The organism is Candidatus Methylomirabilota bacterium, from assembly GCA_035764725.1.
In the GTDB taxonomy this organism is placed as follows: Bacteria; Methylomirabilota; Methylomirabilia; order Rokubacteriales; family CSP1-6; genus DASRWT01.
In genome coordinates, this window is record DASTYT010000006.1 from 1 (window position 1) to 57,671 (window position 57,671).

General features: G+C 71.5%; 42 protein-coding genes and 1 pseudogene (1 of these 43 running past the window's edge). 18 read left to right on the plus strand and 25 right to left on the minus strand.

The features are described 5' to 3' along the window. Together VFX14_00375 and VFX14_00380 are read left to right on the plus strand one after the other, a co-directional pair. Positions 1-211, plus strand: a 211-nt coding sequence (locus tag VFX14_00375) for a hypothetical protein (GenBank protein HEU5188121.1), incomplete at its 5' end; no start/stop codon positions are given. Between the two features lie 27 nt (positions 212-238). Continuing rightward, positions 239-1,525, plus strand: a complete 1,287-nt coding sequence (locus tag VFX14_00380; GenBank protein HEU5188122.1) for an adenylate/guanylate cyclase domain-containing protein — start codon at positions 239-241, stop codon at positions 1,523-1,525. 26 nt (positions 1,526-1,551) lie between these two features. Here VFX14_00380 and VFX14_00385 read toward each other — a convergent pair whose 3' ends face one another. Genes VFX14_00385 through VFX14_00400 form a run of 4 tightly spaced genes read right to left on the minus strand, consistent with a single transcriptional unit; the run spans position 1,552 to position 5,784 of the window. Next, entirely contained in the window at positions 1,552-2,964 is a 1,413-nt protein-coding gene (locus VFX14_00385) for an amidase (protein ID HEU5188123.1), read from the minus strand. Then, positions 2,961-3,434, minus strand: coding sequence for a rhodanese-like domain-containing protein (locus VFX14_00390; protein ID HEU5188124.1), 474 nt, complete (start codon positions 3,432-3,434; stop codon positions 2,961-2,963). The genes VFX14_00385 and VFX14_00390 overlap by 4 nt, the downstream gene beginning before the upstream one ends. A gap of 44 nt (positions 3,435-3,478) precedes the next feature. Continuing rightward, entirely contained in the window at positions 3,479-4,642 is a 1,164-nt protein-coding gene (locus VFX14_00395) for a VanZ family protein (protein ID HEU5188125.1), read from the minus strand. Then, entirely contained in the window at positions 4,639-5,784 is a 1,146-nt protein-coding gene (locus VFX14_00400; protein HEU5188126.1) for an FAD-dependent monooxygenase, read from the minus strand. The genes VFX14_00395 and VFX14_00400 overlap by 4 nt, the downstream gene beginning before the upstream one ends. Before the next feature lie 74 nt (positions 5,785-5,858). Here VFX14_00400 and VFX14_00405 point away from each other — a divergent pair, with 74 nt between their 5' ends. From VFX14_00405 to VFX14_00415, 3 genes are read left to right on the plus strand one after another with little or no spacing between them, the layout of a single operon-like run. Continuing rightward, entirely contained in the window at positions 5,859-7,406 is a 1,548-nt protein-coding gene (locus tag VFX14_00405) for an ABC transporter substrate-binding protein (protein ID HEU5188127.1), read from the plus strand. Positions 7,407-7,412: 6 nt separating this feature from the next. Further along, positions 7,413-9,527, plus strand: coding sequence for a hydantoinase/oxoprolinase family protein (locus tag VFX14_00410; protein HEU5188128.1), 2,115 nt, complete (start codon positions 7,413-7,415; stop codon positions 9,525-9,527). Between the two features lie 8 nt (positions 9,528-9,535). After that, complete coding sequence (locus tag VFX14_00415; protein HEU5188129.1) at positions 9,536-11,188, plus strand: hydantoinase B/oxoprolinase family protein; 1,653 nt, start codon at positions 9,536-9,538, stop codon at positions 11,186-11,188. Here VFX14_00415 and VFX14_00420 read toward each other — a convergent pair. The 3 genes from VFX14_00420 to VFX14_00430 are packed head-to-tail and all read right to left on the minus strand — an operon-like array spanning position 11,185 to position 14,278. Beyond that, the gene (locus VFX14_00420) at positions 11,185-11,616 is read right to left on the minus strand and encodes a hypothetical protein (GenBank protein ID HEU5188130.1); all 432 of its coding nucleotides are present in this window, start codon (positions 11,614-11,616) and stop codon (positions 11,185-11,187) included. The genes VFX14_00415 and VFX14_00420 overlap by 4 nt on opposite strands. A 23-nt stretch (positions 11,617-11,639) precedes the next feature. Beyond that, the gene (locus VFX14_00425) at positions 11,640-13,790 is read right to left on the minus strand and encodes a xanthine dehydrogenase family protein molybdopterin-binding subunit (GenBank protein HEU5188131.1); all 2,151 of its coding nucleotides are present in this window, start codon (positions 13,788-13,790) and stop codon (positions 11,640-11,642) included. Continuing rightward, a complete protein-coding gene (locus VFX14_00430) occupies positions 13,787-14,278 on the minus strand; it encodes a (2Fe-2S)-binding protein (GenBank protein HEU5188132.1) in 492 nt (163 codons plus the stop codon). Before VFX14_00430 ends, VFX14_00425 begins: the two co-directional genes overlap by 4 nt. Positions 14,279-14,354: 76 nt before the next feature. On the opposite strand from VFX14_00430, the gene VFX14_00435 reads away from it, so the two are divergent. The 6 genes and pseudogenes from VFX14_00435 (at position 14,355) to VFX14_00460 (ending at position 18,856) form a co-directional block, all read left to right on the plus strand. After that, positions 14,355-15,902 carry a carboxyl transferase domain-containing protein gene (locus VFX14_00435; protein ID HEU5188133.1) on the plus strand — a complete coding sequence of 516 codons (1,548 nt, stop codon included), beginning with the start codon at positions 14,355-14,357 and terminating at the stop codon, positions 15,900-15,902. 15 nt (positions 15,903-15,917) lie between these two features. Continuing rightward, positions 15,918-16,685: a methyltransferase domain-containing protein gene (locus VFX14_00440; GenBank protein ID HEU5188134.1), complete on the plus strand. Its 768-nt coding sequence runs from the start codon at positions 15,918-15,920 to the stop codon at positions 16,683-16,685. After that, on the plus strand, positions 16,685-17,101 hold the full coding sequence (locus tag VFX14_00445; protein HEU5188135.1) for a hypothetical protein: 417 nt from the start codon (positions 16,685-16,687) through the stop codon (positions 17,099-17,101). Before VFX14_00440 ends, VFX14_00445 begins: the two co-directional genes overlap by 1 nt. Then, entirely contained in the window at positions 17,098-17,532 is a 435-nt protein-coding gene (locus tag VFX14_00450; protein ID HEU5188136.1) for a hypothetical protein, read from the plus strand. Before VFX14_00445 ends, VFX14_00450 begins: the two co-directional genes overlap by 4 nt. Positions 17,533-17,674: 142 nt before the next feature. Further along, positions 17,675-18,649, plus strand: a pseudogene (nirK, locus tag VFX14_00455) (copper-containing nitrite reductase). Positions 18,650-18,718: 69 nt separating this feature from the next. Beyond that, positions 18,719-18,856, plus strand: a complete 138-nt coding sequence (locus tag VFX14_00460) for a hypothetical protein (GenBank protein ID HEU5188137.1) — start codon at positions 18,719-18,721, stop codon at positions 18,854-18,856. Positions 18,857-18,862: 6 nt separating this feature from the next. Here the strand turns inward: VFX14_00460 and VFX14_00465 are convergent, their stop codons facing one another. Together VFX14_00465 and VFX14_00470 are read right to left on the minus strand one after the other, a co-directional pair. Continuing rightward, entirely contained in the window at positions 18,863-19,039 is a 177-nt protein-coding gene (locus VFX14_00465; GenBank protein ID HEU5188138.1) for a hypothetical protein, read from the minus strand. 57 nt (positions 19,040-19,096) lie between these two features. Next, the gene (locus tag VFX14_00470) at positions 19,097-20,311 is read right to left on the minus strand and encodes a multidrug effflux MFS transporter (GenBank protein HEU5188139.1); all 1,215 of its coding nucleotides are present in this window, start codon (positions 20,309-20,311) and stop codon (positions 19,097-19,099) included. An 83-nt stretch (positions 20,312-20,394) separates the two neighbouring features. Here VFX14_00470 and VFX14_00475 point away from each other — a divergent pair, with 83 nt between their 5' ends. Further along, on the plus strand, positions 20,395-20,895 hold the full coding sequence (locus VFX14_00475; protein ID HEU5188140.1) for a flavin reductase family protein: 501 nt from the start codon (positions 20,395-20,397) through the stop codon (positions 20,893-20,895). Positions 20,896-20,923: 28 nt separating this feature from the next. On the opposite strand, the gene VFX14_00480 is transcribed toward VFX14_00475, so the two are convergent. The 10 genes from VFX14_00480 to VFX14_00525 form a co-directional block, all read right to left on the minus strand. Continuing rightward, positions 20,924-22,333 (minus strand): DASS family sodium-coupled anion symporter, encoded by a 1,410-nt coding sequence (locus VFX14_00480; protein HEU5188141.1) that lies wholly within the window; start codon positions 22,331-22,333, stop codon positions 20,924-20,926. Positions 22,334-22,383: 50 nt separating this feature from the next. Continuing rightward, positions 22,384-24,084: an amidohydrolase family protein gene (locus VFX14_00485; protein ID HEU5188142.1), complete on the minus strand. Its 1,701-nt coding sequence runs from the start codon at positions 24,082-24,084 to the stop codon at positions 22,384-22,386. 68 nt (positions 24,085-24,152) lie between these two features. Further along, entirely contained in the window at positions 24,153-25,346 is a 1,194-nt protein-coding gene (locus VFX14_00490; protein ID HEU5188143.1) for a CoA transferase, read from the minus strand. 9 nt (positions 25,347-25,355) lie between these two features. Then, a complete protein-coding gene (fabG, locus tag VFX14_00495) occupies positions 25,356-26,123 on the minus strand; it encodes a 3-oxoacyl-ACP reductase FabG (GenBank protein HEU5188144.1) in 768 nt (255 codons plus the stop codon). 19 nt (positions 26,124-26,142) lie between these two features. Next, the gene (locus tag VFX14_00500; GenBank protein ID HEU5188145.1) at positions 26,143-27,066 is read right to left on the minus strand and encodes a dihydrodipicolinate synthase family protein; all 924 of its coding nucleotides are present in this window, start codon (positions 27,064-27,066) and stop codon (positions 26,143-26,145) included. Between the two features lie 118 nt (positions 27,067-27,184). Continuing rightward, entirely contained in the window at positions 27,185-28,519 is a 1,335-nt protein-coding gene (locus tag VFX14_00505) for an anti-sigma factor antagonist (GenBank protein HEU5188146.1), read from the minus strand. Positions 28,520-28,533: 14 nt separating this feature from the next. After that, positions 28,534-29,604, minus strand: coding sequence for an ABC transporter ATP-binding protein (locus VFX14_00510; GenBank protein ID HEU5188147.1), 1,071 nt, complete (start codon positions 29,602-29,604; stop codon positions 28,534-28,536). Then, positions 29,601-31,337 (minus strand): iron ABC transporter permease, encoded by a 1,737-nt coding sequence (locus VFX14_00515; GenBank protein ID HEU5188148.1) that lies wholly within the window; start codon positions 31,335-31,337, stop codon positions 29,601-29,603. Before VFX14_00515 ends, VFX14_00510 begins: the two co-directional genes overlap by 4 nt. A 27-nt stretch (positions 31,338-31,364) precedes the next feature. Continuing rightward, on the minus strand, positions 31,365-32,396 hold the full coding sequence (locus tag VFX14_00520; protein ID HEU5188149.1) for an extracellular solute-binding protein: 1,032 nt from the start codon (positions 32,394-32,396) through the stop codon (positions 31,365-31,367). A gap of 40 nt (positions 32,397-32,436) precedes the next feature. Continuing rightward, entirely contained in the window at positions 32,437-33,276 is an 840-nt protein-coding gene (locus tag VFX14_00525; GenBank protein ID HEU5188150.1) for an enoyl-CoA hydratase, read from the minus strand. An 88-nt stretch (positions 33,277-33,364) separates the two neighbouring features. Here VFX14_00525 and VFX14_00530 point away from each other — a divergent pair, with 88 nt between their 5' ends. From VFX14_00530 to VFX14_00540, 3 genes are read left to right on the plus strand one after another with little or no spacing between them, the layout of a single operon-like run. Further along, positions 33,365-34,258 (plus strand): TauD/TfdA family dioxygenase, encoded by an 894-nt coding sequence (locus VFX14_00530; GenBank protein ID HEU5188151.1) that lies wholly within the window; start codon positions 33,365-33,367, stop codon positions 34,256-34,258. Further along, positions 34,234-34,935 carry a cyclase family protein gene (locus tag VFX14_00535; protein HEU5188152.1) on the plus strand — a complete coding sequence of 234 codons (702 nt, stop codon included), beginning with the start codon at positions 34,234-34,236 and terminating at the stop codon, positions 34,933-34,935. Before VFX14_00530 ends, VFX14_00535 begins: the two co-directional genes overlap by 25 nt. 16 nt (positions 34,936-34,951) lie before the next feature. Beyond that, a complete protein-coding gene (locus tag VFX14_00540; protein HEU5188153.1) occupies positions 34,952-35,611 on the plus strand; it encodes a DNA-3-methyladenine glycosylase in 660 nt (219 codons plus the stop codon). On the opposite strand, the gene VFX14_00545 is transcribed toward VFX14_00540, so the two are convergent. Next, positions 35,574-37,325: a thiamine pyrophosphate-dependent enzyme gene (locus tag VFX14_00545; protein HEU5188154.1), complete on the minus strand. Its 1,752-nt coding sequence runs from the start codon at positions 37,323-37,325 to the stop codon at positions 35,574-35,576. The genes VFX14_00540 and VFX14_00545 overlap by 38 nt on opposite strands. 134 nt (positions 37,326-37,459) lie before the next feature. Between VFX14_00545 and VFX14_00550 the strand changes: the two genes are divergently transcribed. Together VFX14_00550 and VFX14_00555 are read left to right on the plus strand one after the other, a co-directional pair. Further along, positions 37,460-38,305, plus strand: a complete 846-nt coding sequence (locus tag VFX14_00550; protein ID HEU5188155.1) for a hypothetical protein — start codon at positions 37,460-37,462, stop codon at positions 38,303-38,305. Further along, a complete protein-coding gene (locus VFX14_00555; GenBank protein ID HEU5188156.1) occupies positions 38,302-38,517 on the plus strand; it encodes an Os1348 family NHLP clan protein in 216 nt (71 codons plus the stop codon). The genes VFX14_00550 and VFX14_00555 overlap by 4 nt, the downstream gene beginning before the upstream one ends. On the opposite strand, the gene VFX14_00560 is transcribed toward VFX14_00555, so the two are convergent. From VFX14_00560 to VFX14_00580, 5 genes are read right to left on the minus strand one after another with little or no spacing between them, the layout of a single operon-like run. Then, a complete protein-coding gene (locus VFX14_00560; protein ID HEU5188157.1) occupies positions 38,514-40,319 on the minus strand; it encodes a peptide ABC transporter substrate-binding protein in 1,806 nt (601 codons plus the stop codon). The genes VFX14_00555 and VFX14_00560 overlap by 4 nt on opposite strands. After that, positions 40,316-41,143 (minus strand): 4'-phosphopantetheinyl transferase superfamily protein, encoded by an 828-nt coding sequence (locus VFX14_00565; protein HEU5188158.1) that lies wholly within the window; start codon positions 41,141-41,143, stop codon positions 40,316-40,318. Before VFX14_00565 ends, VFX14_00560 begins: the two co-directional genes overlap by 4 nt. Continuing rightward, the gene (locus tag VFX14_00570) at positions 41,140-45,270 is read right to left on the minus strand and encodes an amino acid adenylation domain-containing protein (GenBank protein HEU5188159.1); all 4,131 of its coding nucleotides are present in this window, start codon (positions 45,268-45,270) and stop codon (positions 41,140-41,142) included. The genes VFX14_00565 and VFX14_00570 overlap by 4 nt, the downstream gene beginning before the upstream one ends. Further along, positions 45,270-50,279 (minus strand): amino acid adenylation domain-containing protein, encoded by a 5,010-nt coding sequence (locus VFX14_00575; GenBank protein ID HEU5188160.1) that lies wholly within the window; start codon positions 50,277-50,279, stop codon positions 45,270-45,272. The genes VFX14_00570 and VFX14_00575 overlap by 1 nt, the downstream gene beginning before the upstream one ends. Continuing rightward, positions 50,276-56,932 (minus strand): amino acid adenylation domain-containing protein, encoded by a 6,657-nt coding sequence (locus tag VFX14_00580; GenBank protein HEU5188161.1) that lies wholly within the window; start codon positions 56,930-56,932, stop codon positions 50,276-50,278. Before VFX14_00580 ends, VFX14_00575 begins: the two co-directional genes overlap by 4 nt. 175 nt (positions 56,933-57,107) lie before the next feature. Between VFX14_00580 and VFX14_00585 the strand changes: the two genes are divergently transcribed. Further along, positions 57,108-57,671: the start of an ATP-binding protein gene (locus VFX14_00585; GenBank protein HEU5188162.1), read on the plus strand. The gene runs 774 nt beyond the window's last position; the window shows 564 of its 1,338 coding nt (coding positions 1-564); its start codon is at positions 57,108-57,110; the stop codon falls past the right edge of the window.

Genomic DNA, 57,671 nt, shown 5'->3' on the forward strand with positions numbered 1-57,671 from the left:
CGTCGAATACCTCCCGGTGCAATTCCTCGCGCTGCGGGCGGGGAGCTCGGTCGATACTGATCGCCAGTTCACCGCGAGCACGGGATTGGGGTTCTATCCGACCAAGTACTTCCAAGCTGAGCTCGCGTACGTCTACAACGCCTTCCCGGAAGTCCGAAAAGAGTTCGGCCGAGCCCATCTGATCAGCCTCTCCCTGGCGGTCGTCTTCTAGCGGCGTCCCGGGCCCTTGAAGGGAGCCATGACGAATCGCGCGATCCGGAAGGCGAGAGAGCAAATAGCGCACTCGATCCGAGAGACGCTCGACCGTGAGTCTCGTGGATTCGAGTTGCGCTATGCCTATGCTCGCGTTGCCTGCCTCGCCGCGATATTCGGCGTGAACGCAGCAGCGATTTGCTGGCCGTGGCTCCAGGGCCTCGATCGTCTCCCGCCAATAGTCGCGCTTATGAATGCCGGCATGCTGCTCGGGGCACTCGCCATCCTCCTTCTTCTTCGTCGGGGATGGTACCCGTTTGGTATCACAGTCCTCGTACCGACCGTTGACGCCGCCTTCATCTTTTGCGGGTACGGCATCGTGCTTGCTACTTCAGAGCCGCCACTATTTGGTGTCGGCATGGAGGAGGTCGCCGTGATCTGTGCGCTGGTCGCATTGTCCGGCGGACTCCGGCTCCGGCCCATATCCGCGGGGTTCAGCACCGCGTCTGCCCTTCTAGCATACATAGCGTTGACGATGGCGAGCAACGAGCCCCTCGCCTTCCGTTCTCAGACGCTAGTTGCGATCGCGATCGGTGGCCTGTTTGGGTATCTGCTGACGACGATCGTGCGCGCCTCGCTCGACGGCGCAGTAAGTCGAACGATCTTTCGGCGGTTCTTGCCGGAACACCTTGTCGAGCTCGCCAGACGCGACCCGTTCGCCGCGATCGGTGAATCCAGGGTCCTTGAGGCGACGGTTCTCTTCTCGGACCTGCGGAACTTCACCGGCCTCGTCGAGTCGATGCCTCCGAGCGAGGTGCTGGAATACTTGAACGAGGTTCAAGGACTCCTAGCCAGTATCATCAGCAAGTATGGCGGCACCGTTGATAAGTTCATGGGCGATGGCATGCTGGCGGTCTTCGGTGCGCCGCAAAACCTGGACGATCATCCCCAGCAGGGGATCGGGGCGGCAGCCGAAATCATATCGTCCATCGCGACTCTCAACCGAGAGCGTCGCGAACGGGGGGAGCCGGCGGCCGAGATTGGCCTGGGCGTGCATGCGGGAAGCGTGATCGCAGGCTGTGTGGGGAGTGGAGCGCGTCTGGAATTCACGGTCCTTGGAGACGCGGTCAATGCGACTTCCAGGCTTGAGGGGCTGACCCGGGAGCTGGGAGTCACCGCGTTAGTCAGTGAAGAGACGGTCAGGCGCGCGGGTGACGGGGCGGGGTGGTCACGGGACGATGTTCTTGGGCGATTGAAGTGGCGTGGAGAAGTGTCGATCCGGGGGCGTATCGCCCCCATGTCTGTCTACTCACTCGAGGGGATAGCGGCATAATCCCAGCTTCCTGGGATCCGTAGCAGTCACTCCGGCGGGCGGCGGTTGCGCAGCGCCGGCGTGGCCTCCTCGTAGGCATGCGCGATGCGCAGGACCTTGGCCTCGTCCCACCGGGGTCCCACGATCTGCATCGACAGCGGCAGCCCGCCCGGCGACCATCCCACCGGAAGGGCGATCGCGGGGAGGCCCGTCACGTTGACGGGCCCGCGCAGGGGAATCCCCACCTCGGCGAACACGACGTCCTTGCCGTTCACACGCGCGGTGCCGTCGATGAGCGGCGCTTCGCACGGCGCCACGGGCAGGATCAGCGCGTCCACCTCCGCCAGCAGTCGATCGAGCGCGCGACGGACGCGCTCGCGGTCGCGGCACGCACGCACGTAGTCGTCCAGCGTCGTGGCGGCGGCTTCGCGCAGCCGCTCCCGCACGTCCGCGCCGTAGCCCTCCGCCTGCGCGGCGAAGCGTTCGCGATGCAGGGCCAGGAACTCGGCGCGCGAGATGGCGATCCTCGCGGCCTGCAGGGCCTCGCGAAGCGAGAAGGCCACCGTCTCGATCCTCGCCCCCAGCCCCGCGAGCGTCTTCACCGCCTCGTCGAGAGCGGACTCCACGGATCGGTCCAGCTCGGCCCCGTGGAAGTCGGGGCAGAGCGCCAGCCGCATCCCGCTCACGCCGGCTTCGATCCCTTCAATGAAGTTGGGCACGGCGACGTTCTCGCTCGTCGGATCGTCGGAATCCCAGCCCGCCATGCCCTGCAGCAGCAGCCCCGCGTCCCGCGCGGTCCGCGCGATGGGGCCAGGATGATCCAGGCTGAGCGCGTTGGGATAGATGCCGCGCAGGCTCACGCGGCCGTAGGTGGGCTTGAGCCCCACCACGCCGCAGCAAGCGGCGGGACTGCGGATCGAGCCGCCGGTGTCGGTGCCGGTGGCGGCGGCGCAGAGGAACGCGGCGACGGCGGCGCCCGAGCCGCCGCTCGAGCCGCCCGGCGAGCGGTCGAGATTCCAGGGATTCCGCGCGGGGCCGTACCAGGGATTGTTGGTCGTGGAGCCGGCGGCGAACTCGTGGGTGTTGCACTTGCCGATGACGATCGCGCCCGCCGCCTTGAGGCGCCGCACGGATTCGGCGTCCGCCGCGGGGACGTTATCCCGGTAGAAGGACGAGCCGTGGGTCGTGCGGATCCCGGCGGTGTCGAAGATGTCCTTCACGCCGACGGTGATCCCGTGGAGCGGCCCCAGCCGCGCGCCCCGCATGATCGCCGCCTCCGCGTCGCGCGCGGCGGTGCGCGCCGTGTCGGCGCACACGGTGATGTAGGCGCCGAGGCGCGGGTTGAGCCGCTCGATGCGCGCCAGGTGCGCCTCGGTCAGCTCCACGGGGGAGATCTCCCGGGCGCGGATCAGCCGCGCCTGCTCGCCCAGGCCGAGAAAAGGGAGCCGCGCGTCGCTCATCTCGCCTTGTCCCCCTTCGTGTGTGTGTCGGGATGAGGAGTCTTCCACGTGCCGCCGGCCTCCTTCGGCGCGTCGGCGGGCGCGCCCTCGATGGGGAGGCCCGCCGCCTTCCAGGAGTTGAAGCCGGTCTCGTAGTTCGCGACGTCGGGGAAGCCCATCTCGCGCAGCACGTCGGTGGCGAGCACGGAACGTCCACCCCCCGCGCAGTAGATGACGATGCGCTTCTCGGGATCGACCCGCCCGTTGTGATAAGGCGAGGTCGGGTCGAGCCAGAACTCCAGCATCCCCCGCGGGACGTGCATGGAGCCGGGGATCCACCCGAGCTTCTGCCGCTCGCGAATGTCGCGGATGTCGAGAAGCTGCACGCCACCCTTGTCGAGCTCCTTCCGGAGCTCCTCGGTGGTGACGTTCTCGATGCGGGTCTTCGCCTCGGCGACGAGCTGGCCGATGGTCTTCTTGGGCGTGAACATGAGGGGACCCTCCGCTTCCGGTATACCGTCGTCGCGCGCTCGGTTCAAGCCGTGCGTGCCGCGAGGAGCGCGCGCACCAGAGCGAGCTGCCGGCGATAGATCAGCCCGCCGTAGAGGCCCGCCGCGCCGGCGAGCAGCAGCGCGAGACCACTTGCGCCGTGGGCGGGATGAAAGCCGCGAAGGCCCTCCAGCAGCGCCGCGGCGGCCAGACACACCGCGGCCACCCGCACGGCCAGCTCGACCGGGGGCTCCTCGCGGCGACCGCGCGCCTCGGCGATCGTGTAGCCGAGCAGCGTGAAGGCCGCCAGGTATTGCAGGGTGCGGAGCAGCGGCAGGAGGCCGGGCATGTCGCCGAGATCGGCGAGGCCCCAGCCGCCGTGCCATGCGGTGGCCGTCCACGGCACCGGCCAGAGCGCGCTGAGGGTGAGATAGAGGCCCAGCAGCGGCCACACGCGGCGGAGCGTGGGCAGCTCGTAGCGGCGCTCCGACGTAGCGGGAAGCGGCCGCCGGGCCCGGAGCCACACCAGGAACGCGATGACGACCGAGCCGGCGAGTAGCAGCCAGGGCTGTCGCGCGAGCCCGGGCAGGGCGCCGAGGATATACCAGACACCGCTGACCGCGGCCAGCCCCGCCGGCGTGCGCACGGCGGCTTGGCGAAAATGATGACGCCAGGTCGCCGTGATCACGACGCCGCCGGCGAGCCCGAGCAGGGGGCCGAGCACGAGGCGCCCCGTCTCGCGTCCCGCCGCGAGACCGTCGAGCCAGAGGAGCGGCACGAGCAGATAGATGAGGTTCATGAGGGGCAGCTCCAGCGCGAGGCCGCGCACGAGGGTCCGGTCGAGCCGATTCTCGATGCGCTCGTGCACGACGGCGCCGAGCCACGCGCCGGCCGCGTTGGTGGCGACGTCCACGGGGCTCGCGAAGCGGCCGGGAAGGAAGATCTGCGCGGCTTCCAGCACGGCGCTGGTCACGAGCCCCGCAACGAGGGCCGTCACGGGCCGCCGTCCGGCCGCCGACCTCGACGACGCCCGGAAGAGAAAGCCCAACGGCACGAACAGCAGCACGTTGGCGCCGATGTCGCGGAAGTCCATCAAGTAGGAGAGGTGCACGGCGGGCGGCCACGCGAAGCGGAAGGGGGCCAGGGTGATGACGATGGTGATGCCGAGGAGGTAGCGGAGGAGGAGCCAGCCCGGCGAGCCTCCCCTCATCGGGCGCGGTATGCCTCGTAGGCGGCGGCGAAGCGGGGCGAGCGCGCGCGCAGCCGCTCGGGCGTGATGCGGCCGCCGCGCGTCAGGTACGAGTGCGCGAAGGGTAGGGGGTCGAGGCGCATCATGGCGCCGAAGGACTCGTACCAGAGGCCGCTCTGTCGCGCCACGTCGAGGAGGCGCTCCGCGGCGGGCCGCCGTGCCGCCTCGAACGCGGCGAGGGCCGCCGGCACCCCGGCGCGCGTGGCGCCATGCTCGGCGAGCGCGCGGGCGAGGGCGATCGCGTCCTCGAGGGCGGTGCGCGTGCCCGAGCCGATCGAGAAGTGCACGGTGCGGAGCGCGTCGCCCAGCAGCACGACGTTGCCGCGATGCCAGCGGCGGTTGGTGACCATTCTGAAGCGGAGCCAGGTGGATCGGTTGCTCAGGAGCGGATGGCCCCCCAGATCTGGCGCGAAGACCGCCTCGCAGTAGCGGCGGGCCTCGTCCTCCGACATCGTCTCCAAGCCGGCGCGCGCCCAGGTGTCGGCGTCGCATTCGACCACGAACGTGCTCGCGGCGGGCGCGTGCCGGTAGTGATGCGCCACGAAGGGACCGTGCGAGGTCTCCCGGAAGGTCAGGGTGAGGCAGTCGAAGGGCTGGGTGGTACCGTACCAGATGTATCGGTTGGTGAGCGCGGTCACGTCGGGCTCGAACGCTTCGCGGTAACGCTCGCGGACCACGCTGCCCGCGCCGTCCGCGCCCACGAGGAGGTCGGCGCCGGCCAGCGCGCCGGGATCCTCGCAGCGGGAGTCGAGCTCGAGGATCACGCCGCGCCGGCGGCAATGCGCCTGGAGGACGGAGAGGAGCGCTAGGCGCGCGATGCCGGAGAAGCCGAGGCCGTCGATCCGCACGGCCTCGCCGCGATGGACGATGGCCTGATCGCTCCACACTTCCAGGCATGCCTCGAGGTCGTGATACGACTCGGGATCGGCCTCGGCGAGGAAGCCCAGCGCGCGCTCCGAGAACACGACGCCCCAGCCATAGGTCGCGCCCGCGGGATTCTGCTCGATCACGCGGACCTCGTGACCTGATCGATCGCGCTTGAGCAGCAGCGCGAGGTAGAGTCCGGCGGGCCCGCCGCCCACGATGGTGACGCGCATCGGCATCGGTATAGCACGCCGGCGCCGCGCGCTCGCGCTCGGGCTTGACGTCGCGGGCCGTTGCGGCCTAGGGTCTCGCCATGACCCCACTCCGGACGCGTCGCCCACACGTCGTCGTCGCCCTCGCCCTCGTCGCCGCGGTCACCCTCTTGCCGTCGCCCACGCTCGCCGCCGAGGGCGAGATGCGCTGGGCGCTTCACGTCACCCTCGCCGCGAAATGGCTCGATCCCGCGGAGACCGAGGCGTTCAACACGCCGTACATGGTGATGTACGCGGTGCACGACGCGCTGGTGCGGCCCATGCCGGGCGGGGCGCTGACGCCGAACCTGGCCGAGTCGTGGTCGGAGTCGCGCGATCACCTCACGTACACGTTCAACCTCCGCAAGAACGCGCGCTTTCACAATGGCGAACTTGTCACCGCGGAGGACGTGAAGTTCTCGTTCGAGCGCTACCACGGCGCCTCCGCGACCCTCCTCAAGAGCAAGGTGAAGGAGGTGCAGGTGGTCTCGCCCGGTCAGGTGCGCATCGTGCTGAAGGAGCCGTGGCCGGACTTCATGACCTTCTACGGCACCACCGCCACGGGCGCGGGCTGGATCGTGCCCAAGAAGTACGTGGAGAAGGTGGGCGACGAGGGCTTCCTCAAGGCGCCGGTGGGCGCGGGGCCCTACAAGGTGGTGTCGCTCAAGCCCGGCGTGGAGCTGGTGCTGGAGGCCTTCGACGGCTACTGGCGCAAGGCGCCGTCGGTGAAGCGCCTCGTGATGCGCTCCATCGTCGACGAGGCCACACGCGCGGCGGCGCTGCGCTCGGGCGAGGTGGACATCGCCTATCTCCTGACCGGGCCCACCGCGGAGAGCATCCAGAAGCTCCCGGGTTACAAGCTGGTGGCGCCGCTGCTCTCCGGCGCGTTCTGGCTGGAATTGCCCGATCAGTGGGATCCCAAGTCGCCGTGGGCGGACCGCCGGGTGCGCCTGGCCGCGAGCCACGCCATCGACCGCGCCGCCGTGAACAAGGCGGAGACGCTCGGCTTCTCGCGGCTCACCGGCAACATGGTCCCGCCCATCTTCCAGTTCGCGGTGCCCTACGACCCGCCCGCCTACGATCCGGACCGGGCGAAGAAGCTCCTCGCCGAGGCCGGCTATCCCAGCGGCTTCGACGGCGGCGAGTTCTATCCGTTCCCCCCCTACAACTCCATGGGCGAGGCCATCCAAGGCTATCTCCAGGCGGTGGGCATCCGCACGCGCACCCGGGTCATGGAGCGGGCGGCCTACTTCGCGGCCTGGCGCGAGAAGAAGCTCAAGGGCGTGATCCTGGTGGTCAGCGCCGCCTACGGCAACACCGCCACCAAGCTCGAGCCCTACGTGATCCGCGACGGCATCTACGCGTACGGGAGCAACCCCGAGATCGACGATCTCTTCGTGCAGCAGAGCCGCGAGGGCGACGCCAAGAAGCGCGAGGCGCTCCTTCACCGCATCCAGAAGATCATCCACGACCAGGTGATCAACGTGCCGATCTACGATCTGGCCTTCATCTGGGGCGTGGGCCCGCGCGTCGAGGAGAGCGGGGCCGGCCTCATCCCCGGCTACGCCTACTCGGCGCCGATGGAGGACCTGAAGGTGAGGAAGAAGTAAGAGCGGGTGCCCCAGTACGCCCTCGGCATCGACATCGGCGGCACCTTCACCGACCTCGTGGTCTACGACCACGAGACGGGGCGGCAGTGGAGCCGCAAGGTCCTCACTACTCACGACGATCCCGCGCGAGCGGTGGCGGCGGGCGTGGATGCGATCCTCCGAGAGGGAGGCCTGGAGTCACGGCGCTTCACCAGGGTCGTCCACGCCACCACCCTCTTCACGAACGCCCTGATAGAAAGAAAAGGCGCCCGCACCGGGCTCCTCACCACCGCGGGCTTCGCCGACACGCTGGAGATCGGCCGCGAGCGGAAGTACGAGCTCTACGACCTCGCCATCACCAAGCCCGAGCCCCTCGTGTCGCGCGATTTGCGCCTCGAGGTGGCGGAGCGCGTGGGCGCGGACGGGAGCGTGCGGCGCCGCCTCGACGCCCGCGACGTTGCGGCGAAGGCCCGGCGGGCGGTGGCAGCCGGCGCCGAGTCCCTCGCCATCGTGTTCCTCCACGCCTACGCCAACCCGCGCCACGAAGCGGAGGCCGCGCGGATCGTGGCCCGCCTCTTCCCGCGTCTGGCCGTCACCACGTCCCACGAGGTGGCGCCGGAGGTCCGCGAGTTCGAGCGCGCCTCCACCACCGCGGCCAATGCGTACATCAAGCCGCTCGCCCAGCGCTATCTCGAGCTGATGGGGCGGCGGATCGCGGAGGCCGGCATTCCCGCGCCGCTCCTTCTCATGCTGTCGAGCGGCGGGCTCACCCACGTGGCGGAGGCGGAGCGCGCGCCCGTCCGCATGCTCGAGTCGGGGCCGGCGGCCGGCGCCATCGCCGCCGCGTTCTTCGGCCGGGAGGACGCCGACGAGGGCCGCGTGCTCGCCTTCGACATGGGCGGCACCACCGCGAAGCTCTCCCTGGTGGACGGCGGCGAGCCCTTGACAGCCTACTCGTTCGAGGCGGCCCGGCAGCGGCGCTTCATCGAGGGGAGCGGGCTGCCCATCCGTATCTCCACCATCGAGCTGATCGAGATCGGCGCGGGCGGCGGCAGTATCGCATCGGTGGACGAGATCGGCCTCCTCAAGGTGGGGCCGCGCAGCGCCGGCTCGCAGCCGGGCCCGGCCGCCTACGGTCTCGGCGGCGCCGAGCCCACCGTCACCGACGCGGATCTCCTGCTCGGCTATCTCAATCCCGACTACTTTGCGGGCGGCGAGCTCGCCCTCGACGTGGCTGCCGCGCGCGCGGCGGTGGAGCGCGTCGCCTGCGCGCTCGGGCTGCCCGCCACCCAGGTCGCGTGGGGCATCCACGACGTGGTCAACGAGAGCATGGCTTCGGCGGCGCGCGTGCATATCGCTGAGCGCGGCCGCGACCCGCGCCACTACGCGCTGCTCTGCACGGGCGGCGCGGGCCCCGTCCACGTCTGGTCCCTCGCCAGGAAGCTGGGCATGGCACGCGTCATCTGCCCGCCGTCGGCGGGCGTGGCCTCCGCGCTCGGCCTCCTGGTCGCGCCCGCCCGCGTGGATCGCGTGGCCACCGTGGGCATTCGCCTCGACGAAGGCAGCGTGGGCGCGCTGGAGGCGGCGTTTCGCCGCCTTGAGGACGAGGCGCGTGCGGTGATGGCGGATACGGGCCTGCCGCTGGGGCGTGCCACCATACAGCGGCTCGCCGACGGCCGCTTCCTCGGCCAGGGCTTCGACCTCGTCGTCACGCTGCCCGAGGGGCCCTACGCGGACACGCGCGAGGACCGCGCCCGCCTCACCGCCGCGTTCGAGTCCGCGTACCGCGAGAAGTTCGCGCTCACGCCCCCCGGCGTGCCGGTGGAGTTCCTCAACATCCGCGTCGCGGCGCGCGCGCCCGTAGCGGGCGCGGGCGTAGTGCTGGCCGGGCGGCGGGGCGGCGACGCGGGCGCGGCGCGCAAGGGCGAGCGGCCGGTCTACTTCCCCGACGCGGGCGGCTTCGTGCCCGCCTCCGTCTACGACCGTTACCGCCTGGGGATCGGTGACACCCTCACCGGCCCCGCGGTGGTCGAGGAAGAGGGCTCGACGCTGGTCGTCGGCCCGGGCGCCACGGCGCGCGTCGCCTCCTCGGGCAACATGATCATGACGCTCGACGCCGGCGCCTCCGCGCGGGGACGGTGAGAGGATCCATGGCAAGCACGTCGAGCACGGCGGCGCCCTTCGATCCCATCACGCTCGAAGTCCTCTGGACCCGCATCATCTCGGTGGTGGACGAGGCGGCCAAGGCCATCGTGCGCACCTCGTTCTCCACGCTCTCGAACGAGGCCAACGACTTCGCCTGCGTGCTCACCGACGCGCGGGGCAATGCGCTGGCCCAGAACTCGGGGAGCATCCCGTCCTTCATCGGCACGCTGCCGGCGACGGTGCGCCACTTCCTCCGCGAGATCGGACCGGAGCGGATGCGGCGGGGCGACGTGCTCATCACGAATGATCCCTGGAAGGGCACGGGCCACATGAGCGACGTGTCGCTGGTGAAGCCCATCTTCCATCGGGTCAACGGCGCGGAGCGGATCGTGGCCTTCTCCTCCACGACCTCGCACATGCCCGACATCGGCGGGCGCATCCGAGCCATCGAAGCGCGCGAGCTCTTCGAGGAGGGCCTGCACATCCCCCTCACGTGGCTGCGGCGGGGCGATCAGGCGGATGAGACGCTGCTCCGCCTGATCCGCGCCAACGTGCGCACGCCCGATCAGACGGTCGGGGACATCTGGGCGCAGGTGAGCGCCAACGAGCTGATGGACGCGCGGGTGCGCCGGCTCCTCGACGACTACGGCCTCGACGGGCTCGACACGCTCGGCGACGAGCTGTTCGGGCGCGCCGAGCGGGCCATGCGCGCGGCGATCCGGGCGGTGCCGGACGGGACTTATCGCTACGCGCTGGACACCGACGGCTTCGAAAAGCCCTATCACTTCACGCTGGCGCTCACCGTGAAGGGCGACGAAATCGTGGCCGACTTCACCGGCACCTCGCCCGCCCAGCCCCGCGCCATCAACTGCGTGCTCGCCTATACCTACGCCATGACCGCGTACGCCGTCCGCTGCGCGCTCCTCCCCGGGCTCCCGAACAACGAGGGCATGTACCGGCCCGTGAAGGTGGTGGCGCCGGAGGGCTGTCTCCTCAATCCGAAGTTTCCCGCGGCGGTGGTGAGCCGTGCGCAGACGGGCCACTACGTACCGGTACTGGTGCTGGGCGCGCTACATCAGGTCATTCCCGATCGCGTGATGGCGGGCGCGGGCTCGCCGCTCTGGGCGGTCGCCCAGTCCGGCGTGCGCGACGACGGGCGGCCCTACACCAATGTGCTCTTCTACAACGGCGGCATGGGGGCGACGCCGGCCAAGGACGGTGAGAGTGTGCTCTCCTGGCCCAGCAACATCTCGAGCACGCCGGTGGAGGTCGCAGAGCGCAATGCGCCGATCTTCTTCCACTGGAAGCGTATGCGCTCCGGGTCCGGCGGAGCAGGGAAGCACCGCGGAGGCCTGGGCCAGGATGTGCTGTTCGAGTCGGAGTCGAAGCGCCCCATCGTGCTGAGCTTCATGGCCGAGCGCACGCGATTCGCCGCGCCGGGGCTCGGGGGCGGCCGCGCCGGCGGGATCGGCGACGTGCGGATCAACGGGAAGAAGATCGATCACCGGCGCCAGTGGGTGCTGGAGCGCGGCGACCGCGTCCTGGTGTCAACGCCGGGAGGTGGGGGCTACGGCGCGCCCAGCCAGCGCGACCCGGCGGCCCGGCGCCGTGACCGAGCGCTCGGCTATGTCGCGGGTGCGAAGGGGCGGCAGCGCTAGCGGGGCTGCTGCTCGGCGGGCGCCGAGCCGTTACTGAACCAGACCCACCTGTAGGGCGTGTTCACGCCGTCACCCTCGAGCACGTACTTTCCGTGGGGATACAGGACCTCGCGCTGCACGGCAGCAGGCTGCGCGGCGGCGGGCTCCGATGCGGCGGGGGCCCACTGCGCCTGGGGCGCCGTGTAGACCACCGGAGGCGGATATGAGTAGTAGGGGTAACCAGCGTAACCGTAGTAAGGATACGGATAGCCCCCCCAGCCCCACCACCCCGGGAAGCCGAAACCCACCCCCACGAACACCCGGCCGCCGTGAGCATGGCCGCCGTGCACCCAGTTGCCGTGGCCGCCACGCCCCCCGGCATCCGCCGAGGGCGCCATCATCGCGATCGCGACCAGTGCCACCAACGCCACCGCGAGTAACCTACGCATCGCCGTTCCTCCTGCCTCCACGCTCAGGCCTTCTTCAACTCATCAACGCGGATCGGTAGGCGCCGGATCCGCTTGCCCGTCAGCGCGAAGATCGCATTGCACACTGCCGGAGCCACCGTGGGCACGCCCGGCTCGCCCAGGCCACCCGGAGGCTCCCCTGAATCCAGTATATACGCTTCGATGGCGGGTGATTCGCTGATCCTCAGAAGCGGATAGTCGTGAAAATTCGACTGCTTCACGTGACCACCCTCGATGGTGATCTCTCCGTGGAGGACCGCCGTGAGGGCATAGACCGCCCCTCCCTCCATCTGGGCCCGGACCTGGTCCGGGTTGACGGCGATCCCGCAGTCGATGGCGCCCACGACGCGATGGACGCGTGGGCGGCCTTCATCGTTTACAGATACCTCCGCCACGTGCGCGGCGTAGCTGCCGTAGGAGAAGCCGACCGCGACCCCCCGGGCCCGGCCCGGCGGCAAGGCCGTCCCCCATCCCGCCTTCTGGGCGGCCAGATCCAGGACCCCACGGTGTCGGGGTGACTTGCTGAGGAGCATGCGGCGGTACTCGACGGGGTCCGCGCCGGCGGCGTGGGCCAGCTCGTCCACGAAGCTTTCCACGATGAACGTGTTCTGGGACGGGCCGACGGAGCGCCAGAATCCCAGCGGGACGCCGAGGTCCTTGTTGACCCACTCGACGCGTACGTTGGGGATCGCGTAGGCGAAGTTGCGCACGCCCTCCATCGCGGCGGGATCGATGGTGACGCCCTGCGGGGCGCGCCCCTTCTGGATGAGGATCCCGGGGCCCACGACGCGGCTCCACCACGCCGTCGGCTTCCCGCTCTGATCGAGGGCCGCGCGGAACACGTTGTAGGTCGCGGGCCGGTAGAAGCCGTGCTGCATGTCGTCCTCGCGCGTCCACATCACCTTGACGGGCACGCCCACCGCCTTGGCCGTCTCCACCGCGTCCACGATGAAGTCCAGCTCGCCGCGCCTGCCGAAGCCGCCGCCGAGCAATGTGGTGTGCACGGTGACCTTGCTCGCGGGGAGGCCGGTGAGCCGGGCGCCGGTAGCCTTGGCGCCGCCCGGATTCTGCGTGGGCGCCCAGATCTCACAGGCGTCCGCGCGTACGTGCGCGGTGGCGTTCATCGGCTCCATGCACGCGTGCTCGAGGAACGGCACCTGATAGACGGCCTCGAGCCTCTTGGGGCCGGCGGCGAGGGCCGTCTTCGCGTCGCCCTCACTGCGCGCCTCCTGACCGGGCTGCTTCGCGGCTTCGGCGTACTCGCGATCGATCCGCGCGCTCGACACCTGCGCCATGGGGCCCTCGTCGTACGTGACCTTGAGGGCGCGCCGCCCCTGGAGCGCGATCCAGAACGTGTCGGCCACCACCGCCACGCCGTGGCTGACCTGCGCCACGTGCCTGACGCCGGGGATCTTTTTCGTCTCGGTCGCGTCGAAAGCCGTCACCTTGCCGCCGAAGACCGGGCAGCGCTCGATGGACGCCACCAGCATGCCGGGCACGCGCACGTCCATGCCGTAGATGCCGGAGCCGTTCACCTTCATCGGCGTGTCGCGGCGCGAGACCTCCTTGCCGATGTAGCGGAATTCGGCTGGCGTCTTCAGCGTGGGATTCTGGGGGACGGGGAGCTGCGCGGCCTTGTCCACGAGCTGGCCGTAGGTCAGGCGGCGACCGCTGCCCTTGTCCACGACCACACCGGGCTCGGTGGTCACCTCGCGCACCGAGACCCCCCACTCCTGCGCCGCGGCCTGCTTCAGCATCTCGCGCGCGGCCGCGCCGGCCTTGCGCAGCATGGCGAGATGGTCGCGCACGCCGCGGCTTCCGCCATACGACTGATTGCCGGTGACCGGATTGGCGTAGAGCTTGGGATCGGCGGGCGCCTGCTCGATCTTGATCGAGCCGAGTTCGGCGTCGAGCTCGTCGGCCACGATCATCGGCATGGTGGTGAGCGAGCCCTGGCCCATCTCGGGCACGGAGTTGACGATCGTCACCACGCCGTCGCGGTCGATGCGGATCCACTGATTGGGCGCGAAGACGCCCGCGCCCTGCGCCCGCGCGCGGCGGGCCCCGAGCGGCACCTCGAACCCGACGGCGAGCACGCCGGCGGCGGCGAGCCCGCCGTGGAGGAGCGCGCGGCGCGAGAGGCGGGCGGGGATCATGACGCGCCTCCCTTCCTCGGCGCGGGCGGCGAACCCGCCCGCAGGGCGGCGGCGCGGTGGATGGCCGCGCGGATGCGCGGATAGGTGCCGCAGCGGCAGAGATTCCCCGACATCGCGTCGTCGATGTCGGCGTCCGTAGGGCTGGGCGTGCGCGCGAGCAGCGCCGCCGCCGACATGATCTGCCCCGACTGACAGAAGCCGCATTGCGGCACGTCCACTTCGATCCAGGCCTGCTGCACCGGGTGGTCGGTCTTCGTCGAGAGCCCCTCGATGGTGGTCACCTGCTTGCCCGCCACCGCGGAAAGCAGCACGGTGCACGCGCGCGTGGGCTCTCCGTCCACGTGCACGGTGCAGGCGCCGCAGAGCGCGATGCCGCAGCCGTACTTCGTGCCGGTGAGGGCGAGCTGCTCGCGCAGGATCCAGAGCAGCGGGGTGTCGGGGGCAGCGTCGACGTTCCGGGGGGTGCCGTTCACGCTGAGCGAAACCATAGGCGACCTCCGAGGCCGAGCGGACCGGTTCCGGGGGAGCGATCTGCGTTCAGGCGTCATGCTACCATCGCCCAACATGGACTGGAAACCGGAGATGGACGAGCTGCGTCGCCGCGAGGCGTTCGCCGAGGCGCTCGGCGGGCCAGAGCGCGTGAAGCGGCAGCACGATGGTGGGCGGTTGACGATCCGGGAGCGGATCGAGCGCCTCGTCGACGCGGGCTCCTTCCACGAGGTCGGCAAGATCGCGGGCCGCGCGCACTACGACGAGCGCAACGACCTGGTGAACCTCACGCCTTCGAACTTCGTGTTCGGACGCGCGCGCGTCGACGGTCGGCCGGTGGTGGTGGGCGGCGACGACTTCACCGTGCGTGGGGGCTCCGCCGACGCGACCATCAAGGGCAAGCACCTCATGTGCGAGCGCATGGCCAACGAGATGCGCCTGCCCCTTATCCGCCTGGTGGAGGGCTCGGGCGGCGGCGGCTCGGTGAAGACCATCGAGACCACGGGCCGCGCCAACGTGCCCGGCGTCGCGGGCTGGGAGACGGTGGTCGCCAACGTGGCCACGGTGCCGCGGGTGGCGCTCGGGCTGGGCTCGGTGGCGGGGCTCGGTGCCGCCCACCTCGCGGCGGCGCATTTCTCGATCATGGTCAAGGATCTGGCCGCGATGTTCGTCGCGGGCCCGCCCGTCGTCGAGCGCCTCGGTCAGAAGCTCAGCAAGAACGAACTCGGCGGCTGGCAGATTCAGCTCCGGGCGGGCGGCGTGGATAATGCCGTGGACACGGAAGAGGACGCGTTCGCGCTCGCGCGGCGCTTCCTCTCCTACCTCCCGTCCTCGGTGTACGACGTGCCGCCGCGCGGCCCCATCACCGACGATGCCGCGCGCCGCGAGGAGTGGCTCGCCGATGCGATCCCTCGGGACGTGAGAAAAGTCTACAAGATGCGCGCGATCGTCGAGGCGGTGGTGGACCGTGGCTCCTTCCTCGAGATCGCGCCGCTCTACGGGCGCAGCGTGATCACCGGGCTCGCGCGCGTCGACGGCTGGCCGGTGGCGGTGATGGCCTCCGACCCCTTCCACTACGGCGGGGCCTGGACGGCGGACACGTGCCAGAAGGTGGAGCGCTTCGTGGACCTGGCGCAGACCTTCCACCTGCCGGTCGCGTACCTCGCGGATTGCCCGGGCTTCCTCATCGGGCTCGAGGCCGAGCAGACCGGCACCATCAAGCAGGGCGTGCGGGCGATGTCGGCGATCTGGCAGTGCACGGTGCCGTGGTTCTCGGTGATCGTGCGCAACTCGTTCGGCGTGGCGGGCGCCGCGCATCAGAACGGCGGTCGCTACTGCACGCGCTACGCCTGGCCCTCGGGACGCTGGGGCTCGCTGCCCCTGGAAGGCGGGATCGAGGCGGCGTACCGCGCCGACCTCGACGCGGCGCCGGACCGCGCGGCGAAGATGACGGAGATCGAGGACCGCTTGAACAAGCTTCGCTCGCCGTTCCGCTCCGCGGAGACGTTCTGGATCGAGGAGATCGTGGATCCGCGCGACACGCGCCCGCTCCTCTGCGAGTGGGCCAATCTCGCCGCGCCGCTCCGCACGCCGGGGCCGTCCGCCCACGGCATGCGGCCCTGACCGGGAGGCCGATCCGTGGCCTGGGATCCCGCGCAGTATCTGAAGTTCGCCGATCATCGCCTGCGTCCCGCCGTCGATCTGCTCTCGCGCGTGGACTTGACGGCGCCCGGCGAGGTGTACGACCTGGGCGCGGGGGCGGGGAACGTCACGCGGCTGATCAAGGCCCGCTGGCCGGAGTCGCGCGTCACCGGCGTGGACTCCTCGGCGGAGATGCTGGCCAAGGCTGCCGCCACCGCGCCAGAGATCAAATGGGAGCGGGCCGACCTCGCGACCTGGCGGCCGCCGCGTCCCGCGGACCTCATCTACTCCAATGCCACGCTGCACTGGATCGAGGGCCACGCGGCCCTTTTCCCCGCGCTGCTCGCGAGTCTCAACCCCGGCGGCGTCCTCGCCGTGCAGATGCCGCGGAACTTCAACGCGCCGTCGCACACGCTGATCGCCGAAGCTGCGCGCGGCGGCCCCTGGCGCGCGCAGCTCGAGCCCCTGCTGCGGCCCACGCCGGTGGGCGATCCCGCCCTGTACTACGATCTCCTCGCCCCGCGGGCGGCCGCGCTGGATGTGTGGGAGACGGAGTATCTCCAGGTGCTCGAGGGCGAGAACCCCGTCAAGGAGTGGACCAAGGGAACCTGGCTCAAGCCGCTGCTCGACGCGCTCCAGGAGCCGGAGCGCTCGGGCTTCGAGTCCGCCTACGCCGCGCTGACCGCGGACGCGTATCCACGCCACGCCGATGGCCGCACCCTGTTCCCCTTCCGCCGCCTCTTCATCGTCGCCCGCGCGAAGTGATGGCTGAGGCCGGCGCATCGTCGCCCGGGCTGGTCTGTCGCGAGGCCCTCCCCAGCGTCGCCGGCGAGCGGTGCGCGGCGCTGCTGCTCCAGGCGCACTATTACCGCGGCCAGCTCGTCAACGAGTCCAACGCGCTGTTCCTGCAGCTGGCCGATGGCGCCTGGCACCGCATCTTCATCGAGGCGGGCGTGGTGTTCTGGCACACGGTGGACGCGCTCGACAGCCCCGACGGCGACCGCCACCACTACACCCTCATGGACCTCGGCGCCGCCCACGGGCTGGTCGGGCGCCGACTGGTCGGCGTCTCCACGGTGGAGCTCCCTCACGGCGGCGAGCTGCGCCTCGACTTCGAGGGCGGCCTCCGCGTGAGCATGCGCCACGTGGACGGACGCTCGGCGGTGGTCGTGAAGGCGTGACACCGCTCGTCCGCCGCTACATCAAGACTAGCTTCGTCTTCCTCGTCCTCGGCCTGGTCCTCGGCGCGTATCTGATCGTGGCGCAGTTCGGGATCGGCGCCTATCCCCCGCGCCTCGTCGTGACCGCCCACGTGCACCTCCTGCTGGTCGGCTTCATGCTGATGATCGTCATGGGCGTCGCCACCTGGATGTTCCCGCGGCCTTCGCGCGAGGACACGCGCTATCGCCCCGAGCTCGCGGAGGCCGTCTACTGGGTGATGACGCTCAGCACGGCTTTTCGCGCCGCCGCCGAGATGCTGCTCGCCTACACGGGCAGGCCCGCGCTCGGGTGGCTCATCGCCGCGGGCGGGCTCGGGCAGGTCGCGGGCGCCATGCTGTTCGTCGCGAACATGTGGGTGCGCGTCCGCATGCCGCCCGCTGCCGGCCGCTAAGTCCTCGACAGGGCGGGCCTTCCTCGTATGACCGCCGTCATAACGGCTTCCGTGCGCCCCGCCTACGCTGGGATCAACAACGCAGCGCACGAGGAGGCGCGCCATGAAAAGAACCTGGATGCTGGCGGCGGCGGTCGTGGTGATGGTGGCGGTGGGCGCGGGCGTCCGGCTGGGGCGCGACGAGAAGGAGGCGGCCACGGCGGCGCCATTTCCCGAGGTGCAGGCGACCCTGGTGTCGCCGCCGCTCGTGCCGCCGCCGATCGACCGCGCCGGCAATGCGCGGGTGATCGTGAGCCTGGAGACGCGCGAGGTGAAGGGCACGCTCGCGGACGGCGTCGAGTACACGTTCTGGACGTTCGGGGGCACAGTGCCCGGTCCCTTCGTGCGGGTGCGCGTCGGTGATCTCGTCGAGCTCCGCCTGAGCAATCATCACGGGAGCCGGAACCCGCACTCGATCGACCTCCACGCGGTCACCGGCCCCGGCGGCGGCGCCGCGGTCACGCAGCTCGGCCCCGGGCAGGCCGGCGCGTTCGAGTGGAAGGCGATGAACCCCGGGCTCTTCGTGTACCACTGCGCGACGCCCAGCGTGCCCGCGCACATCGCCAACGGCATGTACGGGCTGATCCTCGTGGAGCCCGAGAAAGGGCTTCCGCGGGTGGACCGCGAGTACTACGTGATGCAGGGCGAGTTCTACACGAAGGGCAAGACCCTGGCGCCGGGCCTGCAGGCGCTCGACGCGGCCAAGCTCACGAGCGAGCGGCCGGAGTACGTGGTGTTCAACGGCCGGATGGGGGCGCTCATGGACGACGGCGCGCTCAAGGCCAAGGTGGGCGAGACGGTACGGCTCTTCGTGGGCAACGGTGGCCCGAACCTGATCTCGTCCTTCCACGTGATCGGCGAGATCTTCGACACCGTGTACACGGAGGCGGCGATGGGCGGCACGCCGGCGCGGAACGTGCAGACCACGCTGGTCCCCGCGGGCGGCGCCGCCATCGTGGAGATGACGGTGCAGGCGCCCGGCCGGTTCTTGCTGGTGGACCACAGCATCGTCCGCGCGATGGAGAAGGGCGCGCTGGGCGCGCTCGAGGTGGCGGGTGCCGAGCGGCCCGAGGTGTTCCGGGTGCTCACGCCCGGCACGGGCGGGACGGGCGGTCACTGATGGGCGCTGCGATGAGCCAAGCGATGCGTGCGCTCGTCGCGGCCGGGGCGGCCGCCGCCGAAATGGGGCGGCGGCCGCAGCCTCGGCGCGATGCCGCCCTGGCGCCATCTTCCCGAGAGCGAGCGCTGGGCCGTCATCCACCACCCCCGCTCGCTGAAGAAGTAGGCGGCGCTAGTACCCGCCGCCGCCCTGGCGCTCGCAGTGACTGCGGTCGGCGCGCCAGATACCGCCGGAGCGCTCGCAGTCCCCTTGCGTGGGAGTGTCCCCGAGCCGGGTCGAGGGACCGGCACAGCCCGCCAGCATCAGGAGCAAGAGGCACCCAAAGGCGCTCCGCATGATCTGTCCCATGCCCGTCCTCCTTCTCCCCACAACCCCGGGGAGAAGGGAAAGGGTCCGGGGCGAAACTCAGGGAGCGGGCGGTCGGCGCCGGCGCAGCAGGCTGAAGCCCACGAAGGCGGCCAGGCCCGCCGTCGCGATCGCGGTGGCCATGGGCGCGGCGGTGCCATCGGCGAGGTGGCCGACCGCGATCCCGTAGGCGGCGGACCCCGTCATCTGGATCACGCCGAGACCGGCGGAGGCGAGGCCCGCCATGTGGGGGTACGGTCCAACCGCTCCCGCCACCGCATTGGGGTTGGCCAGCCCCAGGCCCAGCGAGAAGAAGAACATGGGCGCGATGATCGCGGCCACGCCGGTGACGCCGCTCCAGGCGAGCGTCGCCATGAAGACACCGGCGGCGGCGCCGAGCCCGGTACCGACCAGGATCAGCCGGTCGCCGGGCACACGGCCGGTCAGTCGAGACGTCATGAAGCTTCCGCTCATGATGCCGACGGCGACCGCGGCGAAGCAGAAGCCATAGACGGCGGGGGCGACCCCGAATCCCTGGATGAGCACGAAGGACGAGCCGGAGATGAACGCGAACTGGCCACAGAACATGAACGTGACGACCAGCACGTAGGCGAGATACGTCGGATCGCGCAGGACGGTGCCGAGGTTCCCGACGAAGCGCGCGGGCCGGAGCGCGGTGACGTCCGGCCGCACGTTGGTCTCGGGGATCATGGCGGCGCCCGCGAGCACGAAGACCGCGCCGAAGCCCGCGAGCACGAAGAAGATGGACCGCCACCCGAACAGCGCGTGGAGGAAGCCGCCGATGATCGGGGCGAGGATGGGATTGAGCGCCTGCGCGGTGCCCATGAGCGCGAGCACGCGCGCGGCTTGATCGAGCGCGTACACGTCGCGCACGATCGCGCGCGAGATCACCTGCCCGCTGCCCGCGCCGAAGGCTTGCAGCACGCGCGCCGCCACCAGGGTTCGGATGCTGGGCGCGAGTGCGCACGCGAGCCCCGCCGCCGCGTAGAGACCGAGGCCGGTGAGGAGAGTGCGACGGCGGCCGAAGCGGTCGGAAAGCGGTCCCCATGCGAGCTGGGCGGGGGCCAGGCCCGCGAGGAACAGCGTGACCGTGAGCTGCGCGGTGGCGGGCCCGGTGTCGTAGGCACGTGCGAGCGCGGGCAGTGACGGCAGGAACATGTCGATCGACAGCGCCCCGAGCCCGACCACCGCGGTGAGGAGGATGGCGACGCGGCCGAGGCGCGAAGGCCGCGGCCCGGGATCGAGAGTGGTCACTGAAGGGATGGTAGCGCATGACCGCCCGCGCTCACTCTCCAATGCGACGGGCCGATGCTAGAGTGAGGGCGAGGAGGACGCCAATGGATCCCAATACCAAGAAGACCGTGCTGCGGATGATTCCCTACGGGCTCTATGTGCTCACGGGCGAGAGCGGGTCCGGCGTGGCCGCCGCGACCGTGAACTGGGTGACGCAGGCCTCGTTCGCGCCGCCGCTCGTGGCGGTGGGCGTGAAGGCCGATTCGGGCGCGCACGCCGTGATCAAGGAGTCGGGCGCGTTCGCCCTGAACATGCTGGGCAAGGGCCAACAGGCCATCGCCTTCACCTTCTTCAAGACGGCGGAGAAGCAGGGCGCGACGATCTCCGGCGAGCCGTATCGAGCGGGCAGCACCGGGGCCCCGATCCTCACGAATCTCCCCGCCTACGTCGAGTGCCGCCTGATCGCCACGGTCGAAAAGGGCGATCACTCCGTGTTCGTGGGCGAGGTCGTCGATGCCGGGCTCACGAGCGCGCCCGCCGGCCGTCCCGACGACGCCAGCCTCTGGCTCAAAGACCTCGGCGAAAAAACCTTCTACGGAGGTTGATCTCGCCGAGGCCTTCTCCGCCCTCGGGTTAAGCGCGGGAGAAAAGCCAGGGGAGGCCAATGATCAGGTATGCAGCGAGGAACAGTGTCCCCATCACGAGGCCGAACCACCAGAAGTCGCGCTTTCGGATGTAGCCGCAGGAGTAGTAGACGGGCGCGGGGCCGGTCGCGTAGGGCGTGAGGATGCCCATGAAGCCGAGCCCGAGTCCGGCCGCGCGGCGGCTCATCCCCAGCGGGCCCGTCGCGATGTAGAGGAAGATCGGCAGCAGCGGCGCGGCGTGGCCGGAGACCGTCGCGAAGAAGTAGTGGAGGTAGAAGAACGCGGCGATCAGCACGACGATGGCCCAGGGGAACGCGACGCGGGCGACCGGTGCCTGGATCTGGTCGGCCACCCAGCGCACCACGCCGACCTCGGCGAGGCCGCCGGCGCGGGTGACGAGCGTCGCGAACCACACGTAGATGCTCCACGCCTGGCTGTTTCTCGTGATGTCGTCCCACGTCACGACGCCGCGGACGACGAGGAGGATGACCCCGAGGATGGCCGCCGCGGTAGGGTCGGTGAAGCGGCCGCCGAACACCCAGAGTCCGACGACGATGAGGATGCCGCCGAGCATGCTCCGCTCGACCAGGGTCATGGGCCCCATCCTGCGCAATTCCTCCGCCGCCCATTCGGGCGCGTCGGGCGCGTGGGTGAGGGTGGGCGGATACATGCGATAGAGGGTGAGCGGGGTCACGAGCAGGAGCACCAGCCCCACGGGTGCGAAGCCGATCACCCACTCGCGCCAGCCGATGTCGATGTGGAGCGTCTCCGACACGATCGCCACCGCGAGCAGATTGCCGGCGATCGCGGTGGGGAACATGCTGCTGGTGACACAGGTGACGGCGAGGGCGGTGTACATGAGGTAAGCGCCGATGCGGCGGGGCTGCGTCTCCGGGCTCGAGTCGAAGAGCCCCGGGATGTTGCGGATCACCGGGTAGATGGTGCCCGCGCTTCGCGCGGTGTTGGACGGCGTGAAGGGGGCCAGCGCCAGATCGGTGAGGGCGATCGCGTAGCCGATGCCGAGCGTGCGGCGGCCCAGGCGCCGGATCAGGCGAAGCGCGATGCGCCGGCCGAGCGCGGTCTTCTCGTAGCCTGACGCCAGAACGACGGTGGAGAAGATGAGCCACGCGAGCGGGTTGGAGAAGCCACCGAGCGCCCAGTTGATCGACAGCGCGGGCGTGGGCTGCACGAGCCCGAGCATGGCCGCCGCCACCACGCCGGCAAGCCCGACCACCGGCGCGGGCACCGGCTCCGTGATGATCGCGAGGATCACGGTGACGAACAACGCGAAGTACGACCAGGCGGCGGCGGTCAGCCCCTCCGGCGTGGCGACGAGGGCGATGGCAAAGCCCACCCCGATGGGTGGGATCGCGCGCGCGAGCGTGCGGCGGGGCGGCATGGCCGGCCGCGGGCCGGCCCCTGGCGCGGCGCCCGGCGGGGGAGCGCTGGTCAGGCCGTGAACTCGCGCAGCAGCCGTCCCGGTCGGCCGCACTGCGGGATGACCGCGCCGGCCTCGTCCACCGTGCGCACGCCGTTCACCCAGACGCCGTGGAGGCCCACCGCGGGCGTGTCGAGCCGGCTGGCGCCGGTGGGCAGATCGTGAACGCGCCGCTTCTCGCCGCGGCCGACCGTCTTGGGGTCGAAGAGCAGGAGATCCGCCCACGCGCCGGGAACGAGGCGGCCACGCCCGGGGATGCGATAGGCGTCGGCGACGCGGCTCGTCACCGCGCGCACCGCCTCCTCCAGCGTCAGGTCCCCGCGCTCGCGCGCCCAGTGACCGAAGAGGTGGAGGCCGAAGCCCGCATCGCAGAGAAACGACAGATGCGCCCCCGCGTCGGACAGGGCCACCGCCGCGTGCTCGTGGCGCAGCAGCGTCTTCACGTCGTCCTCGTCGATATTGAAGAGCCGGCAGTCGAACATTGCGTCCAGCTCGCCGTCGAGGCCGAAGTCGAGGAAGGTGTCCCAGGGATGCTCGCCGCGCTCGCGCGCGAGGGCGCCGATGGTCCGGCCCACGAGGCCGCGGTGCTCGGGGCGCTGCACCTCCATGATGGTCAGGTGATCCCAGTTCTTGTCGCTGAACCGGTTGGGGACGCCGGGCTGGCCGATCTCCTGCTTGAGTCCGGCGCGGAAGGACGGATCGGTGAGCGCTGCGCGGTAGCGCGCCTCGCTGTCGGCGACGATGGCGGGCCGCCACGCGAGGAAAGCCTCCAGGGGATAGGGATGGCGCAGGGTGAACTCCATGCCGAGCGGGAAGCAGCCCACCTGCGCCCAGAGCTCGCGCCCGCGCTGCCGCGCCCCGCCGATCTCCTCGAGCTCGCGGAACACGCGCGTGGGATCGCCCGGGTCCACGAACATCGCGGCGATCATCACCGGACGGCCGTTGGCCGCCGCGATCTTCTCGAGCCAGGGGATGGTCGACGTCATGCCCTTGGTGAGCATGAACACGCCGCGGCCGGCCTCGCCGAGCGCCCCGGTGAGGGCCAGCATCTCCGTCTCGTCGGCCAGGCGGGACGGCATGGGGATGCCGTGCTCGCCGTTGTGCTGCTCGAGCGTGGAGGTGGCGAAGCCGATGGCGCCCGCGCGCACCGCCTCCAGGACCAGCCGCCGCATCTCCGCCACCTCGGCGGCAGTCGCCGCGCGGCGGCTCGCCTCCTCACCCAGCACCCAGGTGCGCACGGAGGAATGGCCCACGAACGAGGCCACGTTCAGCACGCTGCCCCGCCGTTCGAGCGAGCGCAGATAGTCCGGATACGTCTCAAAGTCCCAGTTGATGCCGGCGCGCAGGGCCTCCAGTGACATCCCCTCCACGTGGGTGAGGTTGCGCACCACGAGGTCGCGGTGCTCGGGCCGGCACGGCGCGATGGTGAAGCCGCAGTTGCCGATCACCACGGTGGTGACGCCCAGCGCGGCGGACGGCGTGGCGAAGGGATCCCAGGTGAGCTGGGCGTCGTAGTGCGTGTGGATGTCGACGATGCCGGGGGCGAGCACCCGGCCGCCCGCGTCCACCGTCTCGCGCGCCGCGCCGAGATCGGCGCCGCGGCGGTCGCCGAGCGCGGCGATGCGGCCGTCCTTGACGCCGAGGCTACCGTCGCCGGCGGGGGCGCCCAGACCGTCGATGATGCGGGCATTCGTGATCGCGAAATCGAGCATGGGATCGGAAACCTCCAGAGGGGAACGCTATGCCCCGAAGCGCGGGGCGTCAAGGCCGGGCGCGCACGTCAGATCACGCCGCGCGCGTGGAGATCGGCGAGCGCCTGGCGCCCGAGGCCCAGCCGGCCGCCGTAGATCTCCTCGTTGTGGGCGCCGGGCTCCTGCGGCCCGAGCGTGTCCACGCGGCCCGGGGTGACCGAGAGCTTCGGGACGATGCCCGCCATGCGCACAAGGGTGCCGAGGGCGGTGGTCGCGCTCAGGATGTTGTCGCGCGCGGCGACCTGTGGGTCCGCGAAGAGGTCGCGCACGCTGTTCACCGGCGAGGACGGTACCTCGGCCCGCTCGAGGATCGCCAGCGCCTCGTCGGCCGGGCGCGCCCCCACCCAGGCCTGCACGCGGCCGTCCACCTCCGCGCGCCGCGCGATGCGCGTCTTCACGGATGCGAAGTCCGCGAGCAGCGCGGGGTCGCGCATGGCGCCGGCCAGGCGCTCGAACATCCGGTCGTTGGTGCAGGCAATGGCGATCCAGCGGCCGTCGCGCGCCTGATAGTGGTTGTGGGGCACCACGTATTCCGTGCCCGAGCCGATGCGCTCGCGCACGTGGCCCTCGGCGGCGAAGGCGGGCAGCACCTCGTCCAGCATGCGGAGCAGCGGCTCGTAGAGGGCCACGTCGACCACCTGGCCTTCACCGGTCCGCGCGCGGTGATGGATGGCGGCGAGGGCGCCGAAGGCGCCCATCACGCCCGCCAGATAGTCGGGAATGGTCGGCGTGCCCGGGGGCACCGGCGGGCGGTCGGGATGCCCGGTGACGTAGCTGGCACCGCTCACCGCGGCGGCGATGCGGCCGAAGCCCGGGCGCTCGCGCTCGGGCCCGGTCTGACCGAAAGCGGAGATGCGCACCAGCACCAGGCCGCGGTTCGCGGCATGGAGGTCCTCCCAGCCCAGATGCCAGCGCTCGAGGGTGCCGGGCCGGAAGTTCTCCGCCACGACGTCGGTGGAGACGGCGAGCCGCTGGACGAGGGCCTGGCCCTCGGGGTGGCGCAGATTGCAGGTGATGGACTTCTTGTTGCGCGCCTCCACCAGCCACATGTAGGACGGCCCGTCGGCGGACGCGCGCCCGAGGCGGCGGAGGTCGTCACCCACCCCCGGCTGCTCGACCTTGATCACCTCGGCGCCGAACTCGCCCAGGAGCGTACAGCAGAACGGCGCGGCCACGAACGTGGCGAGATCGAGCGCGGCGAGCCCTTCGAGGGGTCGCGCCATGCGGCGCGGCTAGGACGCGAGCGTGCCGCCGTCCACCGCGAGGACGTGGCCGGTGACCATCGCAGACGCGTCGGAGGCGAGGTAGAGCGCGGCGCCGACGAGCTCGTCGGGGCGCCCCATGCGCCCGACGGGCACCCGGCGCATCGCGCGCTCCTCGTAGCCCGGCTCGCGGTGGATGAGGTCGCCGATGCTGGTGCTGAACCACGAGGGGGCGATGGCGTTCACCCGCACGTCGTAGGGCGCCCACTCCACCGCGAGGGCGCGCGTCAGCATGACCACGCCGCCCTTGCTCGCCGAGTACGCGATGGTGCCCGGGAGGCCGATCTCGCCGGCGATGGAGGCGATGTTGACGATGCGGCCACGCCGCCGCGCGACCATCCCGCGCCCGATCACCTGGCAGGCGAGGAACACGCCGGTGAGGTTCACCGCGAGCACGCGATGCCACTGCGCGACGGGGAAATCCGCCGCGGGGCTCCGGTGGGTGATCCCCGCGCTGTTGACGAGGACGTCGACGGGCCCCAGGCGCGTCTCGGCATCGCGGCCCATCTGCTCCACGCTGTCCGAGTCGGTCACGTCGACGGCGAGGGCGAGGGCGCGGAGGCCGTCGGCGGTGAGGGCGTCGGCGACCGCCTTGGCCTGCCCGGCGTCGGCGTCGGCCACCGCGACGGCCGCGCCCGCCTCGGCGAGGCCGCGGGCCATCGCCGCGCCCAGGCCGCCCGCGCCGCCCACCACCACCGCCACCCGGCCGTCCAGGCGGAAGAGGTCGAGGCTCGTCATGCGTCGGACGTTCGCGCGATCAGCCGCGGAGGCCGGGCATGCTGAAGCCGCGGCGATCCAGCTCGGCGACCAGCGCGGCGGTGGGGTCCGCGGCGAGGTTCATCAGCGGCGGCCGCACGGTGGCCCACGCGGGATCGCTCCCGTAGTGCGCGATGGCCGCCTTCAGCGCGGGGATCATCGGGAACTTCTGGAAGGTGCCGCGGATCTCGTCGAGGCGCGCCTGCTGGGCGTCGGCGTCGGGGCCCTCCCAGGTCGCGTGCAGGCGCGCGATGGGGCCGGGATTCACGTTGGCGGTGGCGCTGATGCAGCCCTTGCCGCCCCCGCGCATGTTGGCGAGCAGGAACGTCTCGCTGCCCGCGAAGACGTCGAAACCGGACGTGGCGAACGCGTCCAGCATCGCCTTGGTGTTGGCCCAGTCGCCCGAGGAATCCTTCACGCCGGCCACCGTCCGCGGATACGCCTTGAGCAAGCGCTCGATCAGGTTGAGCGTGATGGGTACCTGCGACACCGGCGGGATGTGATAGACGTAGATGCGCAGCCGCGCGTCTCCCACGCGCTCGATCACCTCGGCGAAGCTGCGGAAGAGCCCCTCGTCGCTCACGCCCTTGTAGTAGAACGGCGGCAGCATCAGCACGCCGCCGCAGCCCGCCTTCGCCGCGTGGGCGGTCATCCGCACCGAGTCCGACAGCGCGCAGTGTCCGGTGCCCGGCATCATGCGCGCGGGATCGAGGCCGGCGGCGAGCAGGCGGTCGAGCAGCTCGATCTTCTCCTCCACCGAGAGCGAGTTGGCCTCGGAGTTCGTGCCGAACACCGCGAGGCCAACGTTCTGCGACAGGAGCCAGCGGCACTGGCGCACGAAGCGCTCGGCATCGGGGGCGAGGTCCGCGGTGAAGGGAGTCACGACGGGGGAGAGGACGCCGGTGATGCGGTCGGTCTGGCTCACGCTCGGGCTCCTGTCTGTCTACGCCCGCTCCCCGGAAGGGCGGGCCGGATGAGGGGAACGTGACGAGGGTAGTCCCGCGCGCGCGCCGCGGTCAAGTCCCGCGGCGCCCGCGCCGGCCCTAGACCGCGATCTCGAGCCCGTCGTACGCGGCGGAGACCTCGAGCCCGCGGCCCCGCCGGGTGATCTCCTCCAGCCGGCGGGTCTCGCGCACGATGCGGGCGATGGTGGTGTCATCGTTGATGGGCTCGTGGTGGAAGAGGCAGAGGTGCTTCACCCGGGCGAGCTGGCAGAGCTCCACGCCCACGATGTTGCTCGAATGGCCCCAGTCCTCCTTCACCGAGATCGCGTCGGCGAGGGAGTACATGGCGTCGAAGATCACGAGGTCGGCGTCGCGGAAGAACTCCACGAAGGCGTCCGTCTCCGCGGGGTCGTCGCGCTTGTGCTCGGAGTCGGTGGAGTACACCACGGCCTTGCCGCCCATCTCGAAGCGATAGCCGTAGGAATCGCCGCCGTGGAGCTGCCGCTTCCCCCGCACGCGCAGCCCCGCGATCTCGTAGTCGCGGCCCGGCTCGAGCGTGACGAACTCAATGGTGGCGCCGAGCCGCCCGAAGTCCACCGGGAAAGACGGCGCCGCGTGCTGGCGCCGGAAGGCCTCCTCGAGGGCGGCGTGACAGCCGTGGATGCGGATGCGGTTGCCGGGGAGATAGGCGGGCATGAAGAACGGGACCCCCATGATGTGGTCCCAGTGCAGGTGCGACATGAACACGTTCACGGTGTGGCCGGTGCCGCCGCGCGTGGCGAGCAGGTGATTGCCGAACACCCGCGCCCCCGAGCCCAGATCGCAGAGCACGAGCTCGGGCCCACCGGTCAGGAGCTCGACGCAGGCGGAGTCGCCCCCGAACGTTTGTGCCAGGGAGAAATCCAGCTCGCGCTCCACGAAGGCGCGCGCGGCGTCGAGCGTGTCGATACCGCGCCCCGCCGCCGCCACCAGCGCGGCGACGATCTTGTCCCGCACCGTCGCCCCGGACATCGCCACCGGGATGGAGCCGCGGGTGCCCCAGAAGTGCACGCGCAAGCCCGCGTCGCCCGCGAATGCGGCGGCGGCGGCGGGCGAGACCCGCGCCAGCGCCTCGCGCAGGGTGGGGACGATCTCCACCACCTGCTCGAAGCGGGTGATCTCGAAGATCTCGCGGACGCGGGCGGCGAGCTCGGTCACGAGCAGCGTGCCGCCCTGGGCGCGCGCCTGCTTGGCGGCGAGGACGAGCACACGGAGGCCGTCGCTCGAGATGTAGTCGACCCCGGAGAAGTCGAGCACCACGCCGTCCTGCCCGGCGGCGCAGCGCTCGAGATGCGGGGCCAGGGCGGCGCGGAACGCGGGCGCCGCCGCGTGGTCGACGCGCCCGGTCGGGCGCACCACCACCGCGTTGGCGAAGCGTCGCGGGGTGAGGTCCATGCCGGGGCGCTCCGCTACTCGATGGGCGCCATCTGGCGCGGGTCCAGCTCGAGCCACACGCGCGCGTCCGCCTCGAAGACCTCGTGGGGCCGGGCGCTGACGCGGAGCACGAGCGCGCTGCCCTCGGGGCGCACCGCGTAGTCCCAGTGCTCACCGAGATAGGCGCGCTGGATCACGCGGCCGGCGATGACGGCGGCGCCGTCGGACTGGGCGGGGACGCGCCCGTGCAGCTGGATGCTCTGCGGGCGCAGGCTGAAGGAGACGACGCCGCGGGCGGGCGGCAGCTGGCGGAAGCGCGCGGCGGGAATGGCGAAGCCGTCGAAGCAGACGTCGGCGCCCCGCGCCTCGCCCTCCAGGAAATTGGTGCGCCCGATGAAGCCCGCGACGAAGCGCGTCCGCGGGCTCGCGTAGAGGGCGCGCGGCGCGTCCACCTGCTCCACCCGGCCCTGGTTCATCACCGCGATGCGATCCGAGGTCACCATGGCCTCGGCCTGGTCGTGGGTGACGTAGACGGTGGTGATGTGGAATTCGTCGTGGAGCCGCCGGATTTCGTAGCGCATCTCCTCGCGGAGGTTGGCGTCGAGGTTGGACAGGGGCTCGTCGAGGAGGAGCACCGCCGGCTGCACCACGATGGCGCGGGCCAGGGCCACACGCTGTTGCTGGCCGCCGGACAGCTCCTGCGGGTAGCGGCCGGCGAGGTGCTTCATGCGCACGACGTCCAGGATTCGATCCACGCGCTCGCGGATCTCCGTCCGGGGACGCTTGCGCACGGTGAGGCCGAAGGCCACGTTCTCCCCCACCGTCATGTTCGGCCAGATCGCGTAGCTCTGGAAGATCATCGACATGCCGCGCCGCTCGGGGGGCAGCGAGGAGGCGGGCGAGGAGATCACCCGGCCGTCCATCTCGATCGTGCCCTCGCTGGGCGAGAGAAAGCCGGCGATCATCCGAAGGGTGGTGGTCTTGCCGCAGCCCGACGGCCCGAGGAGCGAGACGAACTCGCCCTCGGCGAGGTCCAGGGCGAAGGCGTCCACGGCGGTGAATGCGCCGAAGCGCCGGGTGACGCCGCGCAGGGTGAGCTTGCTCACGTGGCCGTCCGGCGCAGGAGGAAGTCACGGCCGACCAGCCGGAAGCCCACCAGGATCAACGCCACCGTCACCACCACGAGGATGAGCCCCATCGCCGAGAGCAGCTCGAAGTTGCCCTCGTCGCTCTTGTCGAAGAGGAGCACGGAGAGGACCTGGGTGCCGGTGGTGTAGAGGAAGATCGCCGACGATAGCTCGCGCGTGGCCGGGATGAACACGAGGATGAAGGCTCCCGCGAGCCCGCGCTTGAGGAGCGGGCCCACGACCTTCCGGAGCGCGAGGAAGCGCCCGCCGCCGAGGATGCGCGCGGCGTCTTCCAGCTCCGGATTGATGGCGCGGATGGCGGCCTCGCTGTTCGTGTAGGCGATGGGCAAGAAGCGGGTGGCAAACGCGAGGATGAGGATCCACCCCGTCCCATACAGCACGAGGGGGGGCGCGGTGTAGGCGGCATAGAAGCCGATGGCGAGCACGATGCCGGGGATGACGAACGGAGCCATCGCCACGTAGGTGAGGAGGCGGCCCAGGGGAACGAGACGGCGCGCCACGATGTAGGCGATGGCCAGGGCCAATCCCAACGCGAGGAGGGACGCTGCCCCTGCGTAGACGAACGTGTTGAGCGTCGCCCGGCGCGTCGCGGGCTGGTCGAACAGCACGAAGCGGACGTTCCGGAACGTCACGTTGTCGAGCGAGAAGCCGCGGCCCCACGCCTTCGCGAACGCGGCCTGCAGGATCACCAGGAGCGGAAGGAAGAAGGACAGCGAGGTGACGAAGAGGCAGTAACCGAGCGCGACCCAGCGCCAGGGGCCGAGGTGGACGGGGCGGCGCTCGCCCCCCTTGCCGGTGAGCGCCACGTAGCCCTTGCGCGCGATGATGCGGTACTGGAGCCAGAACAGGAACACCGTGACGAGGAGCAGCGGCATCGAGTACGCGGCGGCCACCTGGAGGCGCGGCGGGAACTCGAACATCTGCCAGAGCGTGGTGGTGATGACCTGGAAGCGCGCGGGCAGCGCGATGAGGGCGGGGGTGCCGAAGAGGGCGATCGCCTCCAGGAACACCACGATGGACGCGCCCAGGATGGCGGGCAGGACGAGGGGGAGGGTGATCCGGAGTGTGGTGCGCACGGTGCCCGCGCCGAGTGTGCTCGCCGCGTCCTCCATCTCGGAGGACACGAGGTCGAGCGCGCCCCGGGTGAACACGAACATGTAGGGGAAGGAGTAGCAGGCGATCACGAGGACCAGCCCCGGCATGCTGTACACGTTGAAGGGGCCGGCGCTGGCGCCGGTGAGCGCGGTGAACGCGCGGTTGAGCCAGCCCGCATTTGGTCCGGCGAGGAGGATCCATGCCACCGCGCCGAGATAGTTGGGCATGATGAAGGTGCCGAGCACCGCCGCCCACACCAGCCCCTTGGCGGGCATGTCCGTCCGCGACACCGCCCACGCCATCGGCACGCCGAACACCACGCAGAGCAGCGCGGCGGCGAGCCCCACCAGGAGCGAGTTGAGCAGGGCCTCGACGTAGCGCCACCGCCCGTAGGCGGTGGCGTAGTTCTCCAGGGTGAAGGCGCCGGTGTCGGGGTGCTGGAAGCTCGTCCAGAGTAGCCGCGCGAGCGGGTTGATGACCAGCACCAGCAGCACGAGGACCAGGAGCGCCCAGATCAGCACGCTCCGATCGAGGTGCCGCCAGCGCCGCGGGGGCGTGGTGGCCCCGGCGGCCAGTCGCGCGGCCTCGATCGCCATCAGGGGCGGCTCATGGCGGGTCGGCGACTAGATCCCGAACGTCTCGCGGAACAGTTCCTTCACCTCGGGAATCCCCTTCTCGATCTCGGCCAGGCTGGGCCGGATCGTCTTCACCTCCGCGATGGACTTCCCGCCCGCCATCGGCTTGACGTGCTTGTTCACCGGATCCTGGTACTGCGAGACCACGACCTCGTTGCCCTCGCGGCTCAGGAGGTACTCCATGAAGAGCTTGGCCGCATTGGGCGCGGGCGCATTCTTGACGATGCCGGAGGCCGACACCATGAGCACCGCGCCGTCCTCCGGGTACACGACGGCGAGGGGATTGCCCTTGGCCTTGCTCTCCAGCGTGGTCGCGGAGGGCCCCGCGGCCACGAGGCTCTCCTTGGCGTTCAGCATCGTCACGGTGTCGTTGATCGAGCGGCCGATGCGCGGCTTGTTCTGCTCGAGCTTCTTGAAGTAGTCCCAGCCGTAGAGCTTCTTCATCTGGACCACCCAGGTCCCGACGTAGCCGCTGAAGCCGGGGTGCCCGATGGAGACCTTGTTCTTCCACTTTGGGTCGGCGAGGTCGGTCCACTTCTTCGGCGCTTCCGACGGAGCGACCACGCTCGTGTTGTAGGTGATGAGCACGAGCCCGGCCGCGGTGGCGACGAACTGGTCGTCGGGATCGTTGAAGGGCTTGAAGGCCTCCACCAGTTCGGAGAGATTCTTCGGCTTGTAGGGCAGGAGCCATCCGTCCTGCTTCATCTTGGTGTAGTGGCCCTGGTCGGTGGAGCTGATGACCGAGGCCTGCGCGATGCCCGCCTTGTGGTCCTGGGCGAGGCGCTGATACGCGACCTGCGCGGTGGTGCGCACGTAGTTGCACTTCACCCCGGGGTACTTCTTCTCGAAGCCCTGGCAGAGGGCCGCCGCCGTCTCGGAGTTGTAGTGGGCGGTGTACCAGGTGAGCTCCTTTTCCTTCTTGGCCGCCTCGTGGAGCGCCTTCTCGCCGTCGAACGCGCCCACGGGCGCGGTCCCGAGGACGACGACGGCGGCGGCGAGGGCGAGGATCCGGGTGATCATGGGCTCACTCCTGTCGGGATCGCATGTCGGGTGAACGGCGTTAACGGCCGGTGAAGCGCGGGGCCCGCTTCTCGAGGAAGTGCGCGACCCCTTCCTTGAAGTCCTCGGCGCCGAAGCTCTTCCGCATCTCCTCGTCGGCCACCGCGGCGGCCTCGGCGAGGCCCTGGAACTGGGCCTGCCACAGCTGGCGCTTGATCACGCCCATCGAGCGAGGCGAGACGAAGTCCGCGAGCTCGCGCGCGTAGCCCAGCACGCCGGACATGAAGGAGGCGGCGGGCAGCACCTGGGACACCAGGCCCATCCGGAGCGCCTCGTAGGCGTCGATCTTCCGCGCGGAGAGCAGGAGGTCGAGCGCGTTTTGAAGTCCCACCAGCCGCGGAAGCATCCAGGACACCCCGTGCTCCGCGATGAGCCCGCGGCGCGCGAACGATGTGGTGAAGACCGCGGTGTCGCTGGCGAAGCGCACGTCGCAGTAGAGGGTGACGACGAGGCCGAGTCCGGCGGTGGCGCCGTTGAGCGCGGCCAGCACCGGCTTGGCCAGAGTGGGAAAGTAGGCGTAGGGTCCGCCGAACTCGGCGGCCGCGCCGGTCGCGGCATCGCCCGGCGCTCGCTCGCGCCGCAGCACCGCCTCGGCCTCCTCGCCCCCCGTGGCGTTGCCGGAGAGCCCGGAGAGGAGGCCCATGTCGGCGCCCGCGCAGAACCCGCGGCCGGCGCCGGTGAGCACGATCACGCGCACGCCGTCGTCCTCGTTCGCCTCGTGCATCGCGGCCCGGACCTCACGCCCCATCACGGCCGTCCACGCGTTGAGCTTGTCGGGTCGGTTGAGGGTGACGGTGGCGACCCGGTCCTTCACCTCGTAGAGGACTTCCGCGTAGCCCATGCACGGCCTCCCGCGCTCGCGCGCCGATGAAAGGGGGGCGGCGGCCTTGCCTCCCCCGCAGGGTCCGTATAGTATCGCGGCCATCCCCATGACCGCCATCTCGGTCACCCGTCTCGCGCCCGCCCTCGCCGCCCGTGTCGAGGGTGTGGACATCACGCGGCCGGTCGCCGACGCCGTGTTCGCCGAGATCCGCGCGGCATTCGAGGAGCACTCGGTGCTCGTGTTCCACGATCAGCCCTTCGACGACGAGACGCAGGTCGCGTTCAGCCGCCACTTCGGGCCGCTCGAGGTCACGCTCTCCGTCAACCCCGCTGCGGGGACGCCGTTCGCGCGCCAGTCCAACCTCGACATCAAGACCGGGGAGGTGATCCCGCCGGATGATCGGCGGATGCTCTATCAGCGGGCAAATATGCTGTGGCACAGTGACTCGTCCTTCAAGCGCGTGCCCTCCCTCTGCTCCCTGCTTTCCGGGCGAATAGTCCCGCCGGAAGGCGGCGCCACCGAGTTCGCGAGCACCCGCGGCGGCTACGCCGCGCTGCCCGAGGCGACGCGGCGACGCCTCGAGGACCTAGTGGTGGTGCACGACTTCTCGTGGTCGCGCGACCAGATTTCGCCCGGGTTTTTCACCGAAGCGGAGAAGGCGCCGTACCCGCCGGTGCGTCACCGGCTCGTGCGCACGAACCCCGTCAACGGGCGGCGCGCCCTCCTGATCGGGGCCCATGCCTCGTCCATCGAGGGCATGCCGCTCGCGGAGGGGCGCGCCCTCCTCCGGGAGCTGCTCGATCACGTCACCCGGCCGGAGCGCTGCTACCGGCACGCGTGGCGCGTGGGCGATCTGGTAATCTGGGACAACCGCGCGGTGCTCCACCGAGCGACCCCATACGACACCACGCGGTACCGCCGCCTCATGCAGCGCACCACGATCTCCGGCGACCCGCGGGAAGGAGGAACGCTGGCATGCGACTCGTCGACCTCAGCATGACCGTGGAGGAGTGTGACTCGACGCCGTTCGCCAAGGAGGAGGCGTACTTCAAGCCCCGGCCCATCGTGCGCTGGGAGGACAAGGGCTTCGTCTCCAACATGGTCGAGATGACCGTGCACGCGGGCACCCACATCGACTCACCCCATCACTTCTTCCGCGACAAGCCGAGCGTGGAGCAGCTGCCGCTCGATCAGATGATCGGCGACGCGGTGGTGCTCGACCTCACGTTCAAGGGCACCGCCAACGCGCGCATCAGCCCGGAGGATCTCGACCGCGCGGAGGCAGCGCTCGCCGCGCAGGGGATCCGCATCGAGGCCGGCGCCATGCTCTTTCTCAGAACGGATTGGCCCAAGGGCCACGTCACCACCGATCCGCGCTGGTGGGACGAGTCGCCCTGCCTCACCCGCGCCGCTGCGGAGTGGCTGGTGGCGAAGCGCCCCGCCGTGCTCGGCTACGACTTCGCGCAGGAGGAGAAGGGCACGGACTACGGCACCGCGGGTGAGATTCTCGGGAGCGGGATGCGCGTGCACCGGATCATCCTGCCGCGCGTGGTCTTCCAGATCGAGAACCTGATCAACCTCGACCAGATCCCGTCCAAGGTGAAGGTGATCGCGCTGCCCGCCAAGTGGAAGACCGAGTCGGCCCCCGCCCGGGTGGTGGCGCTGGTCGAGGAGTAGCGTCCGCTTCCCCGTCGTGCCGTCGCGCAAGCTGCCCCGCAACTTCTACACGCGCCCCGACGTCCTCGCGGTGGCGCGCGATCTCCTCGGCACCGTGCTGGTGGTCTCCACTGGGCGCGGGGGCCGCGTCGCGGGCCTCATCGTGGAGACCGAGGCCTACCGCGGGCCCGAGGACCGCGCGAGCCACGCGTGGAACGGCCGGCGCACCCGGCGCACCGAGACCATGTACGCGGTGGGCGGCACTGCCTACGTCTACTTCGTCTACGGCATGTACTACCAGTTCAACGTGGTCACCGGCGTGCCCGACGTGCCCCACGCGGTGCTGATCCGCGCGCTGGAGCCGCTGGAGGGGCTGCCGCTCATGCGCCGGCGGCGCGGCGGCGCCGCGGATGCGCGCCTCACCAGCGGGCCGGGTGTGCTGTGCCTGGCCATGGGCATCGACCGCTCGTTCGACCGCGCGGATCTGCTGGGCGAGCGCGTGTGGCTGGAGGAGGGACCAGCGCCCGTCGCGCGCGCCGCCGTCGCGCGCGGGCCGCGCGTGGGCATCGACTACGCAGGCGCGTGGGCGGCGCGGCCGTGGCGCTTCTGGATCCGCGACAACCCCTGGGTGAGCCGGTCGCGCCCCGCCGGGCAGGCCGTCACAGGAGCTCGCGGACACGATCGCCGAGCACGGTGAGGGCGATCTTCTCGCGGCTGGGCTCGCCGCGCAGCAGGGATCGGGCGAACTTCGCGGCCTGATCGAGCGTGATCTTGGGTGGGAGCGGCGGCTCGAAGGGGTCCACCACGCCTTCAACGAGCGCCGGTCCCGGCGTCGCGAGCGCTTCGTCCAGCACGGCGCCGCACTCGGCGGGATCCTCGATCGTGAAGCCGGTGCCACCGCAGGCACGGGCGAACGCCGCGAAGTCGATCGGTTGGAGCTCGCAGCCGTATTCCGGATTGCCGAGGAACACCATCTGCTCCCACTTGATCATCCCGAGCGTGTTGTTCTTCACCACCACGACCTTGACGGGAAGGCGGTACTTCACGCAGGTCGCGAATTCCGCCATCAGCATCGAGAAGCCGCCGTCGCCCATGAACGCCACCACCTGGCGCGAGGGGTGCGCGATCTGGGCGGCGATGGCATAGGGGAGCCCCACCGCCATGCTCGCGAGGGTGCCGGACAGGGTGTGCATCTGTCCGCGCTGCACCGGGATGTGGCGAGCCCACCACGTGGCGATCGTACCGCTGTCGCAGGCCACGAGCGCGTCGGCGGCGAGCCGGCGTCCGAGCTCGCGGGCCAGCACCTGGGGCTTCATGGGCTTGTCGGCGCGCCGGCCACGCTCCTCCATGAGGGCGGTCCAGGCGCGCATGCCCACGCGCGCCTCATCGAGGAATCCCGCGTTCGCGCGCGGCTGCAGCAGGGGCAGCAGGGCCTCCAGCGTGCGGCGGCTGTCGCCCACCAGCCCGACCTCCACCGGGTAGCGAAGGCCGATGCGGGCCGGATCGATCTCGATCTGCACCGCACGCGCCTGACCGGGCTTGGGCAGGAACTCGATATAGGGAAAGGACGTGCCGACCATGAGCAGCGTGTCGCAGCGCTCGAGCGCCTCCTGCGAGGGGCGCGTGCCGAGCAGTCCGACGGTGCCGGTCGTGTAGGGGCTGTCGTCCGGCACCGCCGCACGGCCGAGCAGCGCCTTCACGATCGGGGCGTCGAGGCGCTCCGCCATCGCCTCTAGCTCATCGCTCGCGCCCAAGGCCCCGCGGCCCGCGAGGATGGCCACGCGCTTGCCGTCGTCCAGGAGCGACGCGGCGCGGCGGAGATCCACCTCGGCGGGCAGCTGGGCGCTCCTCGCGAAGACGTCAGAGGTGTGGCGGGCCACGTTCCGCTTCGAGCGGTTGGCATCGGCCGGCATCTCCTGGACGTCCACGGGGATCGTGAGATGTGCGACCCCGCGATAGGCCAGGGCGGTGCGGCAGGCAAGGTCGGTGAGGCCCTCCACATGGGTCGGTCCCATGACGCGCTCGCTGAACTTGGCCACATCGGCGAAGAGCCGATCGAGGGCGACGTCCTGCTGGGTGAAGCTGCCGAGGAGATCGTGGAACGGAAGCCCGGTGAGCGCGAGCACCGGCTGACCGTCCATCTTGGCGTCGTAGAGGCCGTTCAGGAGATGGATGCCGCCGGGCCCGGTGGTGGCGAGGCAGACACCCAGCCGGTCGGTGAACTTCGCATAGCCGCACGCCATGAGGGCGGCGGCTTCCTCGTGGCGCACCTGGACGAATCGGATCTTGTCCTGCCGCCGGCGCAGCGCTTCCATGAGCCCATTGATGCCGTCGCCGGGTAGGCCGAATACCACCTCCACGCCCCAGTCGCGAAGGCGCTCGACGAGCAGGTCGGCAGTGGTCGCGCCCATTGTGGGCGTCACCCCGCAACGTCCGTGCCACGCCGGCACGCTCGGCGCAGCGCTGATGACGCGGGCACTTAGCAATGGGGTGTGACGCGATGCCGGTTTGACTCGGTCGCTTGGCCCCGGTAGGGTTCGTCTCCATGGGACGCATCGTCTACGCCGCGGCCATGTCGCACGTGCTGGCCCCCGACTACTACGGCAAGAACGTGGGCCCCCGCGGTCGCGCGATGGTGGAAGAGCTCATCGAGGTGGTGCGGGTCATGGGGCGCGAGATGCTCGCCGCGCGTCCGGACGCCCTCGTGGTGGTGGCCGACGACCACCTGAACGTGTTCTCGTTCGACGCGGTCCCCGCCTTCTGTGTGCGCATCGGGCGCAGGGTGGAGCGCATGGTGCAAGAGGACGCCATCGAGTTCGATCGCGCCCTCGACGGACTGCCCGAGCGCTACCCCCTCCACGAAGACCTCGCCAATCGTGTCCTCGAGGAGGGGATGGAAGCGGGCATCGACTTCGCCGCCTCATGGTCGGCGCCGCTCGACCACGCGTTCCTGAGTCCGGTGAGCGTGCTCTGCGGCGAGGCGCCGGTGCCGCCGCTGGTACCGGTGTGGGTGAACTGCTTCGTGGCGCCGCAGCCCACCGCGCGCCGCTGCGTCGCGGTGGGCCGGCACATCGGCCGAGTGATCGCGGACGGGCCGTGGCGCGTGGCGATGATCGCCACCGGCGGGCTCAGCCACTTTCCCGCGCTCTCGGTGGCCCGCGTCGGCACCTCTGATCCCGCGTTCGATCGACGGGTGATTGCCGCGCTCGAGGCAGGGGACCACGAGGCGCTGCGCCAGCTCCCCATCAAGGAGCTTCACGAGACGGGCTCCCACGAGCTCTTGAACTGGCTCGTGCTGGTCGGCGCGGTGTCGCCCGCGCGGGCGCGGGTGCGCTTCTTCGGGGAGATGGGACGCATCGACCTCGCCGCGCTCCAGTGGGACGTCGCGTGAGCCGCTACGACGTGAACGTGGTGCTGTATCGCCTCAAGAAGGATGCGGCGTTCCGCGCGCGCTTCACGCGGGAGCCGGCGGCGGCGCTCGGCCGCGCCGATCTCACCGACGAGGAGCGGGACGCTTTCGTGCGCTGGGACGTCCGGCGCCTCAACGAGCTGGGCGGGTCACTCCACCTGCTGGTGTCGATCCCGCGCCTGGGCGGGCACTAAACGGAGTTGCGGTACCAGTAGGGGATGCTGGCGAAGATCGAGTCCCACGAGTTGGGCTCGATGCCCATGAGGTTGTTCGCGGCGGCGTGGAGCACGTTGCGCCACGTGATCGGGATGATGACGCCGCTCTGGATCACGAGGTCGTTCATTCGGATGAACATCGCCGCGCGCTTCACCGGATCCATCTCGTGCTCGGCCTTCCGCCACAGCGTGTCGTACTCCGCGTTCCGCCAGCGGCTGACGTTCCGGCCCGTCCACTTGTTCTCCTTGGTGGGGATGAGCCACGAGCAGAACTGCCCCATGAAGCCCTGGGGGTCGAGGCTCGCGAACGTCGCGTAGGTCTGCATGTCGGCGAGGAAGCGGGTGCGGTTGTCCGGATTCGCCATGTCGCTGGAGAAGAAGATCTGGGACGGGATGGCCTTGATCTCGACCTCCACCCCGGCCCGCGCCGCCGCTTGCTTCACCACCGCCTGCACCTTCTGGGTGAGGGCGTGCGCGGTGGCCTGGAACACCAGGCGCAGCCGCTTGCCGTCCTTCATCCGCACGCCGTCGGCGCCGCGCGCCCAGCCCGCTCGGTCGAGGATCATGTTGGCCTTGTCGACGCTGAACTCCCACGTGTTGTTGGAGGATCGGAAGCGGTCGGGGGTGTTCAGGATGTTCACCGCGATCTGGCCGGTGCGCCCGACCAGGTTGTCCTGGATGGCCTGGCGGTCCACAAGCAGGCCCACCGCGGTGCGCATCACGGGGTCGCTCAGGAAGGGATGCGGCGCCTTGAGGGCAGAGCGCTCGCCGTCGACCTCGGTCCACGGATCGGTCTGGTTGAGCTGGATGTGGCTGACCCCGCTCGACGGGATCGTCATCACCCGACCCTTGCCACCCAGCTCGATCCGCTTCAGCACCTCCTCTTCGAGGAGGATGTAGTAGGCGAAGTCGTACTCGCCGGTCTGCATCACCGCCCGCGCGGCCCCGGCGGCGTCGCCGCCGCACTTGATCTCGATGCGGTCGAAGAACGGCCGGTTCGGGACGTAGTAGTTGGGGTTGATCTCCGCGCGGATCACGTCGCCGGGCCGGAACTCGACCAGCTTGTAGGGCCCGGTGCCCACCGGGCGGATCATGCCGATGGCCTCCCGCGCGCCCGCGCCCTTGGTGGACTCGAAGACGTGCCGGGGCAGCAGCCCTTCGCCGGTGAAGAAGCCCTGCCAGAAGGGCTGGGGCTTGCCGAAGTTGACCTTCACCTGGTGCGAGTCGATCTTGTCGATCTTGGAGATCTCCAGATACCCCTCTCGGCTGACCGAGCCGGTCGCGGCGTCGCTGGCGAACTGCCAGTTGAAGATGACGTCGTCCGCGGTGAACGGGGCGCCGTCGTGCCAGGTCACCCCGCGCTTGAGCTTCCAGATCACCCAGCGGCCGTCCTTGGCCACCGTGCCCTTCTCGAGCGAGGGCAGCTCGGACGCGAGGACCGGCGTGAACGTCCCGTCCGGCGCCGGGGCGGCCAGCGGCTCGTAGAAGAGCCGGCTCGCGGTCACGTCGCGGAGCGCGCTGGTGAAGTGGGGGTGGAGCAGGGTCGGCGCGTCCCACATGAGGACGCGGAGCTCCCCCCCGCCGCCGCGCCGGGTCGGCACGAAGTCCTTGGCCTGGGCGTGGGCGGCTCGCTGCGCCAGTGCCGGGCTCGTGGCGAGCAGCTGAGCCGCCATGGGGGCGGTGAGTCCCATCCCCACGAGAGTGTGGACGAAAACCCGGCGGGAGAGGCGCCCCCGCTCGACGTCGCGGACCATCCGGCGAAGGCTCTTCTCGATGCTCATTCCCGAGGGCTCCTCATGAGGGTGGTCCGATCTGGATAGCGTGGCTGCGGGCCGGAGTCAAGAGGCGCCGAAATGTCCCGCTCCGCGGGCGTCCACTCCCAGGCGCGCAGATCGAAGCGCTCGCCCTCGACCACAAGCGCGCCCAGATGACAGGGAGCCGGGACCAGCTCGCAGAGGCTCCAGCGCTCCACCTCCGCGGGATCTTCCAGCGAGGAGACCAGCGCGCGCGTCGCCCCGGTGGCGAGCGGGACCTCGAAGTGCTGGAGCGAGAGCGACAGCCCGTCGCCGCGCGCCTTCACGTACGCTTCCTTCCGCGTCCAGCAGCGCACGAAGGTCGCGGCCCGCTCCTCGGGCGGCGCGGCGAGGAGCGTGTCCACCTCGGCGTGGGCGAAGAAGCGCCGCGCCACGTCCATGCCGCTGTGGCCGAGACGAATGCCCTCGACGTCCACGCCCACGCGTCGGCCCTGCGCCACCGCCACCACCGCGCACCAGTCGGCGTGGGTGAGGTTGAACTCGAGGCCCTCGGGCGCGGCGAGCAGCGCGGGCTTGCCGTGGGGCGCGCGCACGAAGCGCAGCGTCTCGGGCCGGGCGCCGGCATAGCCGGCGAGGATGCCGCGCAGCCCGGCCCGGCCCGCCAGGTAGCGCTCGCGGTCGCGCGTGAAGCGGAACCGGCCCGCCCGCTCGCGCTCCTCGGCGGACAGCCGCCGCTCCAGCGCCAGCCCGTCGGGGATCATCTCGTCGAGGTCGAAGCGCCACACGTGCACCTCGTCGAGCGCGAGAACCGGCGGCGCGTCGGGCCGTACCCAGTGGAGCGGCACGCTCATGTGCGCGACGCCTGCTCGAGGCAGGCGCGGAGTCGCTCCGCCGTCGCGCGCACGTGGTGGGTGATCGCGCTGAGATGACCCCCGGGCACGGTGTAGGTCGTCACCCGCGAGCAGATGGACGACCAGCCGAAATCAGGGCGTGGATCCTCCGCGTCCGCGGAGCGGAGGACGACGATGCGGCCGCGGTAGGGCCCGGGGATGTGACGGAGGACGGCGCGCTTGTAGTGCGCGGCGAGGGGGCTGGGCGTCCGCGGCGGCGGGTCGGGCGCGCCATCGAGGGACGCGGCGACGTCCGAGCGTCGGCCCCTGGTAACGATTTTCTTCCGCACGATCACGGCCAGGCCACGCAACCACCCGACCGGCCCGCGCCCACCGGCGGTATCCAGCCGCCCGCGATAGTAGCGGAGCCAGACCGCGACGTCTTGCGCTCGTATGCGCCAGCGGATCAGCCGGTCGTCGCGATTCGCTGCTGGCACACGCAGCACGGCATCGACGGCCCGCGCGAGCGCACCCAGCACACGCACGACCCGGGTGGGAGCGACGGCATCGAGCATGACGACGAGCGGCACTTCCGCGCCGCGCCCGCGCAGGAGGCGGGCGATCTCGAGCGCTACCAGCGCGCCGTTGCAGTGCCCGCCGAGCAGGTACGGCCCCCTCGGCCGAACCGCCAGGATGTCGGAGAGATGAGTTGCCGCCATCGCTTCGATGGTGTCGGGTATCGCCTTTCCCTGGAGGCTGTGGGGGTGCACCGCGTAGAACGGCTGCTCCAAGCCCGCCGCTTCCGCGAGCGCGCGAGTGAAGAATCCGCCTCCGTTGAAGACTCCGTGGCAGAAAAAGAGAGGAGGGTGCGCGCCGGCGGGATTCAGAGCGACCACCGGAGGCTCCGACGTCGCGACCTCGTCGTCGAGGGCCCGGGCAAGATGCTCGATGGTGGGGCCGGTGAAGAGCGTGGTGAGCGGCACCCGACGGCCCCACTCGCGCTCGACGGCCGCCATCATCCGCGCGGCGAGGAGGGAGTGGCCTCCGAGATCGAAGAAGCTGTCGCGCACCCCGATCCCGGTGACGCCCAGCAGCTCCTCCCAGAGGTCGACGAGCGTCCGCTCCGTGGCGTTGCTGGGCTTCACCCGATGCGCCGGCTCACGCGCTCCTTCCGGATCCGGGGCGGGGAGCGCGGCGCGATCCAGCTTGCCGTTCGGTGTCAGCGGGAGCGCGGGCAGCACGACGACGGCGCCGGGCACCATGAACGCGGGCAAGGTGAGGCGCAGCGCGCTACGGATCTCGGTCGGCCGCGGGCTCGCGCCGGGCGCGGGCGCGACGTAGGCGACCAGGCGGTGCGCGTCGGAGTCCTCGCCCTCCATCACCACGACGGCGTCGCCCACCTCGGGGAGTCGGAGGAGCGCTGCCTCGATCTCGTCCGGCTCGATACGATGGCCGCGCAGCTTGACCTGACGGTCGAGGCGACCCAAAAACTCGACCACGCCGTCGGCCCGGAATCGCGCCCGATCACCGGTACGATAGAGCCGCGCGCCCGGCGTGGCGTCGAACGGATGCGGCACGAAGCGCTCGGCGGTGAGCTCGGGTCGACCCAGATAGCCGTCGGCGAGCCCGGGGCCGCCGATGTAGATCTCTCCGACCACCCCCACCGGCACAGGCTCGCGCCGGTCGTCGAGGATGTAGAGCTCGGTATTCGCGATGGGCCGGCCGATCGGCACTGTCGAGGCGCCCTCGGCCACCTCGCGCACCTCGTGCCACGTGGCGAAGGTGGTGGTCTCGGTGGGCCCGTAGGCATTGATCAGCCGCGCGGGCGGCGCGGCCTGCAGCACCGCGCGCACCCACCGGGGCTCAGCTATCTCCCCGCCGAAAAGGACCTGCCGCAGCGGCCGGAAGGCATCTGGCGCTTCCCGCGCCACCTGGTTGAAGAGCGATGTGGTGAGGAAGAGCGTGGTCACGCCCTCGCGCGCGAGCGCGCCGGCGAGGGCCCGCGGGGCCAGCGCGGTGTCGGGCGGGATCAGGACGAGCCGGGCCCCGTTCAGCAGCGCGCCCCAGATCTCGAAGGTGGCGGCGTCGAACGCGGGGTTGGAGACGTGCGCCACCACGTCGTCGGGGCCGAGCCGGACGTAGTCGGTGTCGCGCACCAGGCGCGCGATCGCGCGATGCGGCACCGCCACGCCCTTGGGGGCGCCCGTGGAGCCCGAGGTGTACATCACGTAGGCGAGGTCCGCCCCTCCGAGCGGTAGCCCCTCCGCGGTCGGCGCCTCGAGCCCCTCGCCATCGGACGATTCCAGCCGCACCTCGGGGCGGGCGTCGCCGCGTCCCGCTCCCGCGGTCACCACGGCGACCGCGCCCGCGTCGTCGAGCAGCGCGGTGCGGCGCTCCGCGGGGTGGGAGGGATCGAGGGGCACATAGACGCCGCCCGCGGTCAGCACGCCGAGCAGCGCGACCGCCAGCTCGATGGAGCGGTCGCAGCACACGCCGACGCGCGCGCCGCGGCCCATCCCGAGGTCTCGCAGCCGGCGCGCCAGGCGGCGGGCGCGTCGTTCCAGCTCCACGTACGTGATTGTCCGCGCGCCATCCGTGACCGCCACCGCGTCGGGCGTCCGGGCGACGTGCTCGGCGAAGAGCGCCGGGAGCGACCGGTCGGCCGGGTACGGTGAGCGCGTGGCGTTCCACTCCACCAGGACACGGTGACGCTCGGCTTCACCGAGGAGCGGCAGCTGCGAGAGGGGGCGATCGGCGTCGCGGGCGATCTCCTGGAGCAGCCGCCCGAATTGGGCGACCAGGTCCTCCGCAGTGGCGCGGTCGAAGAGCGCGGAGCAGTACTCGAGGGTGCCCCGAAGCCCCTCGGGCGCCTCGACGAGGATCAGCGAGTAGTCGACCTTGGCCGTGCCCTGGTCGAGGTGGAACGGCGTGATCTCGAGGCCGGCGAGGGCGAGAGGAGTACGGGGCGCGTTCTGCAGCGCCAGGATGGCCTGGAAGACGGGATTGCGGCTCGCATCGCGCGCTGGGCGGAGCGTCTCCACCAGCCGCTCGAAGGGAACCTCGGCGTTGGCGAAGGCGCCCAGCGCGGTGTCTCGGGTGCGCCGGAGCAGCTCGCAGAAGGTCGGATCCCCCGCGAGCTCGCCGCGCAGCACCACGGTGTTGGCGAAGAAGCCGATCAGCCCCTCGAGCTCGGTGCGGGGGCGGCCGGCGATCGGCGACCCGATCAGGACCTCGTCCTGCCCGGCGTGACGCGCCAGGAGCACCTGGAAAGCCGCGAGGAGCGTCATGTAGAGGGTGGCGCCTTGCCGCCGCGCGAGCGCGCGGAGCCCCTCGGTGACGTCACGGCTCACCGTGATCGCGACGACGCCTCCCACGAAGCTCTGGACCGCCGGCCGCGGCCGGTCCATGGGCATCGTGAGCGCCGCCGGCGCGCCGGCGAGCCGCTCCGTCCAGTACGCGAGCTGCGCCTGGAGTTCCGCGCCGCCGAGGCGGTCGCGCTGCCACACCGCGTAGTCACCGTACTGCAGGGGAAGGGGCGGCAGCGTGGGCGCCCGGCCCGCGCGGAGCGCGGCATAGGCGGTCTCGAGCTCGCGGGCCAGCACGCCCATCGACCATCCGTCGGAGATCAGGTGGTGAAGCGTGACGACGAGGAGGTGCTCGTCGTCGCTCCGGCGGAAGAGCCGCGAGCGGATCAGCGGCCCGCGCGCGAGGTCGAAGACCTGGCTCCCCTCGCGGACGGCCGCGCGCTCGAGCGCCGCGTCGTCGCCGTCGGGCCACGGGTCCACGGGCAGCGCGAACGCCCCGACGGAGGTGATGCGCTGACGCGGCTCCCCGTCCTCGACGACGATGCCGGTGCGGAGCGCCTCGTGGCGATGGACGACCACCTCGAAGCTCCGGCGCAGCGCCTCCACGTCGAGGCGGCCGCGGAGCCGCGCCGCCAGCGGGATGTGGTACACCGCGCTGTCCGGCACGAGCTGGTGCAGGAACCACAGGCGCTGCTGGGGTGCGGAGAGCGGCACCGGCGCCGCGGGATCCCGGCGCGGCAGCGCGCTCCGCGTGCCCGGCGCGCCCGCGAGCAGCTTGGCCTCGAGACGCTGGCGCTCCTCGGGTGTCAGCGTCGACGCCCGGCGTGGCGCCCGCTCGGCCATCAGCCCGAAGCCCCGGCGGAGGGCCCCAGCCGCGCTGCGATGTGGGCCGCCACCGCGGCGACGGTAGGTGCCTCGAGGAACTGGTTCAGCGGCACGGTGACGCCCAGCGCATCGGCCATGTGCGCCGCCGCGACCGCCGCCTGCAACGAGTCGCCGCCCAGCGCCACGAAATCGTCGGCCACGCCGACCGGGCGACCGAGCACGCCGCTCCAGACCTTGGCCACCTGGGCTTCGATGGCGGTGAGCGCGGGTGCGGCGGACCCGGACCCCGTCGGCGTCTCCGGGCGGCTGAGGGCGGCGGCCAGCTCCCGGCGCTCGGGCTTGCCGGTGGCGCCGAGGGGAATCGAATCCACGAAGGCGAGCTGACGGGGCACCTTGAACGCCGCAAGGCGATCACTCACGAAGCGCCGGATGTCCGCCTCGGTCGCGCACGAGCCCGGTCGCAAGACGAGCGCAGCGGCCACGTCCTCGCCGAGGGTCGGGTGCGGGACGGAGAAGGTGACGGCGCGCGCCACCGCGGGGTGCGCGACGAGCACGTCGTCCACCTCGCGCGGCGAGATCTTCTCGCCGCCGCGGTTGATCATCTCCTTGATGCGGCCGGTCACGTAGAGATAGCCGTCGGCATCGAAGCGGCCGAGATCGCCGGTCCGATACCAGCCGTCCCGGAAGGCGGCCGCATTGGCGGCGGAATCGTTCTCGTATCCCGTCATCACCGTCTTGCCGCGCACCTGGATCTCGCCGACCTCGCCCGTTCGCGTCGCGCCGCCGTCCTCGTCGACGATGGCGACCTCCCCGGTGACGGGGCGCCCCACCGAGCCGGCCCGCCGCTCGCCCGGCGGGAGGGGATTCGAGGTGACGAGCATGCAGGACTCGGACTGCCCGTAGCCCTCGATCACGGGCACGCCGAGCCGACGCTCGAGCTCGGCCATGAGGGCCGGAGGGAGCGGCGCCGCCGAGGAGCGGATGAAGCGCAGCGCGTGCCCCGCCACCACGTGCGGGTGCTGCGGGGCTTCGGCCACGATGGCCTGATGAATCGTCGGCACCGCCGAGTACCAGGTGGGCCGCGTCGCCTCCATCCAGTCGAAGACGGCGGTGGGATCGAACGCGGGGGTGCAGATCACGCTCGCGCCGGCGGCCAGCGAGGTCAGCACGACCATCAGGCCCTGGACATGGAACAGTGGCATCACGCCGAGGGCGCGATCGTTCGGGCGCAGCGCATAGGTCTGCACGAAGCCCTGGATCGCGGCGGCCATGTTGGCGTGAGTGAGCGGGACCACCTTGGGCCGCGCGGTGGTGCCCGACGTGTGGATGGCGAGCGCGACGTCGTCCGGGCGCGGACTGTTGACGGGACTTGGCGTCGCGGGGAGGTGAGGTCCCAGCGCGAAGCGACCGGCCCCCCCGGGTCGCGGCTCGACCTCCAGCAGCGGCAGGCCGAGGCGCGCGGCCACGACACGGGCGGCGGGGGCGGCCCCGGCGGGCACCATGACCGCGCCCACCCGGGCCGTGGTGAGATACCGCTCGAGCTCCGGCTCGCGATACGCGGGATTCAGCGGTACCGCGGTGGCTCCGAGCGCCACCGCGACGAAGGCGACGGCCAGCTGCGGGCCCTGCGGCATGATCAGGGCGATCCGGTCGCCTCGTCCGAGCCCCCACGTCGCGAGCACCGCGAGGACCTCGTCCACCTGGGTGAGGAGATCGCGGTAGCAGAGCGGCGCCGCGCCGGGCGCGGTGATGGCCGGCGCATCGGGCGCGCGAAGCGCCTGCGCCTCGATCAGGGTGCGCAGAGTCGGCGCGGCCACGGGCATCGCATCCGCGGTGGGTGTGCCCTCGGCGGCCGGATCGTCCTTCAGCTGTCCCTCGAGGATCGCCTCGGCCAGATTGGACAGGATCGGGGCCTCGAAGATCCGGCGCAGCGGGACGTCGACGCCGAGCCGCTCGCGCAGCCGCGAGGCGAGGCGGGCGGCGAGCAGTGAATGGCCGCCGATCGCGAAGAAGTCGTCGTGGCGTCCGATCTCGGTCACGCCCAGCAGCTCGGTCCACATCTGCGCCAGCGCCTGCTCGAGCGGCGTGGCGGGCGCCTCGCGCATCGCCGTCCGCAGGAGATCGTGCTCGCCCGGGTCGGGCAGGGCCCCGCGGTCGACCTTACCGTGAGGGGTGAGCGGCAGCGCGTCCAGCGTGACGACAGCTCGGGGAATCATCGGCACCGGCAGCTGCTCGGCGAGGAAGTGGCGCAGGGTCTCGCGATCGAGCCGGGCCTCGGGCCGGAGCACGACCCAGGCGGCGAGATAGCCGTCGCCGGCGTCCTCGCGGACGGTGACGACGGCCTCGCGCACCGCGGGATGCCCCGCGAGCACCGCCTCCACTTCGCCGAGCTCAACCCGCATGCCACGGAGCTTGACCTGATGATCGAGACGGCCGAGGTACTCGAGGACGCCGTCGGCGCGCCACCGGGCGCGATCGCCCGTCCGGTAGAGCCGCGCCCCCGACTCGGGGCTGCGGGGGTCCGGCACGAAGCGCTCCGCCGTCAGCTCCGGGCGGTTGAGATAGCCGCGCGCGAGCCCCACGCCGCCGAGATGAAGCTCGCCGGCCACGCCCGGAGGCACCGGCTGTCCCGACGCGTCGAGCACCCACGCGCGCATGCCCGCGATGGGCCGGCCGATGGGAACGCTGGTCTCGCCGCCCCCGCAGCGCCACCACGTTGCGTCGATCGTCGCCTCGGTCGGGCCGTAGAGATTGATCAGCTCCACCGGCAGGCGCGCGAGACACCGCTCGGCCAGCTCGCCGGTCAGGGCCTCGCCGCCGCAGCACACCCGGCGCAGCACGCGCGCCCCATCGAGCCCGGGCTCGTCCAAGAGCGCGCGCAGCAGCGACGGTACGAGCTGCAGCACGGTGATCTCCTGCTCGGCGAGGACGCGTGCGAGCTCGCCGGGGTCGCGATGAGCTCCCGCGGGGCCGATGACCAGGCGCGCGCCCGCCAGCAGCGGCGCCCAGAACTCCCAGACCGATGCGTCGAAGCCGATCGGGGTGCGCTGGAGGACGGCATCGGCCTCGGTGAGGGGGAGCGTGTCTGCCATCCAGCGCATGTGGTTCACGATGGCGCGATGGGGGATCATCACGCCCTTGGGACGGCCGGTGGAGCCGGACGTATAGAGGATGTAGGCGAGCGCCTCGGGCTCGGCGTCGGGCTCGAGCGCCTCGGCCGCTGTCCGCGCAATCTCCTCGGCATCGGTGGAGGGGCAGACCACGCGGACGCCGGACTCGGCGAGCCGCGGGCCCAGCGCGGCGTCGGTGATCACCACCGGCGCGGTCGCGTCCGCGAGCATGAAGCGCAGGCGCTCCGTGGGGAGAGCCGGATCGAGGGGCAGGTATGCCCCGCCGGCCTTGAGCACGGCATAGAGCGCGACGGGGAGATCGAGCGACGGGCCCATGCAGACGCCCACGGGCACGTCGGGCCCCACGCCGAGCACGCGGAGATAGCGCCCGAGCGCGCCCGCCCGAGCCTCGAGCTGCCCGTAGGTGAGGGTGTCGCGCCCCGCGACCACCGCCACCGCGTCAGGGGAGGTCGCCGCGCGCGCTGCGACGAGGCGGTGCAAGCACGCCTTCGGGGCCTCCGCCGGCGCGGTCTCCGCGGAGGCGCCGCTCCAGGACTCGAGGCGCGCCGTCTCCTCGGCGGTCAGCAAGGGGAGCTCCGAGAGGCGCCGGTCGGGATCGGTCACCGCGCCCTCGAGGAGCCGCGTGAAGTGGGCGAGCAGCCGCTCGATGGTCGCGCCGTCGAAGAGGTCGGTGCTGTAGTCCGCAATGAGCTGGAGCCCCGTCGCGCTTTCCACCGCCGTCAGGGAGAGGTCGAACTTCGCCGTCCCGTTTCGCGCCCGCAGCGGCGTGGCGGTGAGCCCGGAGAGGCGAGGCATTCCGGAGAGTGCGGCCTCCTGCAGCACCAGCATGACCTGCACGATGGGCGAGCGGTCGCGGCGGCGCTCGGGCGCCAGCGCAGCGACCAGGCGCTCGAAGGGCAGCTCCTGATGCCCCAGGGCCTCGCGGGACACGCGCGACGCTTGACGCAAGAGCTCCCGGAATGTCGGATCGCCGTCGAGCGCCATCCGTAGGGGCAGCGTGTTGACGAAGTAGCCGATCAGCGGCTCGACTTCGCGCAGGATCCGGCAGGCGCTGGCCGTTCCCACGACGAGATCGGTCTCGCCGGTGTAGCGGTGCAGGAGCGCCTGGAAGGCGGCGAGCAGCACCGCGAAGGGGGTCACGCGCTCGGCCCGTGCGAGCGCCCTCACCACGCTCACGTGCTCGGACGGCAGGAGTCGCGTGCACTGATTTCCGCCGTCGCCCAGCTCGGCGGGGCGCGGGTGGTCGGTGGGCAGCGCGAGGGCAGGCGGCGCTCCCGCCAGCTGTTGGCGCCAGTAGCTGATCTCGTCGGCGAGCCGTTGCCCGGCCAGCCGGGCGCGCTGCCACGCGGCGTGATCCGCGTACTGCACGGGCAGCGGCGGCAGCGTGGCGATGTCGCCCGTGACCGCCGCCGAGTAGTGCGCCTCGAGCTCACGCATGAGCACGCCCACGGACCAACCGTCAGAGGCGATGTGGTGGAGGACGAGGAGCAAGGCGTGCTCGCGTTCACCCAGCCGCGCGACGAGGGCCCGCAGCATGAGGTCGCACGTGAGGTCGAACGAACGGCGGGCCTCCGCGGTGAGCTGGGCTTCGAGAGCCGCCTCGCGGGCGTCTTCGGGCAGGCCCGTGAGATCCACGTACGTCACCTCGACGGGTCTGGGTGGCCCGACCATCTGCACGGGCTCTCCGTCGGTCTCGTGGAAGGTCGTGCGCAGAGCCTCGTGGCGCGCCACGATCGCGGTGAGCGCGCTCTCGAGCGCGGTGAGGTCGAAGTCGCCGGCGAGGCGGAACGCCTTGCCCATGTTGTAAGCGGGCGAGCCGGGGCGCAGGCGGTCCACGAGCCAGAGCTGCTGCTGCGCGAAGGAGAGCGGGGAGGGCGGGCGACTGGCGAGACTCATGCCGTCACCTCCGCCGCGACGGCGTGGGCGAGCGCGGCTCGATCCGGCTTGCCGGCGGGCCCGCGGGGGATCTCGCTCACGAGCAGGATGTGCCGCGGCACCTTGAACGCCGACACGCGCTCGGCGGCGAACCGGCGCAGGTCGGTGGGCATCAGCGCGGCGCCGTCCACCAGCACCACCGCGGCCGCGACGTCCTCGCCGAGCGTGCGGTGCGGGACGCCGAAGGTCACCGCTTCGCGCACTGCCGGATGGGCAAGCAGGATCTCCTCGACCTCGCGCGGCGCGACCTTCTCGCCGCCGCGGTTGATGATCTCCTTGAGCCGGCCCGTGATGAAGAGAAAGCCGTCCGCGTCGAGGTGGCCGAGGTCGCCGGTGCGATACCAGCCGTCGTGAAAGCTCGCCGTGGTGGTCCCGGGATCGTCCTCGTAGCCAGCCATGACGTTGACCCCACGCACGAGGATCTCGCCGCGGCTCCCCGGGGCAAGCGGGCGGCCGTCGGGATCGATGATCGCGATCTCGGGGCCCGCGCTCACCCCCGCGGATCCCGTCTTGCCGGCGCCCCGTGCCAGCGGCGTCACCGCCACGAGGGTGGCCGTCTCGGTCTGGCCGTAGCTCTCGATGACGGGCGCGGCGAAGAGCCGCTCCATCTCCTCGCGCAGCCGCGGAGGCAGCGCGGACGAGGCGGAGCGGACGAAGCGGAGGCCGACGCGCGCGGCAATCGGGGCGGCGCTCCCCCGCTCCAGGGCGGCCTGGCCGAGTATGCCTTGATGGACGGTCGGCGTGCCATTCACCCAGGTCGGGCGGGTCTCGTCGAGCCATGCGAAGACGTGGGCTGCCTCGAAGCGCGGCGGGCACACCACGGCGGATCCGGCCCCGAGTGAGGCGATGAGCATCATGAGGCCGTTGACGTGGAAGAGTGGCATGAGGTCGAGGCAGCGGTCGCCGGGCCGAAGCGCCAGCGCCTGCCGGTGCCCCCGTGCGGAGGCGAGGATCTGGCGGTGGCTCAAGGGCACCCGCTTCGGCCGCGCGGTGGTGCCGGACGTCAGGAGCACCAGGGCGATGTCGTCGTGGCCCCGTGCGGCCGGAGCGGCCCCCGTGGCGGGCAGGGGCAGGTCCAGCGCGATGGCGCCCGCAGGCCCCGCCGACGCGCTCTGGATCGCGATCGCGGGCAGCCCTCGCCGGCGCGCCACCCCGAGGGCGGGAGCACCGGCGGGGGCGAGGAGGGCGTCGAGCGGCGTGGTCGCGAGGATCGCCTCGATTTCGGGCGGGGGCGCCGCGGGATTCAACGGCACGCACACCGCCGCCGCTGCCACCGCGAGGATCGCGACCGCCGCCTCCGGTCCCTGCGGCGCCACGATCGCGATGCGCGCGCGGCCACCCAGCCCCGCTCCAGCGAGTCGCTGCGCCGTATCGTCGACGTGGGCCAGCAGGTCCCGATACGAGAGAGGCGTCCGCCCCGGCGCGACGATCGCCGCCGCGGTCGGCGCGTGGCGCGCGTGTGCCTCGAGGAGGTCGCGGAGCGTCGAGGCCTCGTCCGCGGATGGTGCGTCCGCCTCGTCGTCGCGGTCCCCGCGCTCGCCTGCCCCGCCGAGCCCCTCGGGGCTGGCCTCGATCTCGAGCAGGGCGAGGGCCAGGTCGGCGATGGTCGAGTTGTCGAAGATCTGGCGGAGCGGGATCTCGACACCGAGACGGTCGCGCAGGCGCGCCACCAGCCGGGCGGCGAGGAGCGAATGGCCGCCGAGATCGAAGAAGTCGTCGAGGATGCCGATCCGGGCGGCTCCCAGCACGTCCGACCAGATCTCGACCAGCATGGCCTCGAGGGGCGTGCGGGCCGCCACATGGGCGGGTGCGCCGACGGCATCATCGGGCCCCGGCGCGGGAAGCGCGTCGCGGTCCAGCTTGCGATTGGCGGTGAGGGGCAGCGCGGACATGGGCACGAACGCCGCGGGCACCAGATGAGCGGGGAGGAGCTGACGCGCGAATTGCCGGAGGGCCGCGCGGTCGACCGCCGCGGCGCCGTGCGCCACCACGTAGGCGGCGAGGCGCTGATCGCCGGGGTGGGGCTCCCACGGCAACACCGCGACCTCGCGGACGGCGGGGTGCTGACGCAGCACGCTTTCCGCCTCGCCGGGCTCGGTGCGGATGCCGCGGATCTTGATCTGTCGATCGATGCGCCCCAGGAAGTCGAGCGTGCCGTCGGCACGGGCCCGCGCGAGGTCGCCGGTCTTGTAGAGCCGGCCGCCGGCCGCGTGAGGATCGGCCACGAAGCGCGCCGCGCTGAGGGCGGGATCGCCCATGTAGCCCGATGCCACGCCGACGCCGCCGATGTAGAGCTCGCCGGGCACGCCGGCCGGCACGGGGCCGAGCGCCGCATCGAGGATGAGCGCCGACACGCCGGCGATGGGCCGTCCGATCGGCACCGCGCCCTCGGCCTCGGGGGCCGTGTCGACACGATGGAACGTGCAGGTCATCGTACACTCGGTAGGCCCGTACTGGTTGACGAAGGCCGCATGCGGGCAGAGATGCCGTATCGCGCGGCGCACGTCGTCGTACAGGAGCGGCTCGCCCGTGGTCAGCACGAGCCGCAAGGTGGACGCGGCGAGCCCGCGATCCTCGGCGGCGCCGGTGAGGGGCCGCAGCACCGACGGGACAAGCGCGAGCAGCGCGGTCGCCTCGTGGGCTCGCAGCCGCTCGAGGATGGCCTCCGGGTCCGCGGCCTCGCCGTCCCGCAATAGCACGACGCGCGCGCCCACGGCGAGGGGGGCGAAGAACTCGCGCACCGAGGCGTCGAAGGACGCGCGCGCGAGCTGGAGGACCACGTCGGTGGATCGCAGCCCGAACGTCTCCGTGAGGAACTCGAGATAGCTCAGCACGGCCCGGTGGACGATCGGTACGCCCTTCGGGACGCCGCTCGAGCCCGACGTGAACGCGACATAGGCCAGGTCATCGAGCCCCGGACGCGGGAGTGACGCGCCGTCGTCGCCGGTCCCCGGCATCGCGTCCCGGTCGAGGCAGAGCGTGGGATGTCCCTGGCTCGTGCAGCGGGACTCCAGATCGGATCGGGTCAGGACACAGCACGCATCGACGGTCTGGAGGATGTGACCGAGGCGGGTCGCCGGCTCGTCGGGGTCCAGGGCCACGTAGGGCGCGCCCGCACGCATCACGCCGAGGAGCGCCGCCACCAGGTCGGGAGAGCGCCCGAGACACACGCCCACCGGCCGGCCGGGTCCGGCGCCGCGGGCGCGGAGGAGCCGCGCGAGATGCTGGGCGCGCGCGACGAGCGCCGCGTAGGTGAGGGATGCCTCGCCCTGTACCACCGCGATCGCCTCGGGGGTACGCATGCCCTGGGCTTCGACGAGGGCGGGCACGCTGGGCGCCCGCGGAGCCGGCGCGTGGGGACCGCGACCGCGGGCGACGAGCGTCGCGCGCTCGGGCGCGGGCACCAGCGAGATCTCGTCGAGCCGGCGGTCAGGGTCGGCGGCGGCATGCTCGAGCACTGACGCGAACTGGGCGAGCAAGGCGGTCATGGTCTCGGGCTCGAAGAGGTCCGTGTCGTACGTGAGCGAGCCGCTGATTCCCGCCGCTGACTCGTCGAGGCCCAGGTTGAGGTCGAACTTCGCCCCCCCGCCGAAGAGTCCCATCGGCGTGAGGGAGAGCCGATCGAGCCGGAGCGGCGAGGCGGGCTGATTGTGCAGATTGATGAAGGCGGTCACGATGGGCGCGGTGGGCCCGCCGCGGTTCGGCCGCAGCGCCTCGACGAGCTTCTCGAACGGCAGCTCCTGATGGGCGTAGGCGTCGAACGCAGTGGCCCGCACTCGCGCGAGGAGCTCCCGGAAGGTCGGCCGGTTCGCGCAATCCACCCTGAGCACGAGGGTGTCGAGGAACAGACCGATGAGGCCTTCGGTCTCCGGTCTCGAACGGCTGGCCATCGGGGCGCCGATGAGAAGATCGGTCTGGGCCGTGCGCCGGTGCAGGAGCAGCGAAAAGCCGGCGAGGAGGGTCATGAACAGCGTGGCGCCCTCGCGCCGGGCCAGCGCACGCAGCGCCGCCGCCACACCCGGGGACAGCGCGAACGGCAGTCGCCTGCCGCGGCCGCGCGGCCGCGCGGGCCGCGGATGGTCCGTGGCGAGGGCAAGCGAGGGCGGTGCGCCGGCCAGGCGCGCGCGCCAGTGGGTGAGAAGCGGCTCGAGGGCGCCCCCCTCCATCCGCTCCCGCTGCCACGCCGAATAGTCGGCGTACTGGATGGCGAGCGGTGGCGCCGTGGGGCGGCGCCCGGCCAGGGCGGCGCGATAGCCCGCGGAGAGCTCTCGCGCGAACACATCCATCGACCACCCATCGCTCATGATGTGGTGCATCGTGGCGAGGAGGACGTGTTGCTCGGCACCGAAGCGCAGGAGGCGGCAGCGCCAGAGGGGCCCGTGCTCGAGGTCGAAGTGGCGGTGGGCCTCCTCGGCGGTGAGCCGGTCCGCCTCGAGCTCGCGCGCGGCGGCATCGAGCGGCTCGAGATCCGTGGCCTCGAACGGGACGCTCAGACGGGGCGCCACGCTCTGCCACGCGCGTCCGTCACGGCCGACCAGCGACGTGCGCAGGATCTCGTGCCGCTCGGTGAGCCACTCGAGCGCGTGGGCCAGCGCGCCCGCGTCGAGGGGGCCGGTGATGCGCCAGCCGGTCGCAATGTTGTAGTCGGAGCGCCCGGGATCCAGCTGATCGAGGAACCAGAGCCGCTCCTGGGCGAACGAGGCCGGGAAGAGATCGCCCGTCCCGGAGCGAGGCAAGCGGGGGATGGGGGCGACGGCGGGCCGCAGCGTCACGTCGCGCGGCGCGCTCTCGATCGCGTGGGCGAGCCCGGCGACGGTGGGGCGCTCGATGAAAGCGGGCAGCGAGATATCGACGTCCCACGCCGTGCGGACGCGGGCAAGCACGAGGGCAGCGAGCAGCGAGTTGCCTCCGAGATCGAAGAAGTCGTCCTCGACCCCCACGTCGTCGACGCCGAGCACGGCGGCCCACACCCGGGCGATCTCGTTTTCCCGGGGCGTCCGGGGGGCCAGCCGCGTCGTCGGGCCGGACTCGGCGCGGCCCGCGAGAGGTAGAGGCAGGGCGCGGCGGTCGATCTTGCCATTGCCGTCCACGGGTAGGCGATCGAGGACGATCAAGGCGGAGGGCACCATCACGTCGGGGAGCCGTGGCGCGAGGGCGCGTCGGAGCTCGCTCGCGTTGAGGGTCCGGGTAAGCTGCGGGACCAGGTAGGCGACGAGCCGCGCCGCGCCCGGCTCGTCCTCGCGTACGAGCACGACCGCCTCGGCTACCCCGGAAAGGGCGAGCAGCGCGGCCTCCACCTCCGCGACCTCGACCCGTTGCCCGCGCACCTTGCTATGCCCGTCGCGCCGACCGAGCATCTCGAGCATCCCGTCCGCGCGGAGACGGCCGAGATCGCCGGTCCGATACAGGCGCGTGTCCGGCCGGCCGGGCTCCGCGACGAAGCGTGCCGCGGTGAGCGCGGGTTGCTTCCAGTAGCCCATGGCGAGGTACGCGCTGCGCACTGCGATCTCGCCCGTCTCGCCGGCCGCGACCGGGCGGCCGCCCTCGTCGAGCAGCACGACCTCCATGTCCTCCACCGGAGCGCCGATCGGCACCACGCCCTCGGGAACGGGCTCGCGCGCGGCAAAGAAGAACTGGCGCACGAGGCCGCACTCCGTCGCCCCGAGCCCGTTGACGAGCACGCAGTCAGGCCCGAAGCGCTCACGGAACAAGGCGAGGTCGCTCGGGGTCGCGCGATCGCCCTCGAGTCGGACCACGCGGAGGGCAGGCAGAGGGCGCCCGGAGCCGGCCGCCAGGCGGAAGAGCGCGGGCACCGAGTGATAGATGGTGATGGCCTCGGCGGCGAGCCATTCGGCGATGCGCTGCCCGCCGTCGCGCGCCACGTCGAAGGGGAAGACGGCGGCGCCGTTCAGCAGGGCGCCGAACAAGCTCGAGACCGCCCCGCTGAAGGTCGGCCCCTGCAGCAGCGTGAGGCGATCGTCCGCGCAGAGGTGCAGCGTGTTCGTGTAGCGCATGATGTTGTGCAGCACGTTGCGATGCGTGTCGACCACGCCCTTGGGCCGGCCGGTCGAGCCGGAGGTGTAGAAAATGTACGCGCCCGCGTCCGGCGCGACGTCCACCGTCGGAGGCGTGTCGGCGCCGAGCGCGCCGCGGGCGTCGAGCGCCAGCACCTCCGCCCGGGGCGCCGCCCGGCGCGCGAGGTCCGCGTGCGCGGCCAGCGTCAGCACGAGCCGCGCCTCCGCATCACCGATGGCGTCGGCGAGCCGCGCCTCGGGGTGCGTGGGATCCAGCGGCACGTAGATCGCGCCTGCCTTGAGCGCGCCGAGCACCGCGGTGACCTGACCCACGCTCTGCGGCAGGAGCAAGACCACCGGCTCGTTGCCCCCGCCGAGCCGGTCGAGCACGGCGTGCGCGACGCGGTTGGCGGCCTGATCGAGGGCCTCATAGGTCAGTCGCTCCGCGCCCATCGTCAGGGCGAGGCGGCCGGGGTGGCGGGCGACCTGCTCGGCGAATCGCGCCGTGAGCGAGCCCTCGAGAGCCGCCCGCGGGAACGGAACGAACGGGTTGGTCGGTCTCCCGTCGGGGCCGGGGCAGGATCGTGGCGATGCCGTCATAGGTCAACCGTGGTGGCGACTATCTAATGAAATCGGCATGCCAAGGTCAACCCGCAGGCAAACGGCGAGAATCCATCGCATTTTCGCCCATGTAGGTCTTGCGCTGTGAAGACTGTCAAGCGTGCCGACAGCGAGGCTTGCCGGGCGCCGGGCGCAGAGCTAGAGTGCCGAGTGGATGCGGCGCGTCGTCCTTGTGTCACTGCTCCTGCTCGGTGCCGGGTTCCTGCGAGAGCGGGCGGGCCGGAGGCGGGCGGAGCGATCCCTCGGCGAGCGGCTTCGCTTCGAAACCTTGCTCACAGATCACACCGCCACGTTCAGCCGTGTCTCCGCCGCCGACGTGGATCGTGAGATCGAGAGGGCGCTGCGCCACATCGCCGACTTCCTCGGGGTCGACTGGGGTAGCTTCGCCGAGTACTCGACGGACGAGCGAACCGCCCGGATCACCCACGCGTGGGTCGCCGAGGGCGTGGATCGTCAACCGTCGAGCCTCGGGTTCGAGGAGCTGCCCTGGATCCTGGGGCGCCTTCAGCGGGGCGAGGTGGTGCGATTCTCCCGCCTCGACGAGCTCCCGGACGGCCCGGCGGCTGTGGATCGGCGCACGCTCCGCGCGCTCGGCATCATGTCCCATGTCGCGGTGCCGCTGATCGTCGAGGGCGTCGTGATGGGCGCCGTGGCGTTCAGCACACTGCGGCGCGAGCGAGCCTGGCGAGATGACTTCGTCCAGCGGCTCCGCTTGCTC

Coding starts and splice junctions, on each gene's coding strand:
- VFX14_00380 (HEU5188122.1), top strand. CDS start 239: ATGACGAATCGCGCGATCCGGAAGGCGAGAGAGCAAATAGCGCACTCG.
- VFX14_00385 (HEU5188123.1), bottom strand. CDS start 2,964: ATGAGCGACGCGCGGCTCCCTTTTCTCGGCCTGGGCGAGCAGGCGCGG.
- VFX14_00390 (HEU5188124.1), bottom strand. CDS start 3,434: ATGTTCACGCCCAAGAAGACCATCGGCCAGCTCGTCGCCGAGGCGAAG.
- VFX14_00395 (HEU5188125.1), bottom strand. CDS start 4,642: ATGAGGGGAGGCTCGCCGGGCTGGCTCCTCCTCCGCTACCTCCTCGGC.
- VFX14_00400 (HEU5188126.1), bottom strand. CDS start 5,784: ATGCCGATGCGCGTCACCATCGTGGGCGGCGGGCCCGCCGGACTCTAC.
- VFX14_00405 (HEU5188127.1), top strand. CDS start 5,859: ATGACCCCACTCCGGACGCGTCGCCCACACGTCGTCGTCGCCCTCGCC.
- VFX14_00415 (HEU5188129.1), top strand. CDS start 9,536: ATGGCAAGCACGTCGAGCACGGCGGCGCCCTTCGATCCCATCACGCTC.
- VFX14_00420 (HEU5188130.1), bottom strand. CDS start 11,616: ATGCGTAGGTTACTCGCGGTGGCGTTGGTGGCACTGGTCGCGATCGCG.
- VFX14_00425 (HEU5188131.1), bottom strand. CDS start 13,790: ATGATCCCCGCCCGCCTCTCGCGCCGCGCGCTCCTCCACGGCGGGCTC.
- VFX14_00430 (HEU5188132.1), bottom strand. CDS start 14,278: ATGGTTTCGCTCAGCGTGAACGGCACCCCCCGGAACGTCGACGCTGCC.
- VFX14_00435 (HEU5188133.1), top strand. CDS start 14,355: ATGGACTGGAAACCGGAGATGGACGAGCTGCGTCGCCGCGAGGCGTTC.
- VFX14_00445 (HEU5188135.1), top strand. CDS start 16,685: ATGGCTGAGGCCGGCGCATCGTCGCCCGGGCTGGTCTGTCGCGAGGCC.
- VFX14_00465 (HEU5188138.1), bottom strand. CDS start 19,039: ATGGGACAGATCATGCGGAGCGCCTTTGGGTGCCTCTTGCTCCTGATG.
- VFX14_00475 (HEU5188140.1), top strand. CDS start 20,395: ATGGATCCCAATACCAAGAAGACCGTGCTGCGGATGATTCCCTACGGG.
- VFX14_00480 (HEU5188141.1), bottom strand. CDS start 22,333: ATGCCGCCCCGCCGCACGCTCGCGCGCGCGATCCCACCCATCGGGGTG.
- VFX14_00485 (HEU5188142.1), bottom strand. CDS start 24,084: ATGCTCGATTTCGCGATCACGAATGCCCGCATCATCGACGGTCTGGGC.
- VFX14_00490 (HEU5188143.1), bottom strand. CDS start 25,346: ATGGCGCGACCCCTCGAAGGGCTCGCCGCGCTCGATCTCGCCACGTTC.
- fabG (HEU5188144.1), bottom strand. CDS start 26,123: ATGACGAGCCTCGACCTCTTCCGCCTGGACGGCCGGGTGGCGGTGGTG.
- VFX14_00505 (HEU5188146.1), bottom strand. CDS start 28,519: ATGGACCTCACCCCGCGACGCTTCGCCAACGCGGTGGTGGTGCGCCCG.
- VFX14_00515 (HEU5188148.1), bottom strand. CDS start 31,337: ATGGCGATCGAGGCCGCGCGACTGGCCGCCGGGGCCACCACGCCCCCG.
- VFX14_00520 (HEU5188149.1), bottom strand. CDS start 32,396: ATGATCACCCGGATCCTCGCCCTCGCCGCCGCCGTCGTCGTCCTCGGG.
- VFX14_00525 (HEU5188150.1), bottom strand. CDS start 33,276: ATGGGCTACGCGGAAGTCCTCTACGAGGTGAAGGACCGGGTCGCCACC.
- VFX14_00530 (HEU5188151.1), top strand. CDS start 33,365: ATGACCGCCATCTCGGTCACCCGTCTCGCGCCCGCCCTCGCCGCCCGT.
- VFX14_00535 (HEU5188152.1), top strand. CDS start 34,234: ATGCGACTCGTCGACCTCAGCATGACCGTGGAGGAGTGTGACTCGACG.
- VFX14_00545 (HEU5188154.1), bottom strand. CDS start 37,325: ATGGGCGCGACCACTGCCGACCTGCTCGTCGAGCGCCTTCGCGACTGG.
- VFX14_00550 (HEU5188155.1), top strand. CDS start 37,460: ATGGGACGCATCGTCTACGCCGCGGCCATGTCGCACGTGCTGGCCCCC.
- VFX14_00560 (HEU5188157.1), bottom strand. CDS start 40,319: ATGAGCATCGAGAAGAGCCTTCGCCGGATGGTCCGCGACGTCGAGCGG.
- VFX14_00565 (HEU5188158.1), bottom strand. CDS start 41,143: ATGAGCGTGCCGCTCCACTGGGTACGGCCCGACGCGCCGCCGGTTCTC.
- VFX14_00570 (HEU5188159.1), bottom strand. CDS start 45,270: ATGGCCGAGCGGGCGCCACGCCGGGCGTCGACGCTGACACCCGAGGAG.
- VFX14_00575 (HEU5188160.1), bottom strand. CDS start 50,279: ATGAGTCTCGCCAGTCGCCCGCCCTCCCCGCTCTCCTTCGCGCAGCAG.
- VFX14_00580 (HEU5188161.1), bottom strand. CDS start 56,932: ATGACGGCATCGCCACGATCCTGCCCCGGCCCCGACGGGAGACCGACC.